Annotated in this window: 34 protein-coding genes and 1 pseudogene; 19 read left to right on the top strand and 16 right to left on the bottom strand. The window is 45.0% G+C overall.

The window, feature by feature from the left end:
* The first annotated feature begins 179 nt into the window (after positions 1-179).
* The 4 genes from HMPREF0650_RS03990 (at position 180) to lpxA (ending at position 6,963) form a co-directional block, all read left to right on the top strand.
* Complete coding sequence (locus HMPREF0650_RS03990; RefSeq protein ID WP_040562357.1) at positions 180-1,370, top strand: efflux RND transporter periplasmic adaptor subunit; 1,191 nt, start codon at positions 180-182, stop codon at positions 1,368-1,370.
* Between the two features lie 77 nt (positions 1,371-1,447).
* The gene (locus HMPREF0650_RS03995) at positions 1,448-4,657 is read left to right on the top strand and encodes an efflux RND transporter permease subunit (protein WP_004348528.1); all 3,210 of its coding nucleotides are present in this window, start codon (positions 1,448-1,450) and stop codon (positions 4,655-4,657) included.
* A gap of 2 nt (positions 4,658-4,659) precedes the next feature.
* Entirely contained in the window at positions 4,660-6,054 is a 1,395-nt protein-coding gene (locus HMPREF0650_RS04000) for a TolC family protein (protein ID WP_004348529.1), read from the top strand.
* A 126-nt stretch (positions 6,055-6,180) separates the two neighbouring features.
* Positions 6,181-6,963: an acyl-ACP--UDP-N-acetylglucosamine O-acyltransferase gene (gene lpxA, locus HMPREF0650_RS04005; protein WP_004348530.1), complete on the top strand. Its 783-nt coding sequence runs from the start codon at positions 6,181-6,183 to the stop codon at positions 6,961-6,963.
* Between the two features lie 54 nt (positions 6,964-7,017).
* On the opposite strand, the gene pdxT is transcribed toward lpxA, so the two are convergent.
* From pdxT to HMPREF0650_RS04020, 3 genes are read right to left on the bottom strand one after another with little or no spacing between them, the layout of a single operon-like run.
* Positions 7,018-7,590, bottom strand: a complete 573-nt coding sequence (pdxT, locus tag HMPREF0650_RS04010) for a pyridoxal 5'-phosphate synthase glutaminase subunit PdxT (RefSeq protein ID WP_004348531.1) — start codon at positions 7,588-7,590, stop codon at positions 7,018-7,020.
* Positions 7,591-7,594: 4 nt separating this feature from the next.
* Positions 7,595-8,473: a pyridoxal 5'-phosphate synthase lyase subunit PdxS gene (pdxS, locus tag HMPREF0650_RS04015; protein ID WP_004348534.1), complete on the bottom strand. Its 879-nt coding sequence runs from the start codon at positions 8,471-8,473 to the stop codon at positions 7,595-7,597.
* Positions 8,470-9,543 (bottom strand): hydroxymethylpyrimidine/phosphomethylpyrimidine kinase, encoded by a 1,074-nt coding sequence (locus HMPREF0650_RS04020; RefSeq protein ID WP_004348536.1) that lies wholly within the window; start codon positions 9,541-9,543, stop codon positions 8,470-8,472. Before HMPREF0650_RS04020 ends, pdxS begins: the two co-directional genes overlap by 4 nt.
* Before the next feature lie 885 nt (positions 9,544-10,428).
* Here HMPREF0650_RS04020 and HMPREF0650_RS04025 point away from each other — a divergent pair.
* The 6 genes from HMPREF0650_RS04025 to folK all read left to right on the top strand — a co-directional run bounded on the left by HMPREF0650_RS04025 (position 10,429) and on the right by folK (position 14,982).
* A complete protein-coding gene (locus tag HMPREF0650_RS04025; RefSeq protein ID WP_040562359.1) occupies positions 10,429-11,310 on the top strand; it encodes a cell division protein FtsX in 882 nt (293 codons plus the stop codon).
* 75 nt (positions 11,311-11,385) lie between these two features.
* The gene (locus HMPREF0650_RS04030; protein WP_004348541.1) at positions 11,386-11,625 is read left to right on the top strand and encodes a DUF3098 domain-containing protein; all 240 of its coding nucleotides are present in this window, start codon (positions 11,386-11,388) and stop codon (positions 11,623-11,625) included.
* Positions 11,626-12,477 carry an undecaprenyl-diphosphate phosphatase gene (locus HMPREF0650_RS04035; protein WP_004348542.1) on the top strand — a complete coding sequence of 284 codons (852 nt, stop codon included), beginning with the start codon at positions 11,626-11,628 and terminating at the stop codon, positions 12,475-12,477. It begins immediately after the preceding gene.
* A 180-nt stretch (positions 12,478-12,657) separates the two neighbouring features.
* On the top strand, positions 12,658-13,368 hold the full coding sequence (truB, locus tag HMPREF0650_RS04040) for a tRNA pseudouridine(55) synthase TruB (RefSeq protein ID WP_004348543.1): 711 nt from the start codon (positions 12,658-12,660) through the stop codon (positions 13,366-13,368).
* The gene (gene queA / locus HMPREF0650_RS04045; RefSeq protein ID WP_004348544.1) at positions 13,369-14,535 is read left to right on the top strand and encodes a tRNA preQ1(34) S-adenosylmethionine ribosyltransferase-isomerase QueA; all 1,167 of its coding nucleotides are present in this window, start codon (positions 13,369-13,371) and stop codon (positions 14,533-14,535) included. It abuts the gene before it with no gap.
* Between the two features lie 21 nt (positions 14,536-14,556).
* A complete protein-coding gene (gene folK, locus HMPREF0650_RS04050) occupies positions 14,557-14,982 on the top strand; it encodes a 2-amino-4-hydroxy-6-hydroxymethyldihydropteridine diphosphokinase (protein WP_004348545.1) in 426 nt (141 codons plus the stop codon).
* Positions 14,983-15,051: 69 nt separating this feature from the next.
* On the opposite strand, the gene rpsO is transcribed toward folK, so the two are convergent.
* Complete coding sequence (gene rpsO / locus HMPREF0650_RS04055) at positions 15,052-15,321, bottom strand: 30S ribosomal protein S15 (protein ID WP_004348548.1); 270 nt, start codon at positions 15,319-15,321, stop codon at positions 15,052-15,054.
* A gap of 272 nt (positions 15,322-15,593) precedes the next feature.
* Here rpsO and typA point away from each other — a divergent pair, with 272 nt between their 5' ends.
* The gene (gene typA, locus HMPREF0650_RS04060; RefSeq protein WP_004348549.1) at positions 15,594-17,396 is read left to right on the top strand and encodes a translational GTPase TypA; all 1,803 of its coding nucleotides are present in this window, start codon (positions 15,594-15,596) and stop codon (positions 17,394-17,396) included.
* A 358-nt stretch (positions 17,397-17,754) separates the two neighbouring features.
* On the opposite strand, the gene HMPREF0650_RS04065 is transcribed toward typA, so the two are convergent.
* From HMPREF0650_RS04065 to HMPREF0650_RS04115, 11 genes are all read right to left on the bottom strand, one after another.
* Positions 17,755-19,611, bottom strand: coding sequence for a serine hydrolase (locus HMPREF0650_RS04065; RefSeq protein WP_004348550.1), 1,857 nt, complete (start codon positions 19,609-19,611; stop codon positions 17,755-17,757).
* Between the two features lie 31 nt (positions 19,612-19,642).
* On the bottom strand, positions 19,643-20,470 hold the full coding sequence (murQ, locus tag HMPREF0650_RS04070; RefSeq protein WP_004348551.1) for an N-acetylmuramic acid 6-phosphate etherase: 828 nt from the start codon (positions 20,468-20,470) through the stop codon (positions 19,643-19,645).
* 17 nt (positions 20,471-20,487) lie between these two features.
* Positions 20,488-21,336, bottom strand: coding sequence for a hypothetical protein (locus HMPREF0650_RS04075; RefSeq protein WP_004348552.1), 849 nt, complete (start codon positions 21,334-21,336; stop codon positions 20,488-20,490).
* Positions 21,337-21,350: 14 nt separating this feature from the next.
* A complete protein-coding gene (locus tag HMPREF0650_RS04080) occupies positions 21,351-22,562 on the bottom strand; it encodes an acyltransferase family protein (protein WP_004348554.1) in 1,212 nt (403 codons plus the stop codon).
* Between the two features lie 14 nt (positions 22,563-22,576).
* Positions 22,577-23,791 (bottom strand): exo-beta-N-acetylmuramidase NamZ family protein, encoded by a 1,215-nt coding sequence (locus tag HMPREF0650_RS04085; RefSeq protein ID WP_155813569.1) that lies wholly within the window; start codon positions 23,789-23,791, stop codon positions 22,577-22,579.
* Positions 23,792-23,822: 31 nt separating this feature from the next.
* Entirely contained in the window at positions 23,823-25,160 is a 1,338-nt protein-coding gene (locus HMPREF0650_RS04090) for an MFS transporter (protein WP_004348556.1), read from the bottom strand.
* 196 nt (positions 25,161-25,356) lie between these two features.
* Positions 25,357-26,775 (bottom strand): glycosyltransferase family 2 protein, encoded by a 1,419-nt coding sequence (locus HMPREF0650_RS04095; RefSeq protein ID WP_004348557.1) that lies wholly within the window; start codon positions 26,773-26,775, stop codon positions 25,357-25,359.
* A 28-nt stretch (positions 26,776-26,803) separates the two neighbouring features.
* Entirely contained in the window at positions 26,804-28,657 is a 1,854-nt protein-coding gene (locus tag HMPREF0650_RS04100; RefSeq protein WP_040562388.1) for an outer membrane protein assembly factor BamB family protein, read from the bottom strand.
* Positions 28,658-28,684: 27 nt separating this feature from the next.
* Entirely contained in the window at positions 28,685-31,306 is a 2,622-nt protein-coding gene (locus HMPREF0650_RS04105; protein ID WP_004348560.1) for a golvesin C-terminal-like domain-containing protein, read from the bottom strand.
* 72 nt (positions 31,307-31,378) lie between these two features.
* On the bottom strand, positions 31,379-32,815 hold the full coding sequence (locus HMPREF0650_RS04110) for a sodium:solute symporter (RefSeq protein ID WP_004348562.1): 1,437 nt from the start codon (positions 32,813-32,815) through the stop codon (positions 31,379-31,381).
* A gap of 28 nt (positions 32,816-32,843) precedes the next feature.
* Complete coding sequence (locus HMPREF0650_RS04115; protein ID WP_004348564.1) at positions 32,844-34,013, bottom strand: exo-beta-N-acetylmuramidase NamZ family protein; 1,170 nt, start codon at positions 34,011-34,013, stop codon at positions 32,844-32,846.
* Between the two features lie 463 nt (positions 34,014-34,476).
* Here HMPREF0650_RS04115 and HMPREF0650_RS04120 point away from each other — a divergent pair, with 463 nt between their 5' ends.
* From HMPREF0650_RS04120 to HMPREF0650_RS04155, 8 genes are all read left to right on the top strand, one after another.
* Complete coding sequence (locus HMPREF0650_RS04120) at positions 34,477-35,325, top strand: hypothetical protein (protein WP_004348566.1); 849 nt, start codon at positions 34,477-34,479, stop codon at positions 35,323-35,325.
* Positions 35,326-36,041: 716 nt separating this feature from the next.
* On the top strand, positions 36,042-39,485 hold the full coding sequence (locus HMPREF0650_RS04125) for a SusC/RagA family TonB-linked outer membrane protein (RefSeq protein WP_004348568.1): 3,444 nt from the start codon (positions 36,042-36,044) through the stop codon (positions 39,483-39,485).
* An 11-nt stretch (positions 39,486-39,496) separates the two neighbouring features.
* Positions 39,497-41,356, top strand: coding sequence for a RagB/SusD family nutrient uptake outer membrane protein (locus HMPREF0650_RS04130; RefSeq protein WP_004348570.1), 1,860 nt, complete (start codon positions 39,497-39,499; stop codon positions 41,354-41,356).
* Between the two features lie 31 nt (positions 41,357-41,387).
* Positions 41,388-42,809 carry a DUF4623 domain-containing protein gene (locus tag HMPREF0650_RS04135; protein WP_004348572.1) on the top strand — a complete coding sequence of 474 codons (1,422 nt, stop codon included), beginning with the start codon at positions 41,388-41,390 and terminating at the stop codon, positions 42,807-42,809.
* Positions 42,810-42,829: 20 nt separating this feature from the next.
* On the top strand, positions 42,830-44,302 hold the full coding sequence (locus HMPREF0650_RS04140) for a glycoside hydrolase family 10-like protein (RefSeq protein ID WP_004348573.1): 1,473 nt from the start codon (positions 42,830-42,832) through the stop codon (positions 44,300-44,302).
* A gap of 370 nt (positions 44,303-44,672) precedes the next feature.
* A complete protein-coding gene (locus HMPREF0650_RS04145) occupies positions 44,673-45,515 on the top strand; it encodes a TolB-like translocation protein (RefSeq protein WP_245543454.1) in 843 nt (280 codons plus the stop codon).
* Between the two features lie 14 nt (positions 45,516-45,529).
* Positions 45,530-49,282, top strand: a complete 3,753-nt coding sequence (locus HMPREF0650_RS04150) for a T9SS type A sorting domain-containing protein (protein ID WP_004348575.1) — start codon at positions 45,530-45,532, stop codon at positions 49,280-49,282.
* A 362-nt stretch (positions 49,283-49,644) separates the two neighbouring features.
* A complete protein-coding gene (locus HMPREF0650_RS04155; protein ID WP_004348576.1) occupies positions 49,645-50,502 on the top strand; it encodes a hypothetical protein in 858 nt (285 codons plus the stop codon).
* A gap of 336 nt (positions 50,503-50,838) precedes the next feature.
* On the opposite strand, the pseudogene HMPREF0650_RS13785 reads toward HMPREF0650_RS04155, so the two are convergent.
* Positions 50,839-51,045, bottom strand: a pseudogene (locus HMPREF0650_RS13785) (IS1380 family transposase); the annotation flags it as partial.

Consider the following 51,045-nt stretch of genomic DNA (forward strand, 5'->3'; position numbering starts at 1 on the left):
CCTCTATTTTCGTTATTTGCAGATAATATATGTTAAATGTAAGTGGTATTGATGCCAAAGTGAGAAAAAATCATGTAATTTTGCATGGCAAAAACTTATAAACTTGCAATAGTTTTCGATTAGGTTCTAATCGTATGTTTTTTTGAGAAAGAATGAAAAATAATAGATTATATAAAGGTATGAGACAAAAAAGTATGTTTTTGTTTGCAGCCATGGCTGCACTCTTGGTTTCGTGTGGCGGTAAACCCAGCATGAAATTCGGTGACAACGAATATCCTGTCACGCAAATCAAGTCGACGGGTTCTACAACCCAGACCACTTATCCAGCCGTGATCAAGGGTATTCAAGATGTTGAGATTCGGCCGAAGGTGTCGGGATTCATTACAAAACTGAACGTGAAAGAGGGCCAAACAGTAGGCAAGGGCCAGGTGTTGTTCGTGATAGACAACAGTACTTATCAGGCATCGGTTCGCCAAGCGCAGGCTGCCGTGAACTCAGCCAAGTCGCAACTCAACACCGCTAAGTTGACCTACGAGAACAGTGAGCAGTTGTTCAAGAGCAATGTCATTGGCCAATACGAATTACAATCAGCTCAAAATACTTACGCAACGGCACAGGCAGCGGTGGCTCAGGCACAAGCTGCACTGGCTTCGGCGAAGGAGATGCTGAGTTTCTGCTATGTGAAGAGTCCGGCGGCAGGTGTCGTTGGCAGCCTTCCTTTCAAGGTGGGGGCCTTGGTCAGCGCTTCAAGTCCCACGCCGTTGACCACCGTTTCCAACAACAGCACCATGGAGGTTTACTTCTCCATGACTGAGAAAGATGTGCTGGAAATGACCAAGACATCGGGCAACGTGTCGGCTGTCATCGCATCGATGCCAGCGGTAAAATTGCAGATGGCCGATGGCACGATTTACAACCAGCCTGGTAAGGTGGTGAAGATGAGTGGTGTGATAGACCAAGCCACTGGTACCTTGACGTTGATAGCTCACTTCAAAAATCCTAATCGGTTGTTGAAGAGTGGCGGATCGGGCTCTATCGTCGTACCACGGGTAAGCAACCACGCCATCGTTATTCCGCAGTCGTATGCAACTGAGGTGCAGGATAAGATTTTTGTTTATACGGTTGGCAAGGACAACAAGGTCAAGTACACGGAAATTAAGGTAGCTCCGCAAAACGATGGACAAAACTATATCGTGACAGAGGGACTGAAAGTGGGCGACCGCATCGTTACCAATGGCATCACAAAGTTGAGCGATGGCATGGAAATCAAGCCCATCACGCAGGCGCAGTACGCCAAGAAGATAGCCGATGCTGAGAAACTTGGCGAGATTCAGGGTGACTACGGAAAGATGAAAGAGGCTTTTAAATAAAGGTGCATTTGATGGGTTGGGGTGAGAACCAGCCTATCATGAATGCTGAAAAGTAAGCGAGAAAACAACAACGAATTATGACATTTACAAAATTTATCAAGCGACCGGTATTGTCAACGGTAATCTCCGTGGTCATCGTGATCTTGGGATTCATCGGACTGACCACGCTTCCCATCGAGCAATATCCGGATATAGCGCCACCTACCATTTCGGTATGGACCACTTACATCGGCGCAGATGCTGAAACGGTGAAGAACTCTGTGCTCGCTCCCCTTGAGGAAAGCATCAACGGTGTGGAGAACATGGAGTACATGACCTCGCAGGCTACCAACGCTGGTGCGGCGCAGATTACCATTTATTTCCGTCAGGGAACCAACCCTGACATGTGTGCCGTTAACGTGCAAAACCGCGTTTCGCAGGCTCAGGCGTTGCTGCCGGCAGAGGTGAACCGCGTGGGTGTAACCGTATCTAAGCGTCAAACCTCGCAGGTGTTGATGTACACGCTGACGTCAGAGGGTGGCAAATACGATGATAGGTTTTTAACCAACTACAACAATATCAACATCATTCCGGCCATCAAGCGTGTTCGAGGCGTGGGTGACGTGCAGAGCCCAGGTATGAAGACCTACTCCATGCGTATCTGGTTGAAGCCTGATGTGATGAAACAGTATGGCTTGATGCCATCTGATATCGCTGGCGCGTTGGCCGAACAAAACGTGGAAGCTGCTCCTGGTTCGTTCGGTGAACAGAGCAACATGGCCTACGAGTATGTGATGCGCTATAAAGGTCGTCTGAAAACGGCCGACGAGTTTGGCAACATTATCTTGCACAGTACGCAGACGGGACAGACCCTGAAGTTGAAAGATGTGGCAAAGATAGAACTTGGCGGATTGACTTATGCCGTGAGCATGCGCAACAACAACCAACCATCGTCCATGGGTATGGTTCAACAAATTGCGGGTTCGAACGCCAATGACATTGCTAAAGCGGTGAAAGCTGAATTGGAGAATCAGGCAAAGAACTTCCCGCCGGGCATGGAATACAAGATTAACTATGATGTGACCGAGTTCCTTTATGCTTCTATCGCAGAGGTTCTCAAGACATTGGTCATAACCTTGCTGCTGGTGTTCTTGGTGGTTTACATCTTTTTACAGGACTTCCGTTCTACCTTGATTCCGCTGATTGCCGTGCCGGTGTCACTGATAGGAACCTTCTTCTTCTTGCAATTGTTCGGATTCTCCATCAACTTGCTCACGCTGTCGGCCCTCTTGCTGGCGATAGCCATTGTGGTTGACGATGCCATCGTGGTGGTTGAGGCCGTTCATGCCAAGTTGGATTTGGGATATAAGAGTGCTTTGACGGCCAGCATTGATGCGATGAACGAAATTGCGGGCGCCATTATTTCCATCACGTTGGTGATGGCTGCGGTGTTCGTTCCGGTGTCGTTCATCGGTGGAACATCAGGAACGTTCTACCGAGAGTTTGGTGTGACCATGGCGGTGTCAATCATCATATCGGCCCTGAACGCCTTAACGCTCTCGCCAGCATTGTGTGCCATCTTCCTGAAACCAAAGAATGAGGATGGAACCGAGCGTAAGATGAGTAGGATAGACCGTTTTCATGCGTCGTTTAATACCAGTTATGAGAAGGTCTTGGGTAAATACAAAAATCGATTGCAAAAGCTGGTTAGGAAGCCTGTTCTCACAGGAGTCTTCATCTTGGTGGGTGCAATAGCCTTGCTCTTGACCATGAAAACAACCAAGACAGGATTGGTTCCGGATGAAGATACGGGTACGCTGTTCTGTACGGTGTCTATGCCTCCGGCAACAAGTGCGGTGCGCACGCAGCAGGTGATCGACCAGGTTGATGCCATGTTGGCCAGCAATCCGGCCATTCAGAGCCGCGAACAGCTGCAAGGATACAACTTCATTGCCGGGCAAGGGTCTGACCAAGCTACCTTTATTATCAAGTTGAAGCCTTTCAGTGAGCGTAACATGGGACAAAGTGCCATGGCGGTATTAGGCATGATATACAAGCAGACTGCTCAGATTAAGGATGCTCAAATCTTGGCATTCGCACCTCCTATGATTCCTGGTTTCGCCTTGAGCAACGGCGTTTCCTTGGTGTTGCAGGACAAAACGGGTGGCGATTTGAATAAATTCTTCCAAGTAACCAAGGCTTATTTGGCCGAATTGAACAAGCGTCCGGAGATACAAATGGCCATGACCTCGTACAATCCAAACTATCCTCAGTATCTGATTGATGTGGATGTGGCTAAATGCAAGCAGGCAGGCATATCTCCTGCCACCGTCTTGAGTACGCTTCAGGGGTATTACGGTGGCATGTACGCCTCTAACTTCAATGCATACGGCAAGCTGTATCGTGTCATGATTCAGGGTGATGTTTCCAGTCGTGAGCGTCCAGAGGGTCTGAATGACATCTATGTCCGTACACCTGGCGGCATGGCACCCGTGCAAAGTTTCATTTCGATGAAGCGTGTTTTCGGCCCATCAAACATCAATCGGTTCAACATGTTTACGAGTATCAACGTTCAGGTAACGCTGAATAGCGGTTATTCTACAGGTGAAGCCATTCAAGCCATCAAGGAAGTTGCCGCGACAGACCTGCCTCAAGGCTACGGATACGACTTCTCTGGCTTGTCAAGGTCAGAGAGTGAATCGAGCAATGCCACTGGCATGATATTTGTATTATGCTTCTTGTTCGTGTATTTGATATTGGCAGCGCAGTACGAAAGCTACCTGTTGCCCTTCGCAGTTATCCTCTCTATCCCGTTTGGATTGGCTGGTGCTTTCCTCTTTACGCAGTTGTTTGGACACAACAATGACATCTACATGCAGATTTCTCTGATTATGTTGATTGGTTTGTTGGCCAAGAATGCCATTTTGATTGTGCAGTTCGCCCTTGAAAGACGACGCACGGGTATGGCTATTACATGGTCTGCCATTCTCGGATCGGGTGCTCGTTTGCGCCCCATCTTGATGACTTCGTTGGCCATGGTCATCGGTTTGTTGCCAATGATGTTTGCCATGGGCGTGGGAAAGAATGGTAATCAAACTCTGGGGGCGGCCGCTGTAGGAGGTATGTTGATTGGTACGCTCTGTCAGTTGTTTGTTGTTCCAGGTTTGTTTGTCATCTTCCAGGCATTGCAAGAGAGATTCACACCGATTAAGTTTGATGATGAAGAGAACTCTGAAGCAGAGGCTGAACTGCAGCAATACGCGCGCCGTCCGGTAGGAATCACAGTAGATGAGAATAATAAAGAATAGTGATGAAAATACAAAATATAATGATTATGGGACTTGCAGCATTGGCGTTAACCAGCTGCAAGAGCCTCTATGGAACGTATCAACGCCCCAATGTGAACACCAAGGGAATCGTTCGTGATTCGCTTTCGATGACAGATACGTTGGTTGTGACGGACACAACGAGCTTTGGTAACATGCCTTGGCGCAGTGTGTTCACCGACCCACAATTGCAAACGCATATAGGAAGGGCGTTGACTAACAATGTGGATCTGCTGAATGCTGCGCTGAACGTGAAGATGGCTGAAGCACAATTGAAGGCAGCCAGGTTGTCTTTTCTGCCTTCTTTCACCTTTGCTCCCCAGGGAACCATTGCTTCTTGGGATGGTGGAAAGGCCATTTCAACTTATCAATTGCCCATTGCTGCCAGCTGGAATGTTGATTTGTTTGGCAATTTGCTCAGTCAGAAACGTGCCGCACAGGTAGCGTTGTTGGCCACAAAGGACTATCAGACGTTGGTTAAAGCCAATATCATCAGCGGGGTAGCGAATATGTATTATACCCTTTTGATGCTCGACAAACAGCTCGAAATCGTCAACAACATGCACGAATTGACCAAGGAAACGTGGGACAAGATGAAGGTATTGAAAGATCTTGGACGCGGTATTCGGTCGACAGGTGTGCAGAGTGCCGAAGCAAACTACTATGCAGTGGAGGCCAAAAAGACCGATTTGGTGCGCCAGATACGTGAAACGGAGAACGCTTTGTCGCTCTTGATGGGACAACCGGCACAGAGTATCTCGCGCGGAAGGCTTGAGAATCAGGCTCTGCCCGCGAACTTATCTACCGGCATCGGCATCCAGTTGCTGGCCAATCGTCCCGACGTTCATGCGGCAGAGATGCAATTAGCCGAATGTTTCTATGGCGTAGAAACCGCTCGAAGCCGTTTTTATCCAAGTCTGACGATTGCTCCTACCGGCATGTTTACCAACAGTGCGGGAGCTGCGGTCATCAATCCTGGCAAATGGATGCTGTCGGCTGTCGGCAGTTTGGTGCAGCCTATCTTCCAAAAAGGAAAGATTATTGCAGGACTACGCGTTGCTGAAGCCCAATATGAAAAGGCCTATAACACGTGGCAGAACAGCATATTGAAGGCTGGAAATGAAGTGAGTAACGCACTTGTGCTTTACCATTCGTCAGATGAAAAGAGCAAGATTGAGGCTAAACAGATACAAACTCTGCAACAAAATGTGGAGGATACCAAGCTTCTTTTAAGTCAGTCGAGCAGTACATACCTTGAGGTAATCACTGCTCAGCAAACCCTTCTCAATGCGCAGATGGCTAAGATTACGGACGATTTTCACAAGATGCAGGCCGTTGTAAACCTCTATCAGGCCCTCGGCGGCGGCGTGAAAGAATAGGGTAGGATGGTTGATAAGTTGACAAGGAAGGACCAATCAGGCAAAATAGACCTATGAAATAAGGTCCGACCCATATGATATACCAACTCATCAACTAATAAACTATAAACTAAAAAACTAAAAATTATGGCATACGATATCAGTGAGAAAGCGGAAATATCTCCCAAAGCGAAGATTGGAAACAATTGTAAAATCTACCCATTTGTCTATATCGAAGAAGATGTTGTGATAGGAGACAACTGTGTGATTTATCCCTTTGTCAGCATTTTGAAGGGAACTCGCCTGGGATCTAACAACACCGTGCATCAATGTTCGGTGATGGGAGCCCTTCCGCAGGACTTTGAATTCAAGGGAGAAGACACCGAGTTGATTATCGGAAACAACAACATCATTCGTGAAAATGTCGTCATCAATCGGGCAACCCATGCGGGAGGACAGACCGTCATCGGCCATGACAACTTCTTGATGGAGGGAGCTCACATCTCACATGACACCAAAGTGGGTAATCAATGTGTATTTGGATATGGAACAAAGATTGCCGGTGACTGTGAAATTGGCAACGGCGTGATTTTCAGTTCGAGTGTCATCGAGAATGCGAACACCCGAGTTGGCGACTACGCCATGATACAAGCTGGTACCACGTTCTATAAAGACGTTCCGCCATACATCATTGCCGGCGGTGTGCCAGTAAGCTATGGAGGTCCCAATAAGACGATGTTGGAAACGTATGGCATCACAGAAAAGGTTCAGAGTCACATAGCCAATGCGTATCGCCTGATATTCCATGGCCAAACAAGTGTGTTCGATGCGGTGCTGCAAGTAAAGGAACAAGTTCCCAGCAGTCCTGAAATTGAAAACATCATACGGTTCATTCAGGCTACAAAAGCAGGAATCATCGGTAAACTTTAGTTCGCACCGAACACATTTATATATAGAATAGGATAGGTTGGCACAAAAGCTTTCCTATCCTTTTTTAATGATGTCAACAAAATACTTGTGTACGCTTACGTCCTCATCCAGCTCGGGATGGAAGGCCGTAACCAGCTGATGACCTTGCCGAGCGGCGACAATGTGGCCGTTAACCGTTGCCAATGCCTCGGCCTCGCCATATACTTGATTGATATAAGGGGCACGGATAAAGGTCATGGGGATATCGTTTTCAATGCCTTCGAATGAGGATACGGTACGAAAACTGCCCAACTGTCTGCCATAGGCGTTGCGGCAAACGTCAATATCCATCGTGGAAATGCGTGAAGCTGCTTGCCCATTCTCTTGCTTTGCCAGCAGGATAAGTCCTGCGCAAGTGCCAAATACCGGCAATCCCTCATTGATTTCTCGCTGTATGGGTGTCAGTAAATCGAGGTCATGCAGCAACTTCACCACCGTAGTGCTCTCTCCGCCAGGAATAATCAGACCGTCTTTCGGCTGCTGCCAGTCGTCTTTGTTCCTCACTTCAAACGTGTCTACGCCCAAAGAACGGAGCATTCGTTCGTGTTCGACGAATGCTCCTTGTAATGCCAATATAGCTATTTTCATCTGTTTACTTTCCTCTTTCGGCCATCAGCACTTCAATCTCGTGTTCGTTGATGCCCACCATGGCTTCACCAAGGTCTTCTGACAGCTCGGCCAACCGCTTCGCATCGTTGTAGTTGGTCACAGCTTGTACGATGGCAGCTGCGCGCTTGGCTGGATTGCCCGATTTGAATATGCCCGAACCCACGAACACTCCTTCAGCTCCAAGTTGCATCATCAATGCGGCATCGGCAGGAGTTGCTACGCCACCAGCGGCAAAGTTCACCACTGGCAGCTTGCCGTTTTCGTGTACATACTGCACCAGTTCGTAGGGAACCTGCAATTGTTTGGCGGCCTCGTACAGCTCATCTTCAGCCATAGAGGTAAGTCTTCTGATTTCAGCCTGCATCATGCGCATGTGCGTCACAGCCTGAACCACGTCGCCCGTACCTGGTTCTCCCTTGGTTCTAATCATGGTTGCGCCTTCAGCGATGCGTCTGAGCGCCTCACCAAGGTTCTTTGCACCGCACACAAAAGGTACGTCAAACTTGGTCTTGTCAATGTGATAGACATTGTCTGCGGGCGAGAGTACCTCGCTCTCATCGATGTAATCAATCTCAATGGCCTGCAAAATCTGGGCTTCAACGAAGTGTCCAATGCGGCATTTGGCCATCACTGGTATGCTTACGGCCTTCTGAATGCCCTTGATCATGTGCGGGTCGCTCATGCGCGAAACGCCACCTGCCGCGCGAATGTCGGCCGGTATGCGTTCGAGAGCCATCACCGCACAGGCTCCGGCTTGTTCTGCGATACGTGCTTGCTCGGGTGTTGTAACGTCCATGATGACGCCTCCCTTGAGCATTTGTGCTAAATTACGATTCAGTGTTTGTCTTTCAGTTGTTTTCATTTTATTTGTTTTTGTCGGTAAATACTAGGTGTTGAGTTTCCCATCTTCTTGAAAAACTTCGTGAAATGCGACTGTGAGTTGAACCCCAGCGCATACGCTATCTCTTGAACGGTCTTGCTGGTGGTGTCCAACAAGAACTTGCTTTCGTGAAAAACGTGTTCATCGATGAGGGTCTTCGGCGTTTTCTGCACGATGCGTTTGGTCACCTGTCCCAGGTAACGGGGACTCACGTTCAGCATGTCGGCATAGAACCGCACATCATTGTTGGTGGCATAATGTGTCGATACGGCTTTCATGAACGCGTTGAGCAGCTCGCTTCCCCGTCCTTTCAGTTCGCCCATCTCGCTCATCTGCTGATGAATGTAAGCGTTGCCTCTGCTGATGGCCTCTCTGAAATCATCCGTTTCGCCCAGAAAATAGGCGATGGCCGAGGTCAGGTTGCTGCCCAATCCGTGTGCGTTGGTTTGCCAAAGGGTGGGCGAGGGCTCCACGTGTATGTCGCCATCTTGCTGCCATGCGATGAAATCGTGGTCGTCGCCGCTGTGCAACAGCACGGCCCGGCACCCCATGTTCAACAGCTTTCTCATGCCGTTGACGATGTCGTCGTGGGTCTTGAGCGGACTGTTCAGCAAGTAGGCTGCGTCGTTTTGCTTCAAGATAACCAGCGAGCATAGCGGCAACAGCTTGGTCTTGACGCTGTCAATCATCTCTGGTGGCATCAGCAGGTCGCCCTGGCTTGACGTCACCACCGGGTCGTAGATGAGTTTCAGTGGTTGGCGTTTCGCCAAAATGCTCACCACGTTCTCCAGCGTCTTTACGTTGCGAACCATACCAACTTTCACCACCGAGGGCTTGATGTCATCGACAAGCGCTTCCACCTGTTCTGCCACGATGTCGGCCGGGATGTCGTAAAAGCGCTGGATGCCAAGCGTGTTCTGCATGGTGATTGACGTGATGACCGACACGGCATATCCGCCCAAGGACGTAATGACCTTGATGTCGGCCTGGATTCCGGCGCCCCCAGAACCGTCAGAACCGGTGATTGTCAATATCGTGTTGCGCTGTTTCATGCTATGTCGGCCCCTGATGGCGTGGCACCATGTGCGCCGTTTGTTAGATACAAAGGAAAACAAAAAAAGCGAGTTGTACAAATATTGTTCTCATTATGACAATGAAAAGGTTGTTTTGTGCAAGTCGTAACCCTGCGAGCAAGATGAAATTTTCTTGACAAAGCCTTCTTCATAACTCGCGTATTCGCAGCCTCACGCCCCTTTGCTCACAAATACGGCCAGGATTTCGCATGTTTGTAAGACGCTTGTGTTCAGCGGGTTATCTGTTTTGTCAAGGCTTCTTACTTTCTATAGCTATGCTTTTACTTTCCAATAGCATAGCTTTTGCCCGTCAAACACATTGCTTTAATCGGTCAATGGCATGGCTATTTTCGATAAAAAGTGCATAAAAGTGGAGAAAAAGCATATAGATTGGCCCTAAAAGTGCATGAACACCCTGCCAAAACTCTCGTCACTGCATCTGAATCACCCTGTTCTTTTTCTAGAAGAAGCGTTCGTGAAGTGTTAAAAATCGGTTGGTTTTCTTGACAAAATCAAGTTTTAGAAAATTATAAATCAGCAGGGTTAAATCGTCTTGTCGATAACCAAATTTGCTCATCCGTGCTGTTCTTGGCAAAATGGATCAATGGAAAACATGGGCTGGTAGAGCGGCAATACAGGTCAATGGTAGTCAATAGAAGGGGTGGATCAGAACTTTCAGCAAAGAATGATTGATAGCTTAAATGACAGTTCCGGAAACACGATGAAGACAGTATGGGCATAGCTTGCGTCTACCCCTGTATTCCTCCTTCACAGAAATGGACGTTAATTGTAGTTAAACCGTTGCTATATCGCTGTTTTTTTTGTTCCTTTGCAACAAATTTGGTGTATTATATCCGTATCGGAATGGGAAAAAAACGAAATAGAACCAGTAGTCATCGTGGGCTACAGGCCGTTACTCTTTGTATTAGCACAGCCTTGGTGCTTATTTTATTGGGATTGGTTGTGTTTTCAACGCTCACCGGCAGGAATCTTTCTTCGTATGTCAAGGAGAATTTGGTGGTGCAGCTGATTTTGGAAAATGACATGACAAATCCTGAAGCTCAGAAGATTTGTGCCGACATCAAGAAGCGACCTTATATCAAACGCTTGGATTATATTAGTAAAGAGCAGGCCCTCAAGGAGATTACGGCGGCCATGGGAAGTGACCCTTCCGAGTTTACCGATGGTGAGAACCCATGTCCTGCCTCCATCGAGGTGACACTCAGGTCGAATTATGCCAATAATGATTCGTTGAAATGGATTACCGACGAATTGAAGAAATATCCCAAAGTCAATCAGATTAATTATCAGAAAGAGCTGATAGACAGCGTCAACCGCAACCTGGCTAAGACGGGTTTGGTGATGTTGGTGTTAGCCATTTTGCTGACTATCGTATCATTCTCGCTGATTAACAATACCGTTCGGCTGGACATCTACGCACGGCGATTCTCCATACACACCATGAAACTCGTGGGTGCCTCATGGAGCTTCATCCGCCGACCGTTTGTCAACCGTGCGATATGGATAGGTTTGATAGCCGGCTTGATAGCTAATACCGTGCTGGCTGCATGTATCTATGGTTTGTATATCTCTGAACCTGACATCTTGAGCGTTGTGACATGGCGTGACATGGCCGTTACAGCGGCCGTGGTGTTCTTGTTCGGCATCATCATTACGGCCATCTGCGCACATATTTCCGTGAACAAGTTTTTGCGGATGAAGGCTGGTGAATTGTATAACATCTAAATAAATAAACTCGCAATCATATCGTCATGCACAGGATATGCGATATTCTGACGCATGGCAAAATCAATCAATAAGATGGATAGAAGAAACTTCGCATTCGACAAGGTCAACTTCATATTGTTGGCTGTCGGTATGATGATTGTCATCATTGGCTTCCTCCTGATGAGTGGAGGAGGCTCTACAGAAACGACATACAATCCGGACATCTTCAGCGTTCGCCGCATCAAGGTGGCTCCGGTGGTATGTTTCATTGGCTTTGTGTCAATGATTTATGCCATTGTTCGTAGGCCCAAGGATCAGCATATTGAAGAATAAATGAGCATTATAGAAACCATCATTCTTGCAATCGTTGAGGGGTTGACAGAATTTTTGCCCGTGTCTTCAACGGGACACATGATTATCACGCGCGACTTGTTGGGCATGGAGGCCAACGATCCGTTTATCAATGCCTTCATTGTCATCATTCAGTTTGGTGCCATCCTGTCGGTTGTGACGCTCTACTGGAAGCGATTCTTCCGGCTCGACCACACACCTGCACCGGCAGAAAGTACGCCAGTCAGGGCTTTCTTGCACAAATGGGACTTTTACTGGAAGCTGTTAGTAGCCTTCATACCAGCCGCTGTCATCGGATTGCTGGCTAACCATCTGATTGAAAAGATGTTGGGAAGCGTCGTGGTGGTTGCGGTGATGTTGGTGATTGGTGGTGTTTTCATGTTGTTTTGCGACCGCCTGTTCAATCATGGAAGCGAATCAACGCCGCTGACAGAGAAGAGAGCTTTGCGGGTAGGACTGTTCCAATGCATTGCCATGATACCAGGTGTCTCGCGATCGATGGCCACCATCGTGGGTGGAATGGCGCAAGGACTGACGCGCAAACGTGCGGCCGAGTTCTCGTTCTTTTTGGCTGTGCCCACCATGTTCGCCGCTACCTGTCTTGATGTGTTTAAGTTAATCAAGAATGGAGGTGTGGAAGCCTTGTCCGCACATGTGCCCACTTTGCTGCTGGGCAGTGGTGTTGCCTTCGTCGTAGCGTTGCTGGCCATGAAATGGTTTGTGGCTTTCCTCACCAAATATGGCTTCAAAGCCTTTGGCGTATATCGCATCATTGTCGGCGGTGCCATCTTGATTTGGCTGATGATGGGACATCAGTTGGCGATGGTGGATTAGCTGACAAGTTGACGAGTTAACCAGTTGACGAGCAGATAGTTCATACATCATGAGTACATCACTCGTAAACAAACAAAAAACAACTCACAAACTCAAATACTTGTAAACTCATCAACTTATTAACTCCCAAACTCATCAACTTAAAAACTCATTAACTCATAAACTCAAAGCAACCACACCGTGAACTTTTATACAGGAGAAATATTTGCCATTGACAAGCCTTATGGCATGACCAGCTTTGGTGCTTTGGCCCATGTGCGGTATGTCATATCTCGCAAGCTGGGCATCAAACGAATAAAAATAGGTCATGCCGGCACGTTGGATCCATTAGCCACGGGGGTGTTGGTGTTGTGTACAGGGAAAGCAACCAAGCAAATTGAGCAGTTGCAGGCACACGATAAGGAATATACTTGCACGCTCCAGTTGGGGGCAACCACTGCGAGTTACGATAAAGAACACGAGGTTAATCAGACATTCCCAACCGAACACATCACACGCGAGCGTATTGATGAGGCACTGAAACAGTTTGTTGGCGACATTCAACAAACCCCACCAACCTTCAGTGCGTGCAAGGTAGACGGCGAACGGTCATACAATTTGCGTCGCGCAGGCGAGGAAGTGGTGCTCAAACCGAAAAGCGTCAGAATTGACGAGATAGAGGTGATGGATTTTGACCCAACGACCATGCTGCTCCAGTTGCGTGTCGTTTGTGGTAAAGGAACGTATATCAGAGCCCTGGCTCGTGACCTGGGACGCGCTTTGGACAGTGGGGCATACCTCACAGCACTGCGCCGGACCCGAGTGGGGGCTATCAAAGTAGAAAACAGTATTAACTTCGACCACTTCAAGGAGTGGTTGGATCAACAAGAAATAGACGAAAAACACCAATAAATGAAACTATCACAATTCAAATTCAATTTACCGGAAGAGCTTGTTGCTCTGTATCCTCATAGTGTTTACCATGAGATAGTGGATGACAAAGGAGAAAAGCATCTCTCCCGAATGACGCGTCGTGACGAATCTCGATTGATGGTCTTGCATCGTAAGTCACAGACTATTGATATGTTCCAGAAGAACAAAAAGGGCAAACCTGTAGAGGGGCAGTATTTGGAGTTCCGTCATGTACTCGACTATTTTGATGAAGGTGACACGTTCATCTTCAATGATACAAAAGTATTTCCTGCCCGCTTGTATGGAACAAAGGAAAAAACGGATGCTAAGATAGAGGTCTTTCTCTTACGCGAGCTCAATCGTGAAATGCGCCTGTGGGACGTGTTGGTAGAGCCTGCACGTAAGATACGCATTGGTAACAAGTTGTTCTTTGATGAAAGCGGAACCATGGTTGCTGAGGTAATCGATAACACCACGAGCCGTGGGCGAACGCTTCGTTTTCTTTATGACTGTCCTCATGAGGAGTTCAAGCGAGAACTTTTTGCGCTCGGTGAGGCACCCTTGCCTCGTTATATCCTCAACCAGCGTGAGGTTCCGCATGCCGATGCGCACGACATGGAAGATTTCCAAACCATCTTCGCCAAGAATGAAGGAGCCGTAACTGCCGCCGCTACTGGTCTGCATGTCAGCCGGGAGATGATGAAACGGATGGAGATCAAGGGCATTCACTTTGCTTATATCACCCTGCATTGTGGCCTCAGTGCGTTCAATAACATTGAGGTGGAAGACCTGACGAAGCATAAGATGGACTCTGAGCCGATGAAGATAGATGCTCAGGCCTGCAAGATTGTCAACAAAGCAAAGCAAGAAGGGCATCGTGTTTGTGCCGTTGGGACAAGCGTTGTCAAGGCAACTGAAACGGCTGTCGGTACAGATGGCTTGCTGAAAGAGTATGATGGCTGGACCAGCAAGTTCATCTTCCCACCATACGACTTTGGCCTGGCTGATACGATGATTGCCAATTTCTATCACAGTATGTCGCCTTTGCTCATGGAAACAGCTGCGTTTGGTGGATATGAGCTGGTGATGGAAGCCTACAACCTGGCCGTGAAGCATGGTTATAAGTTTGGGTGTTACGGCGATTCACTCTTGATTTTGGACGATTGATAGCTGTTATAGGCGCGCAAAATGACTAAAGAGCATATCGTTTACCTCGCACTTGGTGCCAATCTGGGTGACAGGCGGCGAGCCATTCGCCAAGCTATTGTAAGAATAGCAGAACAGATTGGTCCCGTAGAACGCCAATCTTCGCTCTACGAAACACAGCCATGGGGATTCTCATCGCCCCATGCTTTCATCAATGCTTGCATCTGTTGTCGCACCACCATGAGTCCGATTCAGGTATTAAGAGCAACCCAGAGAATCGAGAAAGAGATGGGGCGAGTAGAGAAGACACACGATGAAGTTTACCAAGACCGCTGCATTGACATCGACATCTTGTTGTTTGACCATCTCAACATCCAAACACCCGAACTCACGATTCCACATCCATTGATGCATGAGCGCGAGTTTGTGATGGTTCCTTTGCGTGAGATACTCAAAGAAGGAGAATAAACAAAAGTAGGAGAAAACAAAAGTTGTTTCCTCCTACTCCATTCCTTAAGCTAAATAGCACGTTACGTTTTATCGACGCAAGCCAAGAGCCTTGATGATAGCACGATAACGCTCAATGTCATTATCATACAGATAATCGAGCAAAGAACGACGCTTACCTACCAATTTGGTCAATGAACGTGCAGTGTTATGATCTTTACGGTGCTTCTTAAGGTGCTCCGTCAAGTGGGAAATACGGTATGAGAACAATGCTATCTGGCTCTCAGCAGAACCAGTATCAGAGTTAGACTTTCCGTACTGTCCAAAGATCTCTTCTTTTTTTGCTTTGTCTAAATACATAGAACTTTGTTGTTAAAAAATAAAAATGTTGTGCAATAATGCGGTTGCAAAGGTAATGCTTTTAATGTACATTTCATCATTGCTCTTTCATATTTTGTCAGCTTTGAGTCGTTTTTTAACATTTAATAAGTTCTTTTCTCTCGTTTTCTGTCCATCGATGTCTATTAAGGTATAAAAAAATTAGTTGATAGTTTATAATTACGAATAGTGCATTGCAAATTATAAATTAAAAGCATTACCTTTGCAGTCGTAAAAGTTTAAGGTAACAGAAAATGCAAGACATTAGAAATATTGCCATCATTGCACACGTAGACCACGGAAAAACCACGTTGGTAGACAAGATGATGTTGGCAGGAAAATTGTTCCGTGACGGACAGGATAACAGTGGACAGGTATTGGATGCTAATGATTTGGAGCGCGAACGTGGCATCACCATTCTTTCTAAAAACGTTTCTATCAATTGGAAAGGAGTCAAAATCAACATCATAGACACTCCGGGTCACTCCGATTTTGGTGGTGAGGTAGAGCGCGTGCTCAATATGGCGGATGGTTGTATTTTGCTCGTTGACGCGTTCGAAGGTCCCATGCCGCAAACTCGTTTCGTGTTGCAAAAAGCCTTGGAGATAGGCTTAAAACCCATCGTTGTGGTGAACAAGGTGGACAAACCCAACTGTAGACCCGAGGAAGTGTACGAGATGGTGTTCGATTTGATGTTCTCATTGAACGCCACCGAAGACCAGTTGGACTTCCCTGTTGTGTATGGTTCGGCCAAAAACGGATGGATGTCAGAGGATTGGAAGAAACCAACGGACAATATAGAATATTTACTTGACAAGATTGTAGAGGTGATACCGGCGCCCAAGCAGTTGGAGGGTACTCCGCAAATGCTGATTACCAGTCTCGACTACTCCAACTACACAGGACGTATTGCCGTTGGAAGGGTACATCGAGGCGTACTTGCCAGTGGCATGAATGTAACCATTAGCCACCGCGATGGCAGTCAGGAAAAGACCAAGATCAAAGAACTTCATACTTTTGAAGGCATGGGTCACGCCAAGACCGACCAAGTGGGTAGCGGTGATATCTGTGCTGTCATTGGTCTGGATCGTTTCGAAATAGGCGACACTATCTGTGACTATGAGAATCCAGAGCCATTACCTCCCATCGCCATTGATGAGCCTACGATGAGCATGCTGTTCACCATTAACGATTCACCTTTATTTGGTAAGGAGGGAAAGTATGTTACTTCGCGCCACATCAACGACCGTTTGGAAAAAGAGTTGGAGAAAAATCTGGCTCTCCGTGTGCGTCCTTTCGAGGATGCAACCGATAAGTGGATTGTCAGTGGACGTGGCGTTCTCCACCTCAGTGTGTTGGTTGAAACGATGCGCCGCGAGGGATATGAGTTGCAGGTGGGGCAGCCGCAGGTGATTTTCAAAGAGATAAACGGCGAAAAATATGAGCCAATTGAGGAACTCACCATCAATGTTCCCGAAGAATTTTCCAGCAAAATGATTGACATGGTAACTCGTCGAAAGGGCGAAATGACCTCCATGGAGAGCCAAGGCGACCGTACGAACATCGAGTTCGACATTCCATCGCGTGGTATCATGGGACTTCGTACCAATGTGCTGACAGCCTCTCAGGGTGAAGCCATCATGGCGCACCGTTTCAAAGAGTATCAGCCATATAAGGGAGAAATCACAAGACGAGTGAACGGCAGCATGATTGCCATGGAGACGGGTACGGCATATGCTTATTCCATTGATAAACTTCAAGACCGTGGTAAGTTCTTCATCGATCCAGGAGAGGAAGTTTATGCTGGTGAAGTGGTAGGCGAACATGTTCACGACAACGACTTGGTAATCAATGTAACCAAGGCCAAGCAGCTTACTAACGTGCGTGCCAGCGGTTCGGATGATAAGGCACGAGTGATTCCCAAGGTGGTGATGAGCTTGGAAGAGTGTTTGGAGTATATCAAAGCCGACGAACTGTTGGAAGTTACTCCCAAGAGCATGCGCATGCGAAAGATAACGCTCGACCATACTGAACGCAAGCGCTTGAATAAAGATTGATTGTTCATGTAGCCTTATAAACAAAAAAATCCTTGTCCCATGGGGCAAGGATTTTTTGTTCACACTCGGCAGTCCAACCCGTTGTCAGGCTGCGGTGTTTCTTATCTGAATCGAGAGTTTTTCCCTCAGTTCCATTCGTATGTTATCCAACCTATTTGAGGAGGCTTTTCAAAGTCATTGCTTTTGGGTGTCAAACTCAATCACTTTGGATGGCAAACTCAATGCTTTTGGATGCTAAACTCATTGCTTTTGCCATCCCATCTTCATGCTTATTGAAAAGAATGTCGCATTATCGCTGTCCGATCCAATAAGAGGAGGTAAATAAACATCTATCTCCCTCGCAGTTTTAACGTGGGTTCTATAAATATTTTTTCAACACGTTAATCCACACTTCATATCCCTTTTCTGTTAGATGCAAGCCATCGTATGTTAGTTCTTGGCGCATGATATCTGTGCCTGGCTCAGTAAATAGCGGGAAGAGATTGATGTAAGTAACGTGGTTTTGCTTTGCCCATGCCTCTAATCTCGCATTGATTTCGGGTATTTGTTCAGTCTTACCCACCAGTCGCTTCCATCTGCCTGTTGATTCGCGGATAGGAAGCATACTCTGTAGATAGAGCTTGGTTTGTGGCGATTCGCGTCGGATGCGTTCCGTCAGTCGTATAATCATGTTGGCAATGCTGTCGGTGCTAAGGTCGTGGCTCACATCGTTTACCCCAACCATCAAGAATATCTTGGCAGGATGTGCGGGCAAAATGGTGTGCAACCGGTCGTAAATGCCTGTGGCTACATCGCCACTGATGCCGCGGTTGATGACCTTTTTGTTACCCAACTTAGCTGCCCAATCTTTGCCACCTTCCGTAATGCTGTTTCCCAACATCACGATGTTGTTTTTCTGTATGGCAGGTTCGCCTTCGAATTGCAGCATGCGTTGGTAGTAATGCTCATGGTACAAAGGTTCCTCATTGGTGATGCTTGCTGCAACAGCGTTAGCCACCAAGGCCCGCAAACGTACGGTGTTGCCCTTGTCATGCGGATGGACGCAGTTGGTAAGCAGGATGATGGAAAGGTCGTTTACCGGGTCTATCACGATAGAGGTACCCGTATATCCCGTATGTCCGTAGGTCTCGTTGCTCAACAGATCGCCTTTGTTCGAGGCGTATGGCGACGACACGTCCCATCCTAAGCTGCGTCCAAAGTCTTTCAGGCTTGATGGAATGGTGCGCATGGCATGGATGGTGTTGGGTGACAGGATGCGTTTGCCGTTCCACGAACCGCCGTTTTGCAGCATGGCACAAAGCACAGCCAGGTCGGAAGCTGTAGAAAACAAGCCCGCATTGCCCGATATCCCCGCGTTCATGACGCGTGCCAAAGGGTCGTGAACCTGCCCTTTGAGCACTTGTCCGTTGGCTTGTTGCTCGGTAGGGGCGAGGGGATAAGCGGCAGCATCGTTTCTTTTGCCCCATCGTGGCTCATCGGTGTTCGTCCAATTTCCCTTTTTATCTTGTGCGCAGGGTATGAAATCAGTGTGGTTCATACCTAAAGGAATGAAAATGTTTTCAGCACAAAAGGTTCTTAACGATTGATGGGTAATGTGTTCAATAATGCGTTGCAAGGTGATATAGTTTAGACAACTATACCGCATGTCCGTTCCTGGTTTGTATTGTCGCTGGCATTGGTCGATGTAACGTGCCAACACTTGTTGCTTGTCAGCACCGCGCTCGCTGCTCAATTGTTTGACGGGCGCGTAGGGTGGCAGGCCTGATGTATGCGTCAGCAGATTGCTGATGCGTATGGTCGTGGTGTCATTTTGTTTGCTGTTCCAACTTTGAAAGTGGGGCAGATACATCTTGACAGCATCCCCAGTGCGCAACAATCCCCGCTCAATGAGGAGCATGGTAGCCATCGTTGTAGCCACTGGTTTGGTACACGAGGCCAGGTCAAAAACCGTGTTCGTGGTCATGGGTTCCACCGTCGGAATGAGCTGGCGGTTGCCGTAGGCTTTGAGATAGGCCATTTTGCCATGTCTAACCACCGCTAACACAGCTCCGGGAATTTGCTTCTCACGGATGGCTTGGTTGATAACGCTGTCAGCATTTTGCAGACGCAGCCTGTTCATGCCTACTTGTTCGGGGTAGACTACCGGGATATCGTTGGCCCTGATGGAGGAAAGCATCCCCACCATCAAGAGCAACAGAAAGCTCATTCGTTTCATCGTTGATATGTTTTTAAGTTAAGGGTGGTCATCATTCGTCTTTCGTGGGTAGTTTTGTTTCTTGCAACACCTTTTCTACCGAGCCGTGAAGCAGCAGCAGACTTTTGGCTTTGCCATAGTCTAACCCCAGCAAGTCGACCAGCATGCGCGTGCCACGGTCTACAAGTTTTTGGTTGGTCAGCTGCATGTTGACCATCTTGTTGCCCTTCACGCGTCCTAATTGTATCATGACAGCGGTACTAATCATGTTGAGAATCATCTTTTGTCCCGTACCCGATTTCATGCGCGAGCTACCGGTGACATACTCCGGTCCTACAATCATTTCGATGGCGATGTCCGACTCGGCTGCCATTGGCGAATCCGGATTGCTGGTGATGCAGGCTGTCAGAATACCATGTTCGCGTGCGTCGCGCAGTGCGCCCACAACGTATGGCGTCGTACCCGATGCGGCAATACCAATCACGGTATCATTGCTGTTGATGTTATGCTCTGCCAGTTCGTTCCAACCATGTTCCTCATCGTCTTCTGCCGCTTCAACCGCATTGCGCAAAGCCGTGTCGCCACCAGCAATCAGTCCGATGACTAATGTTTTTGAAACGCCGAAGGTAGGCGGTAGTTCAGAAGCATCCAACACGCCTAAACGGCCACTGGTTCCAGCTCCCATGTAGAAAATGCGTCCGCCTTGTTTCATCCTTGGTACAATCAGCTTCACCAACTTGGCGATTTGTGGAATGGTTTTTTGTACGGCCAACGCCACCTTTTGATCTTCGGTGTTGATGTCTTGTAAAAGTTCTTCTACCGACTTATGTTCCAAGTCGTTGTACAGCGAAGCTTCTTCGGTTATCTTCTTAAAGCTCATGACGTATCCTCCTGTTTTTATAATGTGTGGTATTTGAGCAGTCCCTCCATGGGGGCTTTGCTGATGGTTCCTATCTTTACGCCCAATGCCTGTGCGGCTTCGGTTAGTTCCGATTGATAGACAAGGGCGATGGTGCCAATGCAATTCATGGGATACTCATGGTAATCGTATTGCATGACGTTGCGGCGGATAAAATCAGAGAAAGCGTTTACCAGCAGCGCGTGCACGGCTTTGTGTGTTTTATGCTGCTCCAAGAATACGTTTAGGCTGGCTAAATAACGACTTGGAAATGGTTTGCGGTAAACATTTTCAATAATGTCGGCCATGTTGGTGTTGAACTGTGCGAAAAATTCCGCTTTGAGTTGATCATCCAACTGGTTTTTTAAAAGGTCGCTCACCAATCGTTTACCTAAGTTGGCGCCACTCCCTTCGTCGCCAAGGATAAAGCCAAGGGCAGGCACTTGCCACGCTATTTGCTTGCCATCGTAAAAACATGAGTTCGACCCAGTGCCCAAGATGCAGGCAATGCCGGGCTCTTTCCCGCACAAAGCGCGTGCCGCAGCCAAGAGGTCTGAGTTTACTTCAACCTTTTGGTCTACCGTGAGCACCTGTCGTAGGGCATTTTCAACTACCGAAACCTTTTCGGGTATGCAGCCAGCTCCATAGAAGAAGATGTTGGAAAAATGTTTGGTGGGCAGGTGAGGCAGAAGGTTTTCTGTGATTTCAGCTACCATTTCGTCGGTTGATTGAAAGACAGGATTCATCCCTTTTGTGGTGATGACCTTTCCCAATTGATTGTCTTCAACGACCGCCCAATCTGTTTTTGTCGAGCCACTGTCGGCTATCAAATATATGTTTTGTTTCATGTCGTGCAGTAATTTTATAATTTAATGAATATACGTTTCTTGTAGAGAATGTAGCCAAGACCCCAAAGTATCGTGATGATGAGCAGGGCATGGGCCAGCGACCCAAAGTTTTGTCCCAGCAAAGGTGAAAAAACATCACGGTAAAGAAAACCCGTGATTGAGGTTGGCTCATCGCCGAATGGGAACTGGAACGAGCCAAACAAGATGGCAATCACACCACTCATCACATATAAGAAAAGTGGATTCATGCCAAATACTTCAAAAAAGCGGCACCAACGCTTATATCCTTTTACGTCGATGAGCCATATTAACAGGGCTAAAAGCGTTGAGGCCAATCCACAACTTGTCAGTACAAAGGTGGGTGACCATATCTTTTTGTTGAGCGGACATCCATAAGCAAGCAACAAACCGCTGAAGGTGAGGATGGTTCCAGCAATGAACAGCGGAACGATGTTGTGCAAAATAAGGCCTGTCTTGGGATCGTTCTGCGTGGTGGCAGTGACGGTTTTTTGTTTACTAAAAGCCAGTTTTCCAATCAAAAAGCCAATGAGGGTGTGGGCAATGGCTGGAAATGTACTTAACAATCCTTCGGGATCGATGCCATTGTCGTGGTACATGTGCGCATCGGTAAGAACGGCTCGGTCGACAATGGACAGGATATTTGTTTCATCATACGCAAAACCGTTGCCGCAAAACAATAAGATGGTATAGCCTATCAACAAGGTGATGACGATGCTGAGCAAGTAACGATGACGCACGGTGATGGCCAACAGGGCTGTGATGCCATAACAAATGGCTAACCGTGCCAACACGCCTGACAACCGAATGGTGTCGAACGACCATACGGTATGCCATATTTGCTGACCTAAAGTGGCATCTTCTAATGGGAAAGCCCAACGATAGCAGAAGCGTGAAAACCACCCAACGAATATGCCTACGAGGTAGAGTAGCAGCGTGCGGCGTATAATTTTGTAAACCGTTTGGCGGTTGCACGCAAACTGATACTTCTGCATGGAAATGAAAATACACATTCCCATGACAAACATGAAGAAAGGAAACACCAAGTCAGTGGGTGTCATTCCGTTCCATTCAGCATGCTCGAGGGGGGCGAAGATGTGTGCCCAGCTGCCTGGATTGTTCACGAGTATCATGCCAGCGATGGTGATGCCTCGTAGGATGTCGATGGCTAAGATGCGTTTACTCTGTGGTTTTTGTGTAACATTCATTGCGCAATATGATTTTAACGATATAGATAATATTTCTTTGACAGTTGTTTAAAAGCCTTCACGTCCTTGTTCCAATAAGGTGCAATATCCTCCCAGCGGTTGCGTTTCATGAAGCGTTCGCGTATTTGTTTAGAGCCACAAACTTTGTCGAACATGGAGAAACGGGCCTGATTGGCATGCTCCATCACTGAGTGTTCGGGATATAAACGAGCTATTTCTTGCATAAATACAAATTGAATGGGGGTGAGTTGAACTATCTTATAGTTCGTGATATGTATCTGAACGCCTTGCAGTTGCTCGCCTTTCCCTACGCTATAAAACGGACTAAGATGAATGGGACGGAACGTAACGCCCGGTAATCGATGGGCATTCATGGCCTTGGCAAGTTCTTCGGCCTTAATCCAAGGGGCAGCAAACAACTGGAATGGAAGGGTGTAACCAACACCAATAGAGAGATAACCAAACTCACCAACAATGCCGGTTGTTGGATAATACCAGGCAGTAATGGCTTGTGGAATGTGTGGAGACGATGCTATCCACGGCAAGTTTGTGTCTTCGTACGTCATTTTTCGTTTCCAACGTTTCATCTTGATGACCGTTAGTTTGCATTGAACGCCATGCTTCAACATACGCTCGCCATTGAGCATCTGCGCCAATTCGCCACAAGTAAGTCCGTAGATATAGGGAATGCGAAACTGACTGACAAACGACATGCAATCATCTTCCACCAAATTGCCTTCAATGTGCAGACCGCCAAGTGGGTTGGGGCGGTCGAGAACGATGAATTCGATGCCGTTTTCGGCGGCCGCTTCCATGGCCAACCCCATGGTGCTGATAAAGGTAAACGAGCGTGCCCCAATGTCTTGAATGTCGTACACCAAGGCATCGATGCCACGAAGCATCTCTTTGGTGGGCTTTCGTGTCTTGCCATAGAGGGAGAAGATGGGCAAACCTGTTTTCTCATCTTTTTGGTCTTGCACCTTGGCACCTGCATAGATGTCGCCTCGCACACCATGTTCTGGTCCATAGAGCGCTACCAGTTTGACACCAGGTGCATCGTGCAAGATGTCGATGGTCGACTTCAAATAGCGGTTAACACCCGTTGGATTGGTGATAAGACCAATGCGCTTGCCTTGCAACTGTTTGAAATTTTGACGTTCTAACACGTCAATACCAGTTAATACTTGTTTGTTTCTTGCCGGTAAAACGGTGGCAATGAGACAAAGCATGAAGGCAAGTAAAAATAGTTTTTTGAAAGAATTATTTAACATTTTCAGGATCTTTACGTCCATAATGAGGGTCAACTTTGATAATTAATGTAACCATGACGGTTGCCAAGCAGCAGGCAATGACCAACCAGAAGAAGTGTTCGTAACCCAACCACTCTTGCAGATAACCGGCAAACATGCCAGGAATCATCATGCTCAGTGCCATGAATGCCGTGCAAATGGCATAGTGGGCGGTCTTAAATTCGCCTTCAGAGAAATACATCATGTACAACATGTAGGCAGTGAAACCAAATCCATAGCCAAATTGTTCGACGGCCACGCAAGCACTGATGATAATAATGTTGTGAGGAAGGAACATACTAAGGTACACAAAGGTAAAGCAGGGAAGCGTCATGCAGGCAGCCATTGGCCAAAACGACTTCTTGAGTCCCCAGTTGGAAGCCGCAATACCACCGATGATGCCACCAATGGTCAGTGCAATAACACCAATGGTTCCATAGACCAACCCCACCTCTTGGGTGCTCATAGCCAATCCTCCGTCAGCACTGTTATCTACTAAAAAAGGCACAGCCATCTTGAGTAAGAAGGCTTCGGGCAAACGATACAGCAACATGAAAGCAATGGCAATCCACAGTCCGGGCTTCTTGAAATAGGTTGCAAAGGTACGTCCGAACTCTGAAACGATGTCTTTAGCATGCACACCTGTGGCACCTACTTTTCCTTTGTCCTGTTGGGGATAAGGAATAAAGAAGGTGTGATAAATGGTAATGATGGTGAACAAAACGCTTGTAATGCCCAAGGTAATCATCCACGACAACGGAATGTTGCCCGTGTGCAGCTCTAAATATCCAGCAACGAACACCAAAACGCCTTGTCCGAAGATAGAGGCAAAGCGATAGAATGTACTCCTGATGCCGACGAAGAACGATTGCTGCGAAGGATTGAGAGCCAACATATAGAATCCGTCAGCCGCGATGTCGTGGGTTGCAGATGCAAACGCTGTGATGATAAACAGCACTAACGTAAGTGTAAACATGCTGACTGGTGTGTTGCCCGAAGCGATGATGTCGGGTGAAGGATGTGGCAGAGTAAACGTCAGCAAAATGAAAGCCAAACTCATGAGGGCTTGCATCATCACAATCCACCAACGTTTGGTGCGCAGAATGTCGACAAACGGACTCCACAGGGGTTTGATGACCCACGGCAGATACAACAAACTGGTAAACATGGCCATGTCACCATTGGGTACACCCATCTTGGTAAACATAATGACCGATATGTTGTTAACGATAAAATAGGGGATGCCCTCGGCAAAATAGAGCGTGGGTATCCATGCCCAAGGACTGATGTTAGATGTTATATGTTTCATTCTTTTTCTCTGTTTTAATACAGCTTCTATGTACGGAGTAAAACATTGGGTTTTCAATCTCATTGAGTTTGTGCCTTAATCTCATTGAGTTTGAGCCTTAATCTCATTGAGTTTGCACCTTAATCTCATTGAGTTTGTAACGCATAGATTCTATCATTCTATAACTACTTGATATTCAGTATAAAATTAGCTGTTCTTATTCTGTTTTTTGTTTGTTAAGAACCATACGAGCTTGTAACTCCCAAGTGCGGATTCGGTCTTTATAGATGTTGTTGGCGTTTACTTGCTCTATGTTCAAGGCCGCATCCGAATTGCCGCCCCAACGACGGCACAGATAAAGCACATCGTAGATACGTCCTATCTGATAATGGCGCGAAATATTCAGTCCCATGGCGTAGTCTTCACCATAACTTGTGTTGGGGAATCCAATTTCTCGTGCAATAGGGGTGTAGAAAGCACGAGGAGCACCTAGCCCATTGATACGCAGTGCGTTGTTTCTTCCATTTTCAGGCGTCCACTCTCTGTGGTCAATCACCCCTGGAGGGAGCGTGTTCAGGTCGAAATCGGTCATGCGATAAGTGCCAATCACCATGGCGCATTGTTGCTGGTAAAAGGCGTCTACGATGGTTTGTAGGGTGTGTTCGTCTGAATACAAATCGTCGCTGTCCAACTGAACGGCGAACTTTCCGCAGTTGGCATGATGCAAACCATAGTTCCAGCAGCCACCAATACCGAGGTCGGTGCGTTGGGGAACGAGGTGAATGACACGCTCATCACCCTTGTGTTGGTCAATGATTTCGGAAGTGCCATCATCCGAATGATTGTCAATCACGATGAGATTAAACTTGAAGTTGGTTTGTTGGTGCAAGACAGATTGTATGGCAGCCTCGATGGTGCCAACCCTATTCTTGACAGGAATGATGACCGATGCCTCATATTCGAATGGGATAAGGTTGAAATCTACCTCTTTGAACACAGGCTCGAGATAGCCTCCAACAGCTTTCAGATGCTCGGTACACGCCCTTTCCATTTCTTTTTGGCGTTCTTGGTTGCGTGGATCAACATAGTCGAACTGCTTTTCACCACTCTTTCGGTTGTCCTCTTCAATCTCTGTATACAGGTATTCGTTGACGTGTACCAACTGGTGGTGCCTACTCAGACAAAGGCGTAGAGCATACAGTGCGGCGTGCTGATAGTGGTTTTTGAGGTTGAGAACACCAGTTTTGAATGCGGCAGTATTGAAAAACAACAGCGAACCGAAGTTAAAGTCATCGCGTAAAGACCCCAATTGATAATCAATAACAGGCGAATTGATACGCTTTTGAGCTTTAATCTGATAGTGATCAGCATACAAGAGCGCAGCCTGGGTGTCTTCGGCAAGCTGTATCAATCGTTGTAATGCTCTGTAATGCAGGCTCAAGGGTGTGTCCTTGGTAAGCAAAAGGATATATGGGGCGGTAGCCTCTTTGGCTATTTGCTGCAAGGTATTGGATTGGTACAAGCTCTCTTTGAGCGCATGAATATTGATAAGAGATGTAAAATCTTCAAACGCAGCACACAGTTGCTGGTATTGCTCCTCGTTGATGAAAGGTAAAAAACAATCTATCTTCTTCATTATTTCATTTTATTAGATGTGATGAGTATTATCGATATTGTAGTAAGCATAGTTCTCCACTGGCAGCTGTCACCAACAGTTGTCGGCGCCCAACAGGTACTACGGTGTTGATGAGTGAGTTGCCTATTTTGTGTTTCCATCTGATTTCTCCTGTTTTCGCCTGTAAAGCGAATATCAAACCATCTTTGGTGCTACCTAAAACCACATCGCCCTGTTCGGCCATCATGGAGGTAGCGTGTTCGTAACCAAACTGTAAATTGGCTCTCCATAGTTGTTTGGGTTGTTCAGAGGTGGCGCTGTAGCACACCACACTGTCTTGCATTGTCTTGGCATAGATGCGCGTTTGGTCTGCTGATAGGCCAATCGTTTCTCGTACTTTCGACTGATAGGTGCGCCAGATGGTTGCACCCGTTGTTAAATCGATGGCCGTGAGGGCTCGTTCGGGATCTACAATAAAAACGCGGTTCTGCGTGGCAACAGGCCAAACAGCTGCTGGTGAGAAGTGCATTCGAGTGAGATTGCCCGTCCATCGCCAGTTCTCATGACCGTTCTTTTGATTCAGCGAGTAAAGTGTGTTGTCCCATGCACCGAAGATAACTTGATCGTTTGTAACCAAAGGCTTTGTTTCTACATATCCTTTTACGTTGTTATAGGTCCACACTACTTTTCCGTTTTGAATGTCAATGGCACGGAAAATGTGGTCACTGCTACCGATATATGCGATGCCTTGCTGTATGGTAACGGCTCCCAACACAGGTGCTTCGGCCTGAACGCGCCATTTTAAACTGCCGTTTTTGGCATCAATGCCGTAGATGTACTGGTCGGCTGAGCCAAAAACAACAATCCCATTTTCAACCGCAGGCGTTCCCACAATACGGTTTCCCGACTGGTATGCCCACAGTTTTTTACCCGTTTTCAAGTTGTATGCCGTTAGTATGCCAGCATCGTCGCCCACAAAAACTCTGTTTCCCTCAACGACAGGCGAACTATAGATGGCGGTACCCGTCTGTACGCACCATTTTCTTTTAACGTTTGGGTAGGTCTTGTTGACTGAGAAGTCAGGATACCTGTCGGCTTTCTGGTCGTGGTTGAACAGCTGTTGGGTTAAAGAGTAGGCGCATATTAGCTGTTTCTTTTCTCCAATTCGTTGCTGGTAAACGATGATAGAGTCTGGAGAAACTTCATAAATGCCATATCCTGGCAGTGCGTCTTTATCGCGAAGATTGGATCGGATAAGTACGCCAGGAATTCCATCGTAAGTGGACTGTTTGTTTCTGTGATAATGGCCACCAACGAAAAGACGTATGTTATAAGGCTTTATAGCATCGGTCAGCTCATACCAGTTGTCTACATCGCCTTCTAAAATAGGGTAGTGGGTAACCAATATCACCGGTTGTTTCTTGTCCTTGATGGTTGATTGAATCCACGATATATCTTGCGGTTTCACATGACCGAATGCCATGCGCATGAAAGGACCTGTATTGAAACCTATGAACTGAATGCCTTTATGGAAAAATGAGAAGCGTTCGCCACCGAATATCTTGGCAAACATGGTGCATCCTGATTCGCTCCACTTGGTTTCATGATTGCCCATCACGGTATAATAAGGATAGCGTAAAAGGTCTAAACACTGCTTCACTTTGTGTAGCGTTGCATTGTCGCCCTCCTCGGTAAGGTCGCCCGTAACGAGAACAAAGTCAAGACTGTCCGTTGCATTAATCTGAGCAATGGATCGAAGTAGGTCTTCGGTTGGATTGGGATTGTTTTCACTGAGGTGAATATCTGTCAGTTGAGCAAAGCGGAAAGTTCCTATTTGTGCTTGTACCTGTACACAGAAGGCAAGTGCTAATATACTGTATATAAAGGTTTGTATTCTCTTCATAATCATCGGTATAATTTGTAATGGGATTTATTGTTTAAAGAACTGTATGATTTCTGCCATCAGCTTTTCTCTGTTGGTAGCATCCAATATCGACTCGAATGGCACGCCCATGACAAACGTCTTGTAGTCACTGCGGTATGCCACTGCCGCACTAAAGTTGTTTTCGGGATAGCGCATCACGGTATAGGCGTTGTCGCAAGCAGGTTCAATAGCGTCTGGCGATTCTACAATATAGGTTTTAGGTCCCAACGTATGCGCGTAGTTGTAGGCAGCTGGTGCGAGATTGACTGGCGATTTTACGGTCGACAAGCGTCCTGTGACGGCCGCTCTACTGTTGCGCCACTTGTACTTCAGTACGTTAGTTGCAAAGAAAATGTCTTCTTTTTGTGGCTTTGCCAATTTGTTATTCCATAGATCGCTGCCTACATAAGCCCCCGATACGAATATGGATGTGCCTTGTTGGGTGTAAGCAGTGAGTATTTGTTGCATTTCGGGCGTGAAGATTTTGTAACGCAAAGGATATATTTTGCCGTTGCCTAACTTTGTCTGTCGCTGTTTTCCCAAGATGATGTCAATCCATTGGATGTCTTTCTCAACACGGTTGAAGCGCTCTCGGCTACACGATTCGAACGAACAACCAGCCTTTAAGATGGCATCTCCGTGCAGGGCGATGTAATCGAATGTGTTGCCTGCAATGACTGTTGTCTCTTCATTTCCGTGACTGTCGCCAAAGCCACCCGAATCATCATCGAGCCATGGGAGCGACCTGTTGAACTCTTTTTGGCTGCCTACATAACTGATATCCACCATATATGGCACCCCATGGTCTTCATTGTCCAAGAATCCGGCATATAAAGTATCCAACGGAGCGGGTGCAACAAAATCGGCAGGAGCTGACACTCGGTCGAATCCGTTTACCACCAAAGCCTTCTTAGCGTCTGCTTTTCCGCTGCGTCCTACGGCCACAATCTCGGATGGAAAGCTCACACCGCCCTCGTTCATCGCCACAACTTTGTAGCTGCACACCATGTCTTTGGGTACGTCTGCCACATATTTACATTGTTTTACCACTTTTCCATGGTCAAACTCTCCATTTCCATAGCGCGTATAAACAATGTAGCGGTCGGGTTTTGCCGTGGGTTCAAGCGTGTCTTCAACAGCTTGCCAAGTGAGTTCCACCTGCCCCTTATCCGTTAAATGAGCTGCCATGTGACTCACGGGGAGCGGTGTAACCACGTATTTTTGTTGATGTTGTTTGCACGAAAAGCGCAGCATGGCTTTGTAGATGGCACGACTTACTGCAAATCGGAAACGAGGATCAAGTCCATAACGCATGTCTGCGAAGTTTTGATGCGACAGCAATTCCAACAACATGGCTGGCACCCGTGGAGTTCGTGCCTCATAATAAGAACCATTTCTGTTGCCCCTGCTGTGCCACGTTGGGTCAAATTGTGCCCGTATGTCATGTAATATGCTGTTATGAATGGTTTCGGCATATTCCTTACAAAGCTGTCGCGAGGCCCCATTGGCAAACACACTGTCATACGATTGCGTGAAGTAAATGCCCAAAGTACCAATGGTACTGTCGTTCTTGGTGACACCCGCATCGGAGTGAAAGGCCAAAGACATTTCTATAGGGATGTTCAAACCTCTGCCGCTGGGATAGCTTTCTGACCCTCCTGCCAGCCAGTTCACCCATTCGCCACGCGCTTGATAATCGTCTTTGTAATCGTCTTTTCCCGCTGTAGGACTGTAGATGCTGTCGGGTACGCCTGCCCATTGCATCCAGTAGCGTGCTGCTTCGGTGAAACGAGGGTAGGTACTTATTTCTGGTCTGCCGACATTGCCCATTCCGCCACCTATTTTAATAGCATCGGCTGTCACCACTTCGCCTGCTTTGTCTGTCTTGTTACTGAGGACGATGCGCTGACTCTTGCCTAAATTCTTGTCAAAAGCGAATTTTCCAAGATAAATCCAAGTTCCTCCACCCATTTGTTGATTGACCTTAAATTCGCTGATTCCTCCCCGATGATAAACGGTATAACGGGCTGCATTGGTGCTTCCAGGCACGGTATGATAGGCTACATAAACAGCGTATTCGCCTGTTTCGTCAATCTGAGGAACCCATTCAGCCGTGCTTTCTGCTCCTTTTTTTATCGAGGTCACCATGCGATAACTACCTTCTGTAAATGGGTTTTGAAAGTCGGTGTAAGTCTTTCGGAGGTAAGCGAAGCCCTTTCCTATGCCGTTTTTCCAACTTTCTTTTCCGTTGTATTCGCTATATTTCGACTTTGGTTGAAAGCTGTTGCCGTCATTGTCCACGATGGCTTCAAAGCTGTTCCAATCCCTTTCGCGCGGAATCAGCACGTTGGCTCCCGCTTGTTCGAGCATGGGAACTAAGAAAGGTAGCACATAACTCTGCGTATATAGGTCTTCAACGGTTTGTAAGAGGCGGCATCTCTGCCACTCCCAGCGGTCTAATTTGGCTTCGTAGTATCGTCCATGACTTTGCCACATCGCAATATGGCGGTTTGACAGACCGTATTTTGGGCGGTTGTGCGATGTCAGTTCTTGCACTAACGGTGTTTGGCAAGTTGGCGCAAAGACCGCAGGTCTATTTTGAGCATGTATGCCAATGGTGAACAGCATACAGCTGATGTGAGCAGTAAGTATCGCAATTGCTTTCATATAGATGTACCAATGTTTGGGTTTGTTTTATCGTTATTTTCGTCGAATCAACAAGCAAAGTCCTAAGAAGGTAAACAATGCGTTGAAGATAAGTATCTCGTAACTAAACTGATAGCCATTGAACCATTGCATGGAGTGTTTGTCTAATATCAAACAAAGCACAGGCGCAGCGATAGCCACCCATGGCACATAGCGGTCGTGTACTTGTTGTTTCATAATGATGCCAAAGGCGAACATTCCTAAGAGGGGGCCGTAGGTGTAGCTGGCAAGGGTGTAGACGGCATCTACCACACTGGTGCTGTTCAGGATGTTGATGGCGATGATGACCACTCCCATCAGGATAGCCATTCCAAGGTGTACACGTTGCCGCATGCGTTTCACACGGTTCTCGCTCAGCGAGTGGCCACCTAAGATGTCGATTGTGAACGAGGTGGTAAGTGCAGTCAGGGCTGCTCCGGCAGCATTGTAGGCCGATGATGCCAAACCGACGATGAATAAGATGCCGACAATCATGGGGAGATAAGGCCCTGTGGCGATGGCTGGGAACAGTTTGTCGCCTGTTTCTGACATTCCATGCTGTGCTGCGAAGAGGTACAGCAGCACGCCAAGCATCAAGAAAGCGGAAACCACGACAAACTGAAGAATGATGCTGAAAATCATGTTCTTTTGTGATTCCTTGCTGTTGCGGCAACTCAAGTTGCGTTGCATCATATCTTGGTCAAGTCCGTTGGTGGCAATCATCGTGAAGATGCCCGCCAAGAATTGTTTGAAGAAAAACTGCTTATCGTTGGGATCATCAAAAAACAACATTTTACTCATGTTGCTTTGTCCAATCGCATGGAAGGTTCCGCTAAGCGAAAGCCCCATGTCTCGGGCGATGAAGTAAATACAGAGCGCCACCGAAATGATTAAACAACAGGTTTTGATGACATCTGCCCAAATCACCGATTTTACCCCTCCGCGATGGGTGTACAGCCACACGAAGCCCACAGAGATGAAAACATTGACAATGAACGGAATGCCCAGGGGCTCGAAAGCCAGCATCTGTAAGATAAAACACACCAGGAACAGGCGCACCGCCGCTCCCAACATCTTACTGATGAAGAAGAACCAAGCTCCCGTATGATAAGCCTTCAAGCCGAATCGGTTGCTCAGATATTCGTACACCGAGGTGAGCTTCATGCGGTAGAACAGTGGGGTTAAGACAAAGGCGATGATGAGTTGGCCGACGATAAACCCCATGACTAATTGCAAATAGCCAAACCCACTCTTGTTCACCATGCCTGGAACCGACACGTAGGTTACACCCGAAATGCTGGCGCCAATCATGGCAAAGGCAACAACATACCATTTAGATTGTCGACTGCCCGAAAAGAAATCAGAGTTGGCTGTCGTTGATTTTCTAAACGACACGGCGAGTTGTAGGATGAAATAGATGCCTACGGTGATGAGAATGATGATGGCGTTCATGAGGAAAGGATGGTTTTAGTTCATTCGCTTATTCTTGGTAAAGTAGATAGGGCCGCCGTTGTAGCTTGAATTGTTCAACGTCTTTCTGCCACTTAGCTTTGATGGTATCAGCGTTACAGCCATTCATGATCATCTCTCTGATGTAGCCTACACCTGCCAGTTTTTCAAAGAAAGGCGTGAAGAACTTGCTGCCTATGTTTAGATTGCGATATGCGTTGATAACATACGACAGGTCTATTCCTCGCCGCTGTATGAGCTCGGTGTCTGCGTTGCTTAGGTCAACGCCATGACACGTTCTCCCCAATTGCGGCGGATTCTTGGCACCAGCCACGCTTTGCGGCATGAAACTGTAGCCGTACCCTATCATGTCAGGATGGCCGTACTGCTGAAAAGGCTTTGATGTGCCTCGTCCCAGACTCACATTCGTTCCCTCGAAGAAACATGTACTTGGGTAGAGATACACCGCCTGCATGTTGGGAAGGTTGGGCGAAGGTGTGATGGGTAGCTCATATCGTGTCTGGTGCGTGTAGTTCTTGCAGGGGATGACAGTGAGCTTGCATTGGCGGTGATTGCTCAGCCACCCTTCTCCGTTGATCATTCGCGCCAATTCGCCCAAGGTCATTCCGTGAACGATGGGGATGGGTAGGGCACCCACGCCCGATTTGTACTTCATGTCCAGGATGGGGCCGTCTACATAAAAGCCATTCGGATTGGGACGATCTAAAACCAATACCGGCGTCTTTACCTCCGCACAAGCGTCCATCAGTTTGAGCATGGATATATAATAGGTGTAGAACCGCAGTCCTACGTCTTGTATGTCCACCACCAAGATGTCGGCACTTTTGAGAACTTGCAGGCTCGCTTTTCCCTTCTTTCCGTTGTATAACGAATAGATTGGAACGCCAGTTTGCGCATCCACGGAGTTGGTGACATGCTCACCGGCATCGGCTGTTCCCCTGAATCCGTGCTCGGGCGATATCACGCCAATGACCTTCATTCGGTAGTTGACCATGATATCCAACAAGTGCTGATTACCCACCATGCCGGTATGGTTGGAGAACAAAACGATTTTTTTACCCTTTAGAAGCGGGAAGTAAAGATGAGTTTGCTCCGCTCCGGTAACGACGTGTGATGTTGAGCACCAGCAGGTGGTGCTGAAAGAGCCTAAAAGCAGCAGTAGGGCAATCAGTTTTTTCATGTACTATGTTGATTTTTAGTTATGAGCAAAGATAGGTTATTTTTTTAGAATTAGAAATATAAAATCAGGAATATTCACTATAATTTGTATGATTTAACGCTTGATACCAAATGAGAACCGTTCCGAAACGGTTTCAGTGGTTTTGCAAACAGCAAGTGGAGCGATTAGAAATAATCACGGATTGCCCCTAATTTCCTCTGTTTCATGATGATGGAACCATGTCATTTGTTTGCTTGTTGCATTCGTGTTTGCCCCTCCCGTCAATTTCTATTAACTTTTGCTTCTACTCCAAGGCTGGCTTTTGTTTGTAACCCAACTGCTGTATGGCAACCGGGATTGTTCGCCAAATAATAAAAAGAGGCTGTTCTCGGTATCGTTTACATGAAGGAGAGCGATGATGAAGGCAAATTGAAAAAATCTTTGTAACTTTGTGGCTTCATGTAGCAAACTAATTAAAAGCGCGATGAATTTGATAGCAGTGAGCGGTTCTGATCAAACAGAATGGGCTTTTGTTGAGCAAGGCGAGTTGGTTGACTTGCAAAAAACCGAAGGCCTGAATCCGTATTTTCAAACCCGCAGAGAGATGAGCAGGAGCATTCGGTTGGGTTTGGGCGAAGCCTACTTCAAGCGAAAGTTAGGTCACGTCTATTTTTATGGGGCCGGCTGTAGTGGTGAGGATAGGAAGAGAATGGTGGGTCACTCCTTGGTTGCACAGTTTAAGACACCCGTCATGGTGGAGAGCGACTTGCTGGGTGCCACCCGTTCCATGTGCATGGACTCGGCTGGTATCGTGTGCATTTTAGGTACGGGATCCAACTCGTGCTTCTATGATGGTACTCACATTGTTAAAAATGTGCGTGCCGGTGGTTATATCTTGGGAGATGAAGGCAGCGCATCTTCTATTGGGCGCACTTTTCTTTCGGATGTACTGAAAGAGTTGGCTCCTTCTGAACTGATTTCTACTTTTTATTTTAAGCGTCAAACGACAGCCCATGAAGTGATGCGCACTGTTTACGACAAGCCACTTCCACATTATTATTTATCCTCGGTAGCAACCTTTTTGGCCGATTACCAACACATGGAATATGTGCGAGATTTGGTGACTGATAATTTTAAACGTTTCCTTACGCGTAATTTGTTCCAGTATGCGTACCATCAATATCCCGTGTATTTTACAGGAAAAACGGCCATGACCTTTGCACCCTTGTTGCGAGCTGTTTGTCGTGAGGCAGGTTTTGAGCCTGAAATGGTTAGTGACCATATTATTGAGGGACTGATGAAATATCACGCTACGCATCTGTTGTCTGAATAGGGAACTTGATGCATCCTGTTGTTTGGACTATCTATTTGGTTACAAAGAAAAGTCACACTTCCCGTTCTCGTGTTGACATTTTTCTTGACAAACACCCTCTCATATTTCGCTTATTTTTCAGCAACGCTCCGTATCTTTCAAATAATGAAAATATAGAGCAAAAACGTTCTCTTTTGACAGACAGGTAGTTACGGGTTTTGTGCGTTTCTTCCGTACCTCATGTTCGTTTGATTTCACGTTTAAAGCATGCTTTTAGTCGCCTTACTAGCATGCTGTAAGACTCTAAACCCATGTGTTTTGCCAGGCAAAAGCATGTTGATAATCACCTTTACTCCATGCTATTGCTCAAATAGACCTTTTATATTGCATTCGTAGGGAATGATTGTCGCATGTTTGCCTATTGTTTTTTTTCTATTTCATCGATTTGTAAGTAGACTTTTTTTGTCATTTATATTGACAAGTAAACACCTGTTCATGAAGAATTAGGTGTATTATCTTGCCCTTTTAGTGTAAAATTAAACATTATTTATAAGTTAGAAACACAAATTAATCTAAATAAAGTTTGTATTTTAATGATATATCGCTATATTTGTGCCGTAGAAGTAATTACTATGATTAGGTGAGCCAGATTAACCTCTCTACCACTTCTAAGCTAAAACCTTTTTTTGCAAACAATATTCAAGTAGAAATATATTATTAACTTAAATTTTGGGTCTATGAAAACAAAAAATTATCTATGTGCGATACTTACGGTCGCAGGTAGTGCTTTTGCGTCCCAACCGATGTTGGCATCAGCAAGTGAGCTGAATTTGCCTGGTGTGATGATGCAGCAGCAAGCCGTTCGTGGTATCGTAGTTGATGCCCATGGCGAACCTATTGTGGGTGCCACGGTTGTTGTGGTTGGTAAAACGTCGTCAGGTACGATTACGGATTTAAATGGTCGTTTTACACTTTCTGTGAATGCTGGTACTAAGCTTCAAATTTCTTACGTAGGGTACAAGACGGTAACGCTTCGAGCAAGTGACAACATGCAAGTAAAGCTTGAGGAAGATGCCGGACAGCTTTCAGAAGTAGTCGTAGTGGGTTATGGTACACAGAAGAAAGCCAACTTGACGGGCGCTGTGGCCAGTGTTGATCTCGACAAATCCTTGAGCAGTCGTCCTATAGCCGATGTAGGCCGTGGATTGCAAGGAGCAGTTCCGGGTTTGAATATTAGAATACCAACCGGTGAAGTTGGTTCGGAGCCTTTGATTAAGATTCGCGGACAAGTAGCTTCTTATCTGGGAGCCAGCAATCCACTTATACTCTTGGATAATGTAGAAATCCCAAGTATTCAGATGGTGAATCCTGATGATATCGAGTCGATTTCTGTGTTAAAAGATGCTGCTTCAGCCTCTATTTATGGTTCTAAAGCTGCTTTCGGTGTAGTTTTAATTACGACCAAGAGTGGTTCCAAGAAAGACAAGTTTGAAGTAAATTATTCGAACAACTTCTCTTGGCAAGATCCAGTTAGGAAAATAGAAATGGCAGGAATTGACGGTTTGAGGTACACTCTTGATGCACACAAGAACCGTCAGAGTCCAATGCCTGCCGGAGGTTTTTGGCGTGTCAGCGATGAGAGTTTTGAAAAGATATTACAATGGCAGGAAAAGTATGGCGGTTCTGTTAAGTGGAACGATCCAGTTGTGTATGGTCGTGACTGGATGTTTGATGGCGTAAACAAATACGGCTACCGTATTTACGACGGCGTAAAAGCCATGGTGCGTTCCTGGGCTCCGACACAAACACACAACCTTTCATTTTCGGGTAAGTCAGGTAAAACGTCTTACAACATTGGTCTGGGTTATTTGGGTCAGAACGGAATGTCAAAAGCTGCGAAAATTGATGATTTTAAACGTTACAATGCTTCGATTAGCATCAATTCAGAAATCAACAAATATCTGTCAATTAGAGCAAGTTCTATCTATTCGGATCGCAACAAACGCTATCCTGGTGTGGGAACAACAATAGCCGACCCATGGCTTTATTTATATAGATGGAGTGCCTTGATGCCTATTGGCGTTACTGAAAATGGTCACAATTTGCGTGAGGCTGCCTATGAAATGGGTGCAGCCAATACTGATAATTTGGAAAATAAATATTACAATGTCAATTTGGGACTTACTTTGAACTTTACCAAAAACTGGAATTTCAAGTTTGATTATACTTATGATAATCAATTTTCAGAAACAAATGCTTCTGTAGTACAGTGTGAAGCAGGCCTAACGTGGTACGGTCCTACACCTCTTTCTATTGACGGACAACCTGTGTTTGTTGATGAAGATGGCAATGTTTCGCCAGAAGGAACTATGCGAGCATACACTTTCCCGTATCAAAAATATTATCCCGTTGGGAATAATAGTTATATTAAGAGTCAGAATAGTACAACAAATAGACATACATTTAATTCCTATACAACCTATAATTTGCGTTTTGGAGCAAATAAAGAGCACGCTTTTAAGTTTATGGCAGGTATGAATTCTGTGGCGAGTAAAAGTAAATGGTTACAAGGAAAGAAAAATGATCTGATAGATATTCGTAATCCACAGTTTCCATTGGCCACAGGTGACCAATTTGCTTCTGGGAGCAATTCATGGAGTGGATTGTTAGGGTTCTTTGGTCGAATCAACTATAATTATGCAGATAGGTATCTTTTGGAGGGCAACATACGCCGCGATGGTTCTTCAAAATTCCCCAGTCATTTAAGATGGGAATGGTTCCCCTCGTTCTCTGCAGGATGGGTGTTTAGTAACGAAGCTTTCATGGAATCGATTTCAAAGGTGTTTTCTTTTGGAAAATTGAGAGCTTCATGGGGTAGTATTGGTGATCAAACAGTTTCGAACACACTTTACAGATCAACTTTAGGGGCAGGTGTGTCGAATTGGCTTGGTATTGAAAATCATAAGAGAAATAGTTTCGGAACACCAACATTGATTGATAAAGATATTTCTTGGCAACGAATTGAAACATTGGATTTCGGCTTAGATTTACGCTTCTTTAAAAATGAGTTAGGAATAACTTTTGATTGGTATCAGCGTTATACGAAAGATATGATTATACCCGGCGAAAGTCTTTCCGTTACATTGGGAACTGGTGCACCGCGAGGAAACTATGGTGACTTGAGAACCAGAGGATGGGAATTGTCATTAGATTATAGACATCGGTTTGCAAATGGCTTAGGTATTAATATGACAGCCATGGTTTTTGACTCCTATACAGACATTACCAAAGGTGCAGATCATTTGATTGCATGGGAAAACAGATCTATTTGGAATGATTTTTCAACGGGCAGACGTTACGGTGACATCTATGGATTGGTTACGGATCGTTTGTTCCAAAAAGATGATTTCGTTTATGATGATGCAGGAAATCTTGTTAAAACAAATGTCATATATAAAGGAACTATCCGTAAGACGAATAAGCAAACATCTAAATATCCAGTATATCAGGTACAATATGAAAACGGCGATAAGTTGATGTTTGCCCCTGGTGATGTCAAGTTTGTCGATCTGGATCATGATGGCTACATTACTACAGGTGCATCAACCAATGGAGATCATGGAGATTTGACGGTTATTGGTAATTCTAGACCTCGCTATGAATACAGTTTCAGGTTGGGATTGGATTATAAAGGTTTCGACTTTTCCATCTTCTGTCAAGGTATTGCCAAACGTAAGATTTGGGGAAGTGGTCAGCTGGCCATACCAGGATTTAATGCTAAGGAAGGTGCTATGCCGAAAACATTTGCAACAGAATATTGGACACCTGAACGCACAGATGCTTTCTATCCAAGAGCTTGGGATTTAGGTAATTCAAACTCTGGCTTCGGTATGCAAGTTCAAAGCAAGTATCTCTTGAACATGGCATACCTGAGAATTAAGAACATCAACATGGGATATTCTTTACCCAAGAATTTGCTATCGAAGTTATATTTAACTAAAGCAAGAGTATATGTTTCTTTAGAGAATTTCTTTACTTTTGACAAGTTGAGAGGTTTGCCAATTGATCCTGAAGCCATCTCTGGTTACTCTATGTTTAGCAGTTCATACAATCTATCACGTACAGGAACAGGAACACCTTTGTTCAAATCAGTTTCTTGCGGTATTCAATTATCCTTTTAATTAAAGCAATTATGAGACGATATAAATTTTTATTATTCATCATATTTACGGCTATATTTACGAGTTGTAGTGACATATTGGATCGTCCATCACTTACAACAGCCGAAGATGATACATTTTGGAATAGTGAGCAAAAGGTGCGCTTGTATGCGAATTCATTTTATGCCAATTTCTTTGTGGGATATGGAAGCGGATGGACAACTCCATATACACCCATGAATTATAATTTTAATGATGATGCGGTTATATTGGGAATACAACCTCAATTCGGTAGAGTTGTCCCAACCAGTTTAGGAAGTACATCTGCTGATATGATGTGGAAAAGTGATTTTGCTGGACCAACATGGAATTTTTATTGGATAAGAAAAGCTAATGTGATGATTGATCGCATAGCAAGAGATATGGGAAGCGTGCTCACTGCCAATGCGTACAATCATTGGATGGGAATAGCCCGATTCTATAGAGGTTTGGAATATGCACGTTTGGTGAATGTATTTGGTGATGTGCCTTATTATAGCCATGAGGTGGCCAATACTGACTATGATGAATTGTATAAAGACCGCACACCACGCAATGAAGTGATGGACTCTGTTTACAATGACTTTATTTATGCCATGCAAAATGTGCGACTGAATGACGGAGAAATGTACGTGAATCGCTATGTTGTTGCTTCGTTTGTGTCAAGATGGGCACTTTTTGAAGGCAGTTGGCAGAAATATTACTATCATAATGACGAAAGAGCAAGCAAGTTTTTCCAACTGGCTATAGAAGCTGGAGATATGGTGATTAATAGCGGTAAATATGACATTACATTAGATTTCCGAACATTATTTGGTTCTACCGACCTTACCAAAGCAAAAGATTGCATCCTTTATAGAAGATATGATGCAGCACAGGGCGTAACACATAGTATTACTTCTAATTGTAATATGAATTCTCCAATAGCTGAGGGTCCTAATTTGAACTTAATTAAGTCATTTCTTTGCATAGACGGTAAAGATTATCAATCTTCTGACGTAGAAAATGCTAAAAATTTCTCCATGGAGAACATGATAAAAACTCGTGATTCTCGATTTGAGGCGTCGTTTTTTGATAAGCCCACACCAATGGCATTGAGTTCTTATCTCTATGTTGTAAAGTTTATACCAAGAGAAGGACTGAATTATCTCAAAGATGGAGGTACCCCTGCTCAAGAGTATCAAGGTGTTAAGAATGTAACAGGATATCCTGTGATGAGATATGCTGAAGTTTTGTTGAACTGGATAGAAGCAAAAGCGGAATATGCCACAGTAGGTGGTCCAGCAGTAATGCAAAGCGACATCGATATTTCTATCAATAAGATTCGCAACCGTCCGTTAGCAAAGGAAGCCATCGCCAAAGGCGTAAAGAAAACTGCGCCCATGAAATTGACAGAACTTAACGTAGATCCCAACAGAGATACATCGGTTTCGCCGTTGTTGTGGGAAATCCGTCGCGAACGCAGAATGGAATTTGCTTTTGAATATGCTCGTATTATTGATCTTCGCCGTTGGGGAAAATTGAACTATATGGATACTGATGCCAACGAAGAATTATTGATGGGTACTTGGGTTAACTTCCCCAAGGAAGCAAAAGATGAATTAAAAGCTGGTAATGTTGGAAAAATTCGAGTTGTGAAAAAAGATGGAAAACAAATTGCTTATGACGGGAAAAACGGAAATGAAATGGTAGGTTTTTATTATCGTATACAAAATCGTGGCAGATTGCCATTCTTAGGTGTACCTAATATGAATCCATATTTGGCTCCAATTAGTACAAATCAAATTGAAAGCTATAAAAATAGGGGCTATCAGCTGACACAAACTGAAGGCTGGCCTTCAACAGCGAACTAACATTTTTTGTATTTTAATAAAATAAGAAACTATGATGAAATATATTAATAATATAGGACTGATGGTCGTAGCGTTGCTTTGCTGTTATGTTTTTACAGCTTGCGACGAGGACTATCCGGCAAGTACGGTTGATCCTTATGAAACCGAATTGCTTGCCATCAAAATCTTGAATGCCGGACCTGATGGAAACAGAGTGGTCGAAGGAACGATAGATGAAGAAAATAAGATGATTAATTTCCCGAGGCTTGAAGTAGAATCAAACTTTTCTGCTTTGCGGGTAGAAGCAACTTTATCACAAGGAGCGCATCTAAAAGATTCTGTATTTGATTTCTCTATGGATGAACTCGATACCTATAAAACGCTTATCCTCAGGGTGATAAATCAAAAGCGCTACAAAGATTATTTCATGAAGATAAGAAAGAAGGTTCCTGTGTTTGGTGCAGACTTTGAAAAGCCTTCTGTTTACAACTTCTCTGGAGACAAAGTTTACGACAGCTATAAATCTTTGTTAACGCGCTGTGCCGACTTTGACGGAGAGTATGTATTGGTAGTCACAAGAAGTGAAACGAAACCTCATTTGTTGAAACTTTCTGACTTGAAGGAAGGAAAAATCAATCCAATTAAATTGGATTTAACAGGTGTGTCAGGTGGAACATTCCCCTACAATACAGGAGCCCTTTCGGGTGGACATATCTATCTTGCTTCACTTTCGGGTGGTCATGCTTCACCACTTAAGATTTACTATTATGAAACTCCTACCTCTGCACCAGAGCTGATAGCAGATATTAATGTTGGAAAAATCGAGGGTGCTGGTAACCGTCATGGTGACGCGATGACATTGAATCTGGATGAAAGCGGTAACGGATACATTTTCTTCCCAGACAATGGCGCCAAAGAAGTTCTTCGATTTACCGTTAAGAATTTCAAAACTATCAGCGACCCGATGGTTATTCCTCACAAAATGGATGTGACTACCTTTAACAGCATCCATAGAATTGAGAATTCTTCTGACTATCTGTGGGCTGGTATTCGTACTCCGATTATGTTGACCGATGCCAATTTGACCGTTAATTACTCGATGAAGAAAGATAACTTCCCACTAGAGTCGATTGCGCCTCGCATCTTTACGTTTAACAAATCACGCTATTTGATTACCTGTACAGCTGGTTTGGGAGGTTCAACTAAAGCAACACCGACATTATCCGTCTACGATATTTCAAAAGGCAATACTGTTAAGGAAGCGTTAGAGATATTTGATAAGGGCGATAATCACAATCCAGTGTATTCATTTATACTCGGCGGTTCTGGTAATGGTGCTCCTGGCACACACACAAATTACTATATCGAAAAAGATGCGAATGGCAAAGATGCCAAACTGTATATATTTGCTTCTCGAGCCAATTCTGGATTTGTTATCAGCGAATTCCCAGTAAAAGTAGCTGAGGACGATTAATATATTACGACCAGATAGAAATGAAAAGAATAAATAGATTTATATTTTTTGCCTTTATTGTGATGTTTCTCTTTTCGTGTAACGAAGAGAGAGACGATCACAACAAGGGCAAAACCCCGCCTCCTACACCTTCGGGACCGACTGCAGAGCAACCTATTGTTCCACGAAAGGAACTGAGAGGTGTATGGATGGCAACGGTTTGGGGACTTGATTGGCCTATGGGGAAGTATGATCAGGCTTCCCAGAAAGAATTATACTTGAAATATTTAGACCTTTTTAAGGACAACAATATCAATGCCGTATTCTTCCAAGTAAGAGGAATGGCTGATGCCTACTACGCTTCACAATATGAACCATGGAGTAAGAGCATCACTGGACAGGCAGGTGTTGCTCCTGGGTATGATATTTTGAGATTCTTAATTGAAGAAGCGCATAAGCGAAACATTGCTTTTCATGCATGGATCAATCCTTATCGCATATCGACACGCACAGGCAGTGATACATCTTTTCCGAAGTTAGATTCGAAGATTCCTGCAAATCTTGTGAAAGACTATAACAAAATTCGCATTTATAATCCCGCTCTCCCTGCAGCTCAGGATCGTATCGTGAATATTGTTAAGGAATTGATTACCAAATACAACGTTGACGGTGTTCACATGGACGATTATTTCTACCCGTATCTTTCAAGCGGAGAAGGCATGAATGACCAAAACGAATATGCAACGTATGGTCGGGCTTTTAATTCGATTGAAGAATTTCGTAGAGATAATGTCAATAAGGTTGTGAAAAAGCTTCATGACATGATCAAGAATACCAATCCGAACTTGGTGTTTTCCATTGGTCCTGGAGGGAACATTGAGAATAATATGAATTTGATGTTTGCTGATGTTGCAAAATGGTCAAAAGAAGGTTGGGTAGACGTGATTATCCCTCAACTATATTTCCATACAGGCAATTCAATCTATAATTTTGATAAGGGATTGGCTCGTTGGAGCAATATGATTACCAAGTCTAAATTGGTGATTGGATATGGAATATATAAGTTTGGAGACAGCAAGCAAGGCTCCGCTTACATGAACTCTTCTGAGTTGACTAAGCAGATGCGTCTTGCGGATGAAGATCCTAAAGTGATGGGTGGACTCTTTTATAGTGCTAAATATCTCTTTTCGAATCCTGTAAACATCATGGGTGCCATCAAGCAGCGCTACAAAGAGCCGGTAGTAATGCCGTACTTGCTGGTTGAAAAACCCACTTTGCCCAATGCACCTAAGAATCTCACAATAATGAATGACATTCTTCATTGGGATGCTGTTTCGGGTTGCTATTATGCCGTTTATTTGAGTACAGGAACGAAACGAATGGCAAAACTGGTAGTCACGACGAAGGATAACAGTGTAAAACTGTCACGACCAGGGACCTATTTTGTGACGGCAGTTAATGAAAAAAACAACGCCGAAAGCAAAATTTCTGATTTGATAAAATATGGAAACTAATCGGGGCCATATTTAATAAGGTGGAATGAATCGAACTGTCTGGCAGAAATGCAGGATAAAGGATTCGGCATTTTGATGTCAACAGCTCGATTGCTTCCATTGAAATCTAATGCTAAAGTAATGTTTTTTAGATGGAATATATAGATGATAAAAAGAGGAAGGTAGTTTAGACTGTCGACAAAAATCTGTTTTCATCTATATATTTCATTCTAAAGGATAACAACCAATGGTCATAAAATGAACAACGTACCATTGATTTTGATCTCTATTGTTTAACTATTATCTGTCTATTATGAAAAGAAAAATGCTACTAATTTGTATCATCTGTCTACCCTTCATCGGGCAAGCGCAGGTGTTGAAGGTAGGATCGATGAAGAAGATCGACCTTCCTAATGGGCCTACAAAAACAGTTGTCGGGCTAAGTCCTGTGGGAGATTATATCCTTTTGTCTACAGCTTCCAACAACGGTCTTGTAAAGTTCGATTTAAGTACAGGGAAAACTCAGAAATTGACATCAGGAAAAGGAACAGGATTTAACGTTAAAATTTCCAATGATGGAAAACAAATTCTTTATCCTGAGAGTAGTTATTCCAAGAATAATTTGCGTCGCGTGAGTTTGAACGCTATTGATTTATCTACAGGTAAGACGCAACAACTTGTGAAACCTTCGCGCAACCTGCAAGGTTATTCAATTGGTGGTGCAACTGTTTCGGTTGTTAAAGACAATAAACAAAAGCTAACTCGTCTGCAACCCAATGCCGTCAAGCGTTTTGAGATGCCTACGTTGTCTGTTAAAAATCGTCAATTGTTGATTACTAAAGGCGGAAAGACACAAGTTTTCTCCCCCAATGGAAAGCAATTCAGCTACATTTGGCCTTCTGTTTCGCCTGATGGAACCAAAGCCCTCTACTATGTATGTGGTGTTGGCGCCTTTGTTTGCGACTTGAATGGTTCAAATCTCAAATCTCTGGGTACACTGCGTGCTCCTCGTTGGTACAATAACGATGTTATAATTGGTATGAACGATCAAGATGACGGTGAGTATGTTTATGCCTCTTCTATCGTAGCCAAATCATTAAGCGGACAAGAGCAAGTCTTAACTGATGACTCTGTAATCGCCATGTACCCCTATACAACGTTGAAAGGTGATAAAATCGTCTTCTCTACTCCTGCAGGAGAGGCATATATGATTGACATTAACATTAACAATTGATAAAGTACAATGCTATGAAGAAATATATTTTACTCACATTATCATTGCTCTTTGCATCTGTTGCCCTTCAAGCAAGAAACGGCGACAATGATGTTCGTATTTATTTGAATGCGGGGCATGGCAGCTGGGGGCCCAACGACAGGCCAATGGCAACAATTCCGTATCCGGCAAATCCAGAAACAGGTCGTCCAGATACGCTTGGCTTTTATGAAACAAACACCAACTTATGGAAAATCCTGAAGTTGGGTAAAACGCTGGAAAAGATGGGTGTGAAAAAAGAGAATATTCTTTATTCCAGAACCCTCAATGGGCCTTATCCTTATGTGAAAGGTGCACCCGATGAAGAGAAATACAATCGTAATTTGTCGGAAATATGTGCTGAAGTTGAAGCAAATAATATGGATATGTTTATCTCCATTCACTCAAATGCAGCAGCAGACGGCTCACTTACTAACTATCCTTTGTTCCTTTATCGTGGACAAGATGGTAAAGGAAACGACTGGTCACCTGGAAGTTATGATATGTGTAAAGCATGTTGGGAACCGCATTTCACAAACGACATTGATATATACAGCTATTACAGCAAGACCCAGATGAATATTCGAGGCGACTCTACATTCTATGGAGGAGCTTGGGTTAGTCCAGTTACAGGGAAAAAAGGTTATCTGGGCGTACTTCGTCATGGTGTTCCCGGTTTCTTGCTCGAAGGTTATTTCCATACTTACCAGCCTGCTCGTCACCGTGCCCTCAATCCTGACTATTGTGGACAAGAAGGTATACGCGTAGCACGCGGCGTGTGTGATTACTTTAACCTCACACCTGAAAAAACAGGTTATATCATGGGAACAGTGAAGGATATGCACGAGAAAATCGTTCACCAACTGTTCAACTATGCGCCAAATACAAACGATCAATGGTTGCCACTCAATGGTGCAGAAGTCACCCTTTTGAAAGATGGAAATCAGGTAGGAGCCTACAAAGTTGATAATAACTACAACGGAGTTTTTGTTTTCGAAGGACTTGCCCCTGGCGATTATACACTTTCTGTAAAAGCAGATGGTTACAAAGAGCTGACAGAAGAGTATAAAAAAGCAATCAAAGTTGAGGCTAATCAGACGTCATACGCCAAACTTTTGCTTGAATCAGAAAGCTATGTGCCACCTGCAATTGTTTATGAAAACTATCCCGAACCTAATTTAAAGAGTTATATAGGCGTTCCTGATAAAATAGAGTTCTCCAATTCTTCGAAAGCCTATGAAGATATTACTGGAAAAATGCAGCGTGCCATTGTTAGAGGTGATTCTACGATTATCTTATCAAACAATAATGGCGAGCCAGTGATCAGTCTGATCAATAACAAGACAAACGAGTTTGTTAAAAAACTCAGCATCAATGGTATTGCAGCGGCCGAACCTGATAATGATGGGTTCAAATCGCGTTTGAGCGATATCGCTTTCACAGCTGATGGAAAGCTTGTTGGTGTAAATAGTGAGGAATGCCAATTTAATGACGGCCAAGTCAGAGAAGGCTCTACCCGAGGAGAAATCTTCGTTTATAAGTGGGATGATTTTGATGCAGATCCCGCCGTATGGGTATCCACCAAATCTTCAGCCAACTATTATAATGCCATTGTTGGCCGTACGCTGGCTGTCAGCGGTCCGTCTAACGACTGTCATGTGTTCATGTCTGCCGCTAATTATTGGGGTGATAAACATATCAAGCGCTTCATCGATCTGAACATTGTTGACAATCAGATTGCAAGTACGGTGTTTACTGAAAAAGATATTAAATCAACAGCTCCAAGTCCAGTTAACAAATTGGCTACAGGATTAGAAGTTCTTCTTCAGGTTTCACCATTGGCAGACGATCAATATGTCATTGACGGAACCGAATTCCTGCCTGTTGAGTTCAAGCCAGCTAAAACAGTTAACGTCAATAGCGAAGTACTTGGTCAGCTTTCCGATCAAGATAATTTAGTAGGACAGGCGGCAACTGGTGTTTCATTCTTTAAGTATGCTCATCATTCTATGATGGTAACTCCATTTGTTACGGATGGAAAAGTTGGCGGCTTGCGTCTCTACGATATTACTGACGGTATTGATAAAGCCAAACTCATTCAAACAAATACTGAATTGCCAGAAGCACTTCCAGCAACAACCGATATGGGTACAGGATCAAGTGTTGATGGACAAGACATCAATTTGTATCTCATCGTAGGCAATGTGATTACCACATTTACTACGAAAGGTATCGAACAGCCTGCCGTTAAACGTATTATGGCTTACGATTTGAAGGGCGAACAGTTGCCTGACAACTCATATAAGTTCACTTTCACTTCAAACGACAAGGCGCAATCTGCACAATTGGTATTCACTGATGCGGCAACAGGCGAGGAAGTTGGAACTGCCGACGTTCCTGATGTTAAACAAGGAAGCAATACTATTACCTTAGCAGCCGATCAATTGCCAGGGCAATCGGGCCAAAAGCTTAATTGGGCTGTAAGGTTAACAGGTTCTGCGGTTGCAAATATCAGTCGTTTAACCTCGAATGATGCATCGATGCAATATCCAAAGACCGTATTTGTGGCTGTTGACAACTCACCTGAATCCGATTATTTCGGTCGCTTCTATGTCAATGCATATTCTATTGGTATGTATGCATACAATCCTGATTGGACACGTATCAATGAAAATCCTTATATAGGGAAAGAAGCCAAGTGGGGTTCACAGTACCGTTTGGGTGTTGATTCTAAGGGAACTGTCTATATCTCTGATTGGAGTGACGATCATTCCGGCGTATATCTGATGAATCCTGCCGATCTTGAAGGTGAATACACTCAATTCTTTGTTGGCGAACGCAATAGCGACGGTCTATTTGTTAATAATGGCGTTAATGTCGGTTCATCATCTCCAGGTTTGTGTGTTTACGGTACTGGAGCTGATACGAAGCTGTTCGTTTCCTTGGAAGACTTTGGAAAGGATGTCGGAGTTTATAATATCGGTAACGAAGATGGTACGATAGCATCAACGTGGGATAAAGCTCCAAGTCAAATTTTCAAGGTTGGCAGATACGAAATCAATGGAAACTGTAATCTCGTTGGTGGACTCGACGGTGGTGTTTGGGTTGCCCAGTACCGAGGTGCTGGAAATAACACGAAGGGTGTACCGTCTTTGATTTACGTTAATCATAATGGTGAAATCGTATTCAACTCAGGTACACAGGAATTTGCACCCCTGTTGAATGGTTCAGCTAAAGCGGGATTTGCCGTCAATAAAGATAACTCGTTGTTGGTGATCAGTGATGGTACAAACGTACTCCAATTCTTTGACATCACATGGAACGACGGAGTACCTACGCTAACACCGAAATATTCGTATAAGGCTTCACTCACGGGTACTGGCATTCAGCAAATGGCATTCGATTATGCTGGCAATTTGGTGATTGGTCATCAGGGCGTATCGATTTTCTCTATACCTACCGAGAAGAATGTAACTACGGTTCCGGCAAAGAAATCGCTTGTTATCAACGCAACAACAGGCATCAACGAAGTAGCAGTTGCACCTCGATTGAGAATTTCACCGAATCCGACAACCGGACGCATTCGCATTGAAACGTCAGAGGTTATTAAGTCTGTACGCGTATACAGTGTTTCGGGCACATTGGTTGCCGAAGGCTTCAATGCCGATATGGATTTGAGTCGTCTGCCCAATGGCATCTATATTGTTAAGGTCAACAACTTCAATGGTGTTCGAATCATTAAGCGATAATCGTTGAATAAAGAAAGAATACTTTCAGCCGGTTGATAATCATTGAAAAGTTCAATTGAGCAATCGGGTATCGGCAAAAGTTATTTAAGCATTACAATCTGCAGGCATGTCTAAGGATATGGCCTGCAGATTTTTTTTTCATGGCTTCTATGTATCTATCTATCATTAGCTGCTTTTGTGTGGTGTGGTCGCTTTTACCACCAAGGCCTTTTTGTGACTGAATAATTGCATCACAATGGGTGTTGTCCAGCGAAGAACGGAAAGTCTTGTCATCGTTTTCATGAGGGGAGCGATGGTGAGGGCAAATTGAAAAAATCTTTGTAACTTTGTGGCTTCATGTAGCAAAACTAAGTAAAAGCACGATGAATTTGATAGCAGTGAGCGGTTCTGATCAAACAGAATGGGCTTTTGTTGAGCAAGACGAGTTGGTTGATTTGCAAATAACCGAAGGCCTGAATCCGTATTTTCAAACCCGCAGAGAGATGAGCAGGAGCATTCGGTTGGGTTTGGGCGAAGCCTACTTCAAGCGAAAGCTGGGACACGTCTATTTTTATGGGGCCGGCTGTAATGGCGAGGATCGAAAGAAAATGGTGGGTCAGTCCTTAGTTGCACAGTTTAAGACACCGGTCACAGTAGAGAGCGACTTGCTGGGTGCCACTCGTTCCATGTGCATGGATTTGGCGGGCATCGTGTGTATTCTGGGCACGGGATCCAATTCTTGCTTCTATGATGGTGCTAACATCGTTAAGAATGTGCGTGCCGGCGGCTATATCCTGGGAGATGAAGGCAGCGCGTCGTCTATTGGACGCGCTTTTCTTTCGGATGTATTGAAAGAGTTGGCACCTTCTGACCTGATCTCGTCTTTTTATTTTAAGCACCAAACGACAGCCCATGAAGTGATGCGCACTGTTTATGATAAGCCGCTTCCACATTATTATTTATCCTCAATAGCAACCTTTTTGACCGATTATCAACACATGGAATATGTGCGAGATTTGGTGACTGATAATTTTAAACTTTTCTTAACGCGCAATTTGTTCCAGTATGCGTACCATCAATATCCCGTGTATTTTACAGGAAAAACGGCTGTGACCTTTGCGCCTTTGTTGCGAGCAGTTTGTCGTGAGGCGGGTTTCGAACCTGAAATGATTAACGATCATGTGGTTGAGGGACTGATGAAATATCACGCCACGCATCTGTTGACTAACCAGGGAACTTGATGCATCATGTTGCTTGTACTATCTATTTGGTTACGAAGAAAAATCACACTTCCCGTTCTCGTGATGACATTTTTCTTGACAAACACCCTCTCAAATTTCGCTTATTTTTCAGCAACGCTCCGTATCTTTCAAATAATGAAAATATGGAGCAAAAACGTTCTCTTCTGACAGACAGGTGGTTACGGGTTTTGTGCGTTACTTCCGTACCTCATGTTCGTTTGATTTCACGTTTAAAGCATGCTTTTAGCCCCCTTACCAGCATGCTATAAGCCTCTTAACCCATGTGTTTTGCTAGGAAAAAGCATGTTGATAACCACCTTTACCCCAAATCGGTCATTAGGATTTCTCTGTGTCGTACGGCAAAGAGAAATCCTTTAATTTTTTCCATATGGACAAGAATGATTGTCGTGTTTTTAGTGATCTGGCCAAATATAGGATATGCTTGTCTTTTGTTCTCCCCAGATAGGCTGGCGTTGATAGCAATTCGTACCGAATTGTCTTCAGAAATTTCTTCTTGTTGGAATTAATCAGCGCATGTCTGAA

The organism is Hoylesella buccalis ATCC 35310 (assembly GCF_000177075.1).
Taxonomy (GTDB): Bacteria; Bacteroidota; Bacteroidia; order Bacteroidales; family Bacteroidaceae; genus Prevotella; species Prevotella buccalis.

Excerpts from the sequence above, each read along its gene's own strand:
- pdxT (WP_004348531.1), bottom strand. The coding sequence starts at position 7,590 with ATGAAAATAGCTATATTGGCATTACAAGGAGCATTCGTCGAACACGAA.
- HMPREF0650_RS04065 (WP_004348550.1), bottom strand. The coding sequence starts at position 19,611 with ATGAAACGAATGAGCTTTCTGTTGCTCTTGATGGTGGGGATGCTTTCC.
- HMPREF0650_RS04025 (WP_040562359.1), top strand. The coding sequence starts at position 10,429 with ATGGGAAAAAAACGAAATAGAACCAGTAGTCATCGTGGGCTACAGGCC.
- HMPREF0650_RS04085 (WP_155813569.1), bottom strand. The coding sequence starts at position 23,791 with ATGCTTTGTCTCATTGCCACCGTTTTACCGGCAAGAAACAAACAAGTA.
- queA (WP_004348544.1), top strand. The coding sequence starts at position 13,369 with ATGAAACTATCACAATTCAAATTCAATTTACCGGAAGAGCTTGTTGCT.
- HMPREF0650_RS04100 (WP_040562388.1), bottom strand. The coding sequence starts at position 28,657 with ATGAAGAGAATACAAACCTTTATATACAGTATATTAGCACTTGCCTTC.
- pdxS (WP_004348534.1), bottom strand. The coding sequence starts at position 8,473 with ATGAAAACAACTGAAAGACAAACACTGAATCGTAATTTAGCACAAATG.
- HMPREF0650_RS04110 (WP_004348562.1), bottom strand. The coding sequence starts at position 32,815 with ATGAACGCCATCATCATTCTCATCACCGTAGGCATCTATTTCATCCTA.
- murQ (WP_004348551.1), bottom strand. The coding sequence starts at position 20,470 with ATGAGCTTTAAGAAGATAACCGAAGAAGCTTCGCTGTACAACGACTTG.
- HMPREF0650_RS03995 (WP_004348528.1), top strand. The coding sequence starts at position 1,448 with ATGACATTTACAAAATTTATCAAGCGACCGGTATTGTCAACGGTAATC.
- HMPREF0650_RS04090 (WP_004348556.1), bottom strand. The coding sequence starts at position 25,160 with ATGAAACATATAACATCTAACATCAGTCCTTGGGCATGGATACCCACG.
- typA (WP_004348549.1), top strand. The coding sequence starts at position 15,594 with ATGCAAGACATTAGAAATATTGCCATCATTGCACACGTAGACCACGGA.
- HMPREF0650_RS04035 (WP_004348542.1), top strand. The coding sequence starts at position 11,626 with ATGAGCATTATAGAAACCATCATTCTTGCAATCGTTGAGGGGTTGACA.
- HMPREF0650_RS04120 (WP_004348566.1), top strand. The coding sequence starts at position 34,477 with ATGAATTTGATAGCAGTGAGCGGTTCTGATCAAACAGAATGGGCTTTT.
- HMPREF0650_RS04080 (WP_004348554.1), bottom strand. The coding sequence starts at position 22,562 with ATGAATGTTACACAAAAACCACAGAGTAAACGCATCTTAGCCATCGAC.
- HMPREF0650_RS04095 (WP_004348557.1), bottom strand. The coding sequence starts at position 26,775 with ATGAAGAAGATAGATTGTTTTTTACCTTTCATCAACGAGGAGCAATAC.
- HMPREF0650_RS04030 (WP_004348541.1), top strand. The coding sequence starts at position 11,386 with ATGGATAGAAGAAACTTCGCATTCGACAAGGTCAACTTCATATTGTTG.
- folK (WP_004348545.1), top strand. The coding sequence starts at position 14,557 with ATGACTAAAGAGCATATCGTTTACCTCGCACTTGGTGCCAATCTGGGT.
- HMPREF0650_RS04000 (WP_004348529.1), top strand. The coding sequence starts at position 4,660 with ATGAAAATACAAAATATAATGATTATGGGACTTGCAGCATTGGCGTTA.
- HMPREF0650_RS03990 (WP_040562357.1), top strand. The coding sequence starts at position 180 with ATGAGACAAAAAAGTATGTTTTTGTTTGCAGCCATGGCTGCACTCTTG.
- HMPREF0650_RS04150 (WP_004348575.1), top strand. The coding sequence starts at position 45,530 with ATGAAGAAATATATTTTACTCACATTATCATTGCTCTTTGCATCTGTT.
- HMPREF0650_RS04020 (WP_004348536.1), bottom strand. The coding sequence starts at position 9,543 with ATGAAACAGCGCAACACGATATTGACAATCACCGGTTCTGACGGTTCT.
- HMPREF0650_RS04115 (WP_004348564.1), bottom strand. The coding sequence starts at position 34,013 with ATGAAAAAACTGATTGCCCTACTGCTGCTTTTAGGCTCTTTCAGCACC.
- HMPREF0650_RS04105 (WP_004348560.1), bottom strand. The coding sequence starts at position 31,306 with ATGCTGTTCACCATTGGCATACATGCTCAAAATAGACCTGCGGTCTTT.
- HMPREF0650_RS04155 (WP_004348576.1), top strand. The coding sequence starts at position 49,645 with ATGAATTTGATAGCAGTGAGCGGTTCTGATCAAACAGAATGGGCTTTT.
- HMPREF0650_RS04125 (WP_004348568.1), top strand. The coding sequence starts at position 36,042 with ATGAAAACAAAAAATTATCTATGTGCGATACTTACGGTCGCAGGTAGT.
- HMPREF0650_RS04140 (WP_004348573.1), top strand. The coding sequence starts at position 42,830 with ATGAAAAGAATAAATAGATTTATATTTTTTGCCTTTATTGTGATGTTT.
- HMPREF0650_RS04130 (WP_004348570.1), top strand. The coding sequence starts at position 39,497 with ATGAGACGATATAAATTTTTATTATTCATCATATTTACGGCTATATTT.
- HMPREF0650_RS04135 (WP_004348572.1), top strand. The coding sequence starts at position 41,388 with ATGATGAAATATATTAATAATATAGGACTGATGGTCGTAGCGTTGCTT.
- lpxA (WP_004348530.1), top strand. The coding sequence starts at position 6,181 with ATGGCATACGATATCAGTGAGAAAGCGGAAATATCTCCCAAAGCGAAG.
- HMPREF0650_RS04145 (WP_245543454.1), top strand. The coding sequence starts at position 44,673 with ATGAAGAAGATCGACCTTCCTAATGGGCCTACAAAAACAGTTGTCGGG.
- rpsO (WP_004348548.1), bottom strand. The coding sequence starts at position 15,321 with ATGTATTTAGACAAAGCAAAAAAAGAAGAGATCTTTGGACAGTACGGA.
- HMPREF0650_RS04075 (WP_004348552.1), bottom strand. The coding sequence starts at position 21,336 with ATGAAACAAAACATATATTTGATAGCCGACAGTGGCTCGACAAAAACA.